The following is a 57,262-nucleotide window of genomic DNA, read 5'->3' as shown; positions in this document are numbered from 1 at the left end:
CTCTAGATGTGGCGCTAATTCAACTAATCTTTCAGGTCTTTTTGTTAATATTTGATATATATGATGAGGTGTAGCCTGAATTACTTTAAATACCTTGTGAATAAAATCTAAAGGTACTTCTTCATGAAAAAGATCACTCATGGAATTAACAAAGATTCTACTGGGAGTACGCCATTTTAAAGGTTCTGTCAATCTTTCTGGATATAGAGTTAAATCAAATCCATTTTTAAAGTTATTAGGAAAGCGTTTAGTAATAGCTTCTGCGTAGCAATGTACACAACCTGGACTAACTTTGTTACAACCAGTTGTAGGATTCCAAGTTTTATCTGTCCACTCAATACCCGTATTTATACTAGACATAATGATTTAGACCTTAAAGAGTAATAAATTTTGGATTCTGAGTACAGAATATGCAGTATCTGAGCAAAAAAATTTTATAAAGCTTGCTAAGTATAACAAATAAGCCTTATGTTTGAATATTATGGCAAAACAAGCTCTGTTTCTGCCATAACCAAAAGTATCAAAGCCAAGGCCAAAGCAAAACAGGGATTTTTAGCCGCAATGGCATTATTTCTCCCTATTTTTTGCCAATTTCAGCTAAATTGCTCCTCTGCATCCAAATTAAATAACATTTGTAAAGTTTGCATACATCGTCTTCTCGCTTCTACATCTTCTTGGGCGCGTAATTGCACCATGGGATCATGCAAAATTTTATTAACTATTCCCCGTGTTAAAGCTTCAATGATTTCTTGATGTTTTTCGCTAAATTCTGAACCCAAGCGCGATAAAGCTTTTTCTAATTCTTGTTCGCGGATAGTCTCTACTTTATTGCGTAAAGAACTAATTGTAGAAACAGTTTCTAAACTCCGCCACCACACCTCAAAAGCCCCTACTTCCTCGTCTAATATCTTCTCAGCTTCTTGCGCCATTTGGCGGCGACTTTCATAATTTTGCGCGACAACTGCTTTCAAGTCATCAACATTAAAGGCTTTAACATTAGTCAAATCATTAACATCTGCATCTACGTTTCTAGGTACGGAAATATCAAATAACATTAATTGTTGATTTGGTTCTAGTACCATTTCTAACTTACCCCGATTAAGAATGGGTTCTGTTGATGAAGTGCTAGTAAATACTATATTACTTTCGGCAATAACTGACATCATCTCTGGCAGCAAATGGATTTGTATAGGTTGTTCTGGGAACAAATTTGCTAGTTCTTCAGCCCTTCCACGGGAACGATTAACAATACTAATTTGACTTGCACCTTTAGAAATCAGGTGTTGTACAAGTAACCTGGACATTTTCCCAGCACCCAGAATAGACACGCGATAATTAGATAAATTTTTTACCTTCATCTGCGCTAATTCTACTGCTGCCGAACTGATGGAAACAGCACCAGTACCAATACTAGTTTCCGTACGAACTCGTTTACCGGCGGTGAGGGCTTGTTTAAATAACCGATTTAAAATGGTTTTGATGCCATTAAATTGCTGTCCGAGTTTATGAGTATGTTTAACTTGAGCTAAAATTTGGCCTTCACCTAAGACGAGACTATCTAAACCAGATGCAACCCGTAAAATATGTGTTACAGCATCACCATGGAGCAATATAAACAGATGATGACGCAGAGAGACTATAGGTAGTTTACTATGTTCAGAAAGAAACTGAGTAACCTCGTGAATCCCTTGAGTAGTTTCCTGACTGACAATATAAATTTCTAGGCGGTTACAAGTGCTGAGAATAGCAACCTCATCAATATGAGGATAACTGAGAAGATGAGCGATCGCTTCTTCGATTTGAGCTTCGGGAATACTTAATTTTTCTCTAACTTCTATTGGGGCTGTTTTATGGCTTAACCCCACCACTGCAATATTCATTTCTTAAATGGGTAATAGGTTCGTTGTCAGTAGTCAGTTGTCAGTAGTCAGTAGTCAGTTGTCAGTAGTCAGTTGTCAGTTGTTAGTAGACTATCAAGAACTGATTGACAGATATAAATTGACCAAAAACTATAAAATACAAAGTTTTTAGATTTTCACAACCTATCAAATTTACTTTGACAGACTACTAATAACAATGAACCAATGACCACTGACTACTGACTAATTACTACCGTAGTTGGATAGTCTTGGGTTCTTGCCACAAGTGAACTGTATCCACAAAGCGAGCGGTTTTAGATTGACTGGAAATAACCAAGCTTTGGGTTCTAGCGCCACCGTGGAAGAAACGCACACCATCCATCAGAGTCCCAGGAGTGATACCGCAACCGGCGAATAACACCGTTTCACCAGAAGCTAATTCATTAGCGTTATAAACCTTGTCACCATCAGTAATACCCATTTCATTTAAACGGGCTAGATTACCTTCTCTGCTTTCACCAATTAAACCAGTTTGGACAACTTCTGGATCGTAGATTAATTGTCCTTGGAAGTGTCCACCCAAGCAACGTAAAGCCGCAGCTGAAATCACACCTTCGGGAGCAGCACCGATACCCATTAACGCATGAATATTAGTACCAGCAAAAGCACAACAGATAGCAGCAGAAACGTCACCATCGCTGATCAGTCTAACTCTGGCGCCAGCGGTGCGGATTTCTTGAATTAGTTCTTTGTGACGGGGACGATCCATAACAACAACTACTAATTCTTCCACAGCCCGGTTTAGGCATTCAGAAAGGATTTTTAGGTTTTCTGTAGCGGATTTGTTAATATCAACATGACCTCTAGCGGCAGCGGGCGCTGCCAGTTTCTTCATGTAGAAGTCAGGAGCAGCAAATAAACCGCCTTTTTCAGAAATTGCCAAAACCGCCATGGAGCCATTTTGACCATAAGCAACCAGGTTAGTACCTTCGCAGGGGTCAACAGCGATGTCAATTTCTACTAGTTCATTAACATTACAGAAATTAGCGGCATCTGGTCTGGTACAGATACCCACTTCTTCACCAATGTAAAGCATAGGAGCTTCGTCCCGTTCACCTTCACCGATGACAATGCGACCGCGCATATGGATTTTATTCATCCGTTCGCGCATAGCTTCCACAGCTACTTGGTCAGCAATGTTTTTTTCGCCCTTACCCATCCATTTTGAAGAAGCGATCGCAGCTTGCTCAACTACTTCTATAATTTCTAACCCAAGAGTATTTTCCACGGAATCTGCCCTCTAAATTACTTGTCAAGTACGTTTTTTTTAGCTATTTCAGTTTTTAAGTCTACCAAAGTGCGGATACAGATGGAAAAAAGACTTGACTGATAACTGTGTTAAGTTTTGCAACTAAAACTCAACAGAAGATTTTTTCATCCAGTTATATTGACCGAGTTGGGCAAAAATCAAGTAGAAAGGCCGAAAAAACCCAAGTAAGTAGGTAAACGGAAAAAAACCGACATAAGTAACGAAAAGTAAAGTTGCCGAAAACCGTTCGGCTGAAGCTCACTGCGAAGCCTGTTCCCTCTTCCCTGCGATGCACTGAGCAGTTCGACAAGCTCACTGTAACATTCCTTGTTCCCTGTTCCCTGTTCCCTGTTCCCTGTTCCCTGTTCCCTTGTCATCACCACAATTTTTCACACCAACTGACTGACTGTACCAATTGAGTAAATGCCTCCACCAGGTTACAATAATTTTGGTGACAGCCTCCCCACTGTTCCTTACGAGGCTTTTATGGCAGCAAATCTCACACAGATAGCCAAGTATCTAGATAATCTTGGTTGGCAATACCGTTTTGATGAAGAAGAAGACCGGATTATTACTGGTGTTGAAGCTCAAAACCTAGAAGATTTCCTGATAGTTGTCCAATTGGACGAAGAAGGCAGATTTTTCCGGTTATTTGCGCCTCAAGTTTTAGCGGAAGTGAAAGACCATCCCCACAAAAACGCCATCCTGCAAACCATGCTGGCTATTTCTTGGGAAACCAAAATGCTGCAATGGGAATACGATCCCACCGATGGTGAAATCCGCGCTATCATTGAATTTCCCCTGGAGGACTCCATGCTCACCGAAAGACAATTTAACCGTTGTCTGAGCGGATTAATCCAAATTGTGGATAGCATTGCTGTGCCGCGTTTGCAGGAAGTAATGGAAACAGGAGAAGATCCGGGAAATATAGACTTAGGAGAAAGATTATTGTTGAGTATTCAAGAACAAGCTCCTGGATTATTAGAACTCCTAGAAAAAGCCATGGAAGCGCGCAAAAAGCGAGGTAGTTTTGCCGATGAATCAGAGGATAACTACTGAAATCGCTAAACTAGAAAGTGATAACCTAATCATATACAAAAAAGAAATTTTGTAGGGCTGGATTTTTATGACATCCTATGCAACTTCCTCTGCTAAAGCGGAAATGAGTGAACTTCGGCGGTTAAAAAGTTTACTACCGCCAGAATTACAAAGTTGGGTAACGGTTGAAGGCACAACTGAGGTTAATCCACCTCTGATTCGTTGCGAAGAAATCGGCAAAGACCAAGTGGAAATTCAAATTGACTTGGTAAAATGGGATGCTCTGGCAATGGATCAGCGTAATTTGCTGTTTTGGCACGAAGTGGCTCGTGTTCAAAATGACACCATTCCTAAAGATGGTTGGGAAATGGCCGCACTGGCCATTGGTTTAGGTGGTGCAGTGGGTGAATTGTGGGTACAAGATGGATTATTACTAGTATTAGCTTTAGCTCTATGTGGCGTTTCCGGTTGGCGACTATACCAAAAAAATAATGGGGACAAACAAATTAAAGAATTGCTAGATGCTGACGAAAAAGCGATCGCTCTAGCAACCCGCTTTGGTTATAGTTTACCTAACGCTTATAAAAGTCTTGGTAGTGCCTTAAAAACCTTAGTTGAAAACACTCCTAGCAAGCGTCAGCGTTCTCGATATGAAGCTAGACTTTCTGCTCTTAAACGCAGTGCTAACAAAGCTAAATCTAAATCTAGAAATGGCGACGCTGGTGAACTCTAAAATCACAAGCAGTTAGTGGGGTGGGCAACACCCAACCCACAAAGATATTTAATTAAGTAGGTTGGCGTTAAAAATTGTCGTTATGACAAGGGAACAGGGAACAGGGAACAGGAAATAGGTTACAGGAAATAGGTTACAGGAAATAGGTTACAGGAAATAGGTTACAGGAAATAGGTTTTGGGCAACTTTACTTTTCGTTACTTGTGTTGGTTTTTTCCGTTTACCTAATTACTTGGCCACAGTTTTATAGAATCAATAAACTTTATTTTTTTCTTGATGAAAACTTTTTAAATTCTACATTTGATTCAACATTTTATGAGTTTGGGGAATCACACGCACTTGTTTAACAAATCTTTTCATCAAAACTTGCCATTCTAAAACCTGGTCTGGAGTTGGTGCTACCATGACCACAGAACTAAATTTTTGAGCAGCTAAAGAGGCAACGGGTAAAGGGGTAACAGGTTGTAAAAATACCGGAATATCCTCACTGACTTGGGCAACTAACAAAGCTGCCCGTTCTAACTCCTGAACAACTGTACTTTGGGAAACAATTATTTTTACAAATACTTCTAACTTAGAGTTAGAGCATAACTGAAGAAACTTTGTATGTTCTGACCAATAAGTTTCACCGCTGACACTGGGTAGTTTCAAATCCATGCCCACAGAGTCTAGATAGGGGAGAATTATTGCCAAATTTTCTGGGCGATGTCCGCCGGTTTCCAAATAAATTGGTAAACTAGTTAGCGATCGCACTGCGGGCAAAAATTCCGCCAAAAATACTGCATGAAGCAAAGGCTCTCCTCCAGTCAAGCTAATGCTATCGTGAACAAAAGGTAGGTTTTGTCTGGCAATCCATGCCAACAATGTAGATGATTCAACGGGATTTGGATGAACTTCAAAATCTCGTAATCCAGGGGAAGACTCAATTTGGCAGCTAGGGGGTGCATTCCAGGTGTGGGCGCTATCGCAAAAATAACAACGCAGATCACAAAAAGCAAAACGGATAAAAATCTGACGCGTCCCCACATTCAGCCCCTCCCCTTGAATGGCAGAAAAGACTTCGATTAGGCGTGCAGTCGAGTTAACTTTATTTTTAGTGGTCATGATGATGATATGAAGTAACGGGAGGATTCGCTTATTTACAACAGCAAGAATTTTGTCAGTTTCTTCTATTGTGAAGCTTGATTAATGATCTTCTCGCTGATATTTAAAAATCTACCCATTTGTAATTCATCATACAGATTAAAAATCAGGTTAATTATTTTTTAAGACCAAATCACATTTAGCAGATTAGATTTTAGATGGCAACTAAAGTGCAGAGCTTCATGAGTAGCCAAACCATACCAGTAGAATTTTTAGTTACTTACCTCGAAGATGTAGCAATTTTGCAAGTACCAGCGAGGTTGACCGTGCTTGAAGCTATCAGCTTTAAGGAAACTTACCAAAACCTAATTCAAGCAGATTCACCACCTCGGCAAATTGTCATTGATTTCCAAAATACTACCTTTATGGATAGTAGTGGTTTAGGTTCTCTAGTCAGTAACTTCAAAAATTCCCAGGAAAAGGGGATTTTAATGACACTGCGTTATGTTACTCCCCAGGTCATGGCAGTTTTAGACCTAACAGGACTAGATCAAGTGTTTCCCATTGAGTCTCTTCAGAACTTATCACCAGTAGCAAACGATGACCTGATAGATACAGGAAAAAATAATTCTCGAAAAGTAGACCCACTTCCGCAAACTCATCCTTCCGTGGCTTCTTGGATGAAACGGGCCATTGACCTTGTCGGATCATTGGTTGGGTTAGTAATTACATCTATTTTGTTTATACCCATAGCGATCGCTATTAAAATTGACGATCCCGGTCCAATTTTCTTTAAGCAAACCCGTTGTGGTTGGATGGGTAAACGTTTTGCTATTTGGAAATTTCGGTCTATGTGTGTAGATGCGGAAGCTAAAAAATCCCAAATCAAAAATCAAGTGGAAGGTGCTTTCTTTAAAAATGATCATGACCCCAGAATTACCAAAGTGGGTAAACTGTTACGTCGTACCAGTCTCGATGAATTACCGCAATTTTGGAACGTTCTCAAAGGTGAAATGAGTTTAGTGGGAACTCGACCACCTACAGCCGATGAGGTGGAACGCTACGAAGTACCAGAATGGCAACGTTTAGACGTTAAACCTGGTATGACTGGTGAATGGCAAGTTAAGGGACGTTCTCAAGTGCGTAGTTTTGAAGACGTGATTCGTTTAGATCTACAATATCAAAAAAACTGGAGTTTAGTTTACGATTTAAAGTTGATTCTCAAAACTATCACCATTTTATTTCATAAAAACAGTGGGGCTGTTTAATTTTGCTGTCAAAATTCCCCACATTTGATTTCTCCCGTCCTGTTTTTGTCCTTTACCCCGACTCTAACCTACCCAAATGCCACTCATACTTTGTATAATTTATTTTGTTATACCCTGGACGTGATTGCACAAAATTCATTTTATTTACCCAAGTCATAAATCGGCTTGGGCTTATTTTTGTCTATAAGGATGTTTGATATCATGTCCGGTTGAACGCTTATCATATCTGTTGAGGCTGGTAATAGGTAATTGGGAAAAGACAATACAATTAGGACTTACGCAAGTGTCACACCAAAAATCTGTTGTAGGGTGCGTCAGATTGTATAAATCCTGTAAATAAACAGATTGTTGATATCTGACGCACCTTACCAATGCGCCAGTTGCGTAAGTCCTGACAATGATGAACTAAAAAATTCGGGTAGTTGAGAAAAATATTCTGATTATTATTTGATTTTTATTAAATATTAAATATTGAAAATTCCCAGTATCTATACCTATTATTTCCGATTATTTATTTTGATCATGGCTAATTTTGCTAATTTAGTATAAAAGAGAATTTTTCCCATGACTATTTACTTTTATAAGGTTTCCGACCCCTATGGCTGTTTTTCTAATTTTTCCGCTCACGGTATTAATATCGAAGGTACTTACTGGCCAACTGTTGAACATTATTATCAAGCACAAAAGTTTGTTGGTAGTCCAGATGCTCCAATTATACCTTTAATTCACGCTGCTGCTACTCCTGAACAAGCTGCTGCTTTAGGGCGTTGTCATTCTCGTTGTCTGCGTCTAGATTGGGAATTGGTAAAAACTCAAGTTATGCGGGTTGGGGTACTACAAAAGTTTATGACTCATGCTGATATTAGGGAGATATTGTTATTAACAGGTGATAATATCTTAATAGAGGATTCACCTATAGACTATTTTTGGGGCTGTGGTGCTGATGGTACTGGGGAAAATTACCTGGGTAAAATTCTGATGAGTGTACGTGGGGAAATACGGAGAATTAGTTATTTTTAATTAATTGGTAAATCCCGGAGATAATAAAAGCGATCTTTTTTCCAAAAATCTTCTTTAATTCTTCCCAAATATCCTGTTAATGGTGATGATAGTTCTATGAGAATATCATATAATTCTCTGTCTTCTAGGTTTTGTGGTGGATGATCATAAAGATATGCTATACAAAGATTACCAACTTGAGCATCTTTAGCACCTGTTTTTTCTAGATGTCTTTTGACGAGTTGGATAATATGCGATCGCAATTTTATCTCTTTTTCTATTTTAGCAATATATTCGTTAATTTTATCATCAATTTGTCCCGGTTCTAAATTAACTTGAAAATATAGGATGACATTGAGGAAGAATATCAAATAATTCAAATTCAGGTTTTACATCAAAAATATTAGGTGGTATTGATTCCATCATATCAAGTTGTTGTACTAAATAAGATCTAATAATGGGATCAATATCACTGACAATACTATGTCTTCCTTCTTCTATAGCCACTCTTGTAGTCACACAACTACCAGCAAAAAAATCTAAAACAACTGAACCAGGATAAGATAGAGAGCGAACAATTCGCTGAATTAATTGACGAGGTTTTTGAGTTGGATGTCCTACACGCTCTTTAGAATTTCCATTTAATCTGGGTATTTTCCAAACATTAGTGGGGTTACGTCCTTTTTCAACACTTTCAGGACGTAAACGTTTATCTTTCATATATTCAATTTTGGTCACTTCATCAAAAGGTTCTCGTACTGCATCTAGATCAAAATAGTATTTTGAAGTCTTTCCAAACCAAGCGATTTCTTCATGACGATTAGCAAAAAAACGATGGGCGCTCATCCCATTTGGATAATTCCAAATAATGAGATTTACCAATCGCATTTTACTATTAAATCGCATATCATTTATTAATGTTAATAAGTCTCCAGAACCAGCTTCATCTTGATATTGTAATCCGCCAAAGATGACTATATTTCCTGTTTCTGACAAAACACGCTCAGATTCTCGCAACCAACGAGAAGCCCAATTTAGATAATTTTCATGTATATCCCAATTAGCTAATTTTATGTTATATGGTGGATCACATACAATTAACTGTACTGAATTATCAGGTAAGAGAGATAATAAATCACAACAATCCATAATTAGAGAACTATGAAACGTTTTTTTTGGTTTTTCCGTTGAAATTATCTGTTCAGAAGCATGAGCTAACCCACGCTTTTTTATAGCGTTAATTCCAATATGTTTTGTATTATTTTGGGAACGATTACCCATATTAAACCTCTATATAATCTAAATCAGTTAAATGGTAATTTTCTGTTAAAAAATCACTGCCAAAAAGTTCACGCACAATACTTAAATTGTGATTATCCAACATATTAGCATTATTTGGCCATGCTGCTTTTACTGCTTCATATCTTGTTTGAGTTAATGTTTCATCCTCATCTTTAATAGATTTAACTAAATTGGGAATTAACATTAATTTTTTGATTGTAATATCTGAACGGTTAATTTCTATGATCCCACAAGCATTAAGTATATTTAACAAAAAAGGACATCTACGCTTTGATGCTTCCTCTGTAGCTGGTTCAGTTTTTAGCTAAATATTTTCGTACTTGATTAGCGCGTTTATAATTTTTCAATGTTCATAATTTATTTTTAATTTATACTGAATTATTATAATAAGGATTGTGTTTTTTATGCAACCACAGCTAAAATATCGTTAATTTTCTCAATATTCGTCACATATCGCTGAAAATTATGAAAACAAAAATAAACCGCAAATATACGTAATTAAATCCCCGACCTCTTGAAGAAGTCGGGGATCTGGAGAGGACTTGAGAGTGATTAAACGAACTCTTCCAACTGTTCTAATTTTAACCAAATATTTGGCGTTGGTACTCGTCCAAACTTAACCAAAGCATAGTCACCCTTGATATCAACAACTTCCCCTTGAGTCTCAAATAAATAACTAGGAAAGCGGGAATCACTAGCTTTAGCTTCCAGACTATTTTCCAACTTTTCCCGAATAGCGCGAACCATATTCCCTTTTTTCACAGCCATAAGTTACCTTCGTTCCAAAATAAACGCCTTCACTGCAAATTTTATCTTGTAACTCTAACCCAAGGCTAATTTCTTTCACTAAAACAAATAACCGCCTATTTTCAAGTCAACCGCTGGGCAGCAAATTCTTATATATTATCTGATAATATCGTAGTTCTTCCTCGTCTGTTACATTATAACAGATTCCAAAGCCATTGTCAACTCCCTAATTCTCTTTTTTCGCGGTTTTATTTTTTATTTATTGGCAAATTTTGGGGAAGTCTTTGGGTCTTGGTGCAAAACATGATTATTTTTGACAATGAGAACAAAAATGGCTAGAACGACCACCTAATTTAATTCGCTCTATGATGTTACCACAAATTTTACAAGGTTTGCCAGCCCGATTATAAACCCAAGCAGCACCGCCATAATTACCGTTAACGCCTTGAACGCTGAGAAAATTACTAAAAGTTGTCCCTCCTACGGCAATACTAGCTGATAAAACCTCAATCATAGCGATTCGCAACAGTTCAATTTGGGGAATTTGTAATTCTATACCAAGGGTTGTCGGTAAAATACCACTTTTAAATAAGGCTTCATCAGCATAAATATTACCTAATCCTGCCACCACGGACTGATCTAATAATCCAGTTTTAATAGGACGACGGGATTTTTTTAATTTACTGGCAAAATACTCTATTGTAAATTCTGGATCAAAGGGGTCAAGGGCTAATTTGGCTAAACCTGTAATAATGCTTTCTACAGCCATCTGATCAGGAACATACCACATTTTCCCGAAAGTGCGCTGGTCAACAAAGCGCAGTTCATGACTTTCGCCCAAAAATAAGCGGACTCTGGTATGTTTATGTAAAGGTTGATTTTGCTCTACCCATAATAATTGACCAGTCATTCGCAAATGAACACCCAAAAAGGAATGGGAACTAAGTTGAGCGAGAAGATATTTGCCGCGACGATGCCAGGTAGTTATGTTAGTGCCTTTAATTTTATCAATAAACTCATTAGCAGAAAATGGATAGGAAATAGTGCGTTCTAGCAAGACATTTCCATCCGTAATTTCTCGATTCAGGGTGAATTGATTTAAACCTCGGCAGACTGTTTCAACTTCGGGCAATTCAGGCATGAAAGTAAATAATATTTTAAAAAAATGTATAAGTCAAGACTTAATAGATAAGAGATTTAACTAGATTTGAGTGATAACATCTGCCCAAAATCTAGTCAAATCAGGACTTACGCAAAACACAAAGAAAGTAGCGGTAATTGGTGAATTACTGCGAGAATGGAATTTGTGGCCACGCCATGGAGACTATCAGTGAGACCTTGCGTAAGTCCCGGTGATATGATTAATTGTTAGCGTAGGCTACTTTTAATCAAACTCCTGTCGGTTGTTTACTTTGCTTTAGCAGCGGGTGCTGCTACTTCGAGTAATTCATCTACAGCAAAGTTGTTAGTATTAACACCAGAGTAGTTAACTTTGTCAAATCTGACAATTACAGGGTATTTGATGGCGCTTTTTTCAATAGAAGCGACTGTACCAACTTCCTGAAACCAGTAGGACTCAGGACGAAGAATACGGACTTTAGAACCACGTTGAACCATGATGTATCTTCCCTTTTGAAGAATGAATGCCGTAAATTAGGGCTGATTGTTCTCACTCTACAACAACAGAGGCGTGTCCTTGGGTTTTGTTAAGTTATTTGTCAAATTGGTCGCTTTTGATGGGTAATGAGTTGTTAATCTTGTCAATGACCTCTTGACATAGTAGACGCAATAGTGTAACTTCGTTGGCAAAGACTTCTTGCAAAATGTTTTATGTCTTACTCAATACAAAAACGCTACCTTCGTTCCCCCTGGCAATACGGAGGTCATCATCTAGATAAGTGATATCTAACCAACCTTGTTGTTGTTGACTTTGAATGGGAAAATCAAAAGCTAATTTATTTTGAAAATGTCCAGATTCAATTTCTTGGACAAAATTTCCTGGTGTTGTATAACCAATTAAACGCTGCAAACCAATGATAGAACGCTGGAATTTAACTTGTAGACGAGATGGTGATAGTGGTGTAAATTTAGCAACAACGCTGACTAATCCCTCTAAGGCAGGAATACCATAGATCTCAGCTATGTTATAAACACTGTTAGTTTCTACCCGAATACATTGGTAAATCTGACCGAGTTGAAAAAATGGCAAACGATCTATGTTTAATAAAGCCTTGCTTGTAGTGTATAGTAGTCGCCAGTCACCTTCTAGTAAATTACTAGCTAATGGACGTAGTGTAGGATTAAAATCTTCTAGGTTAGCGATCGCTGCTAAAATAGCTTGTTGTTGTGCTGCATTGACCAACAAACCGCGATTTGTGCCAGCAACTATATCTATGAGATTTGACTTACCTATCATTGTTTTTTACCTCAAGAGTATACATAATTAAACAGTATCAAGGAGATATAAATGTCCTCTATTTATAAGGATACAACTCTAAAATCTGGACTTTTTAGCCACTATTTCGTAATTAAGTGAATAACTCCAAGGAAAGGATAAAAATTTTGTTTAATTCGGATCAAGCAATTAAAGAGTTGAATGAAGGATAAAATAACTCGTATCAAATGATAGACTGTTAATGTCTAGTTAGATAAACCTTTAGGTGTGATTGTTGATATGTTAGATTCTCCCCTACGCGAAGCACCCAGAAACCAGCGAGCAGCGGTTATTCCCGTCAAACAGGAGTCCTCCATGTTAGACTGGTTACGACTGAGTGGCCGACTGATAGCCCGTGAAGTCCATGAAACAGACTCCCGCGAAGATGTAGAAGTAATATCCGATTTTCTGATTGCAGACGACGGAATTGGTGATATTGATTACGATGACGACGATGATATAACTATTGAGGAAGATTAGGTGTGAGTATTTTGGGAACTAGCGACCCAAAATATTGGCAATATTGTTTGATTTAGGTTTTTTGTAAGTGTGGAGTGAAGGAATTTTTTTGTGGACGCTAAGTTTAAATTATCTCCTAACCAAGGTTTGAATTTTTCGGGAATTAGGTTAGCCTCAATGCTAACAATGTTACTAACTACAACTTCCTTGATTTTAGATTGGGTGGGGCAGAGGAATCCCTGGTATACTACCTCCTTAACCTTGCCTCTTTTTTTGTGTGCTATAATAGTAGGTGTGCTTGGCCAACGGGTCATACCTATTTTACAAGCACTAAAAACCGGTCAAATTATCCGGGAAGATGGACCCCAAGCACATTTAAAAAAAGCAGGAACTCCAACGATGGGGGGTATATTTTTTATCCCTGTGGCTGTGGTAGTTGCTTGTATATTATGTAACTTTTCTCAAGATGTAGTTGCCGTTTCCGCTTTAACTCTGAGTTACGGTTTAATTGGCTGGTTAGACGACTGGCAAATTTTGCGGCGTAAATCAAATAAAGGCATATCTCCTAAGACGAAATTGGCTTTACAAGTTATCTTTGGGGCACTGTTTTGTTTCTGGCTCATGCTTAAAGGTGATTTTAGCATAACTAATATCCATTTGCCTTGGGCGGGTTTATCCTTGCCTTTAGGACTGTTGTTTTGGCCTCTAGCGGGTTTTGTCTTAGTCGCGGAGAGCAATGCTACTAATTTAACAGATGGTGTGGATGGTTTAGCAGCGGGAACAGTAGCGATCGCTATTTTCGCATTGGGTGTGATCATTGCCCCAACTTCTCCCGACTTGATGGTTTTCTGTGCTGCTGTCAGTGGTAGCTGCTTAGGATTTCTAGCCTATAACCGTAACCCAGCTAGTGTTTTCATGGGTGACACTGGTTCTTTAGCCCTGGGTGGGGCTTTAGCTGCTGTCGCATTGGTGACAAATTCTTTAGTATCATTGTTTATCCTAAGTGGGATTTTCTTTGTAGAAACCCTTTCTGTTATGGCTCAAGTCAGTTATTATAAAGCGACCAAAGGACCAGACGGTAAGGGTAAGCGATTATTTAAAATGGCTCCTTTACATCATCATTTAGAATTAACTGGTTGGTCAGAATTACAAGTAGTGGCAGTTTTTTATATGATTGCTGCTTTTCTCGCTTTTGTTTGTATTATGAGCATAAAATAAGCAGATTTAATCATCGAATTTTTCAGGAAAATAAACTCGAAACCTGCAAATTTGGATGGCTCCAAATTTGCAGGTTATTTTTTCGATGCTGTAGCTCGTAATTATGCAATACTTAATATATAATATTCTCTATTACCTATTCCCTTATGTCAATTATTGTTGCAGAAAATCTGAATAAATCCTATCCAGTAGCAATTAAAAATCCAGGAATAAGAGGAACAATTACCCACTTTTTTCGTCGTAATTATCGTTTAATTAAAGCTGTTAAAGATGTTTCCTTTACTATTGAACCTGGGGAAATTGTCGGTTTTTTAGGTCCTAATGGTGCGGGGAAAACTACGACTTTAAAAATGCTAACAGGATTAATTCATCCTTCTAGTGGTCTAGTCAAAGTCGGTGGATTTGTTCCCTTTCGTCGTCAGGAAACATTTCTCCAAAAAATCACCTTAGTCATGGGACAAAAACAGCAATTAATCTGGGATTTACCCGCCTTAGATTCTCTCAAAATTAACGCCGCAGTTTATAATATTTCTGATAAAGAATTTCAGCGTCGCGTTGGGGAATTAACAGAAATGTTGGGTTTAGAAGGTAAACTAACTCAACCGGTGCGAAAATTATCATTAGGGGAAAGAATGAAAGCTGAAATATTAGCAGCACTTTTACACCGTCCCCAAGTCTTATTTTTAGACGAACCAACTTTAGGGTTAGATGTTAATGCTCAAGTGGGAGTACGTCAATTTTTAAAAGAATATAATCAACTTTATCAAGCCACAATATTATTAACCAGTCATTATATGGCTGATATTACAGCTTTGTGCCAACGAGTATTATTAATTCACGAAGGAAAATTAATGTATGATGGTAGCTTAGATGGATTATTAGAAAGTTTTGCTCCCTATCGAGAAATTTATGTTGAATTAGCTCAAGCATTACCATTAGCACAACTTATGTCCTATGGTGATGTTCAAATGGTAGAAGCAAGAGCGGTGAGATTTATTGTTCAGCAAGAAGCATTAACTCACACTGTATCCCGGATTTTAGCTGATTTAGCAGTGGTAGATTTAACAGTTACAGAACCACCAGTAGAAGAGGTAATTGGCCGAGTTTTTCAAAAAGGATTTATTTGAAAACCCCACCCTAACCCTCCCCTTACTAAGGGGAGGGGACTGGACTGTAACCTGTAACCTATCACCTCTACCCATAAATAACCATGAAAAAAGCGATTAAAAAAGCCTTAACTTTACTGTCAGTTTACTATGCTTATATGCTGGAATATCGGTCAGAATTAATCCTATGGGTTCTAGCAGGTTCTCTACCAATGATTATGATGGGTATTTGGGTACAAGCAGCCGAAAGTGGTAAATTTGAGTTTCAACCTGTGGATTTTGCTCGGTATTTCTTCGCTGTTTTCTTGACTAAACAAATTAGTGTAGTTTGGGTAATTTATGACTTTGAAAAAGAAATATTAGAAGGTAAACTTTCTCTAAAATTATTACAGCCTTTAGATCCAATTTGGCATCATCTTGGTAATCATTTAGGTGAAAGAGTCGCTCGTATGCCTTTTGTATTACTTTTATCCACATTCTTTTTTGTTCTCTATCCCCAAGCCTTCTGGTTGCCTAATATAGGTAATTTATGCTTATTTATCTTAGCAGCAATTATGGCTTTTGCTTTAAGATTTATCATTCAATATACCTTTGCTATGTTTGCATTTTGGACAGAAAGAGCAGCAGCTTTAGAAAATTTATGGTTGTTGTTTTTTCTATTTTTATCGGGTTTAATAGCACCTTTAGATGTCTTTCCCGAAAATATCAGAAACATAGTTATGTTAACACCTTTTCCCTACATGATTAATTTCCCAGCGAGTATTTTGGTGGGACTACCTGTAAATTTAACTAGGGGATTTTTGTCAATTATTGGTTGGTTTCTTGTATTTTTAGGCGCTAATCGTTTTTTATGGCGTAAAGGTTTAAAACGCTATTCTGGTATGGGGGCTTAATACGGTTTTAATTTATCAGGGTTTGAGGTTTATCCGTTCCTATTTACGTTATTATATATTTAATTATATCATAAGTATATACTGGTGCTATTAAATATATTATGGTGCGTTACGCTGTCGCTAACACACCCTACCTAGCTACCTGGCTTTGTTTCATTTATTTATCATAGATAAATTTATACATTATTTATAGATTTTACAATATAATGTAACTTTATTTACTTACTTTTGGAATATGTGTAAATGTTTATTTGTGATTAATGCAGCTAAATCAAGTATTTGCAGCACATTAATGGCTGTGTATTAGTTGGTCAAATAAAAATATTTATTTTTTACTAAAATTAGTATTTATACTATTTCGGGGGGGGGAGGATATTAGAATAAATACTAGTAGTAAATAGTCTATCAAAACATTTTTGTTTTAACTGAATACTTTTTTGTAAACAACAAAGGAACTTAAACCATGATTCGTCGTTTTGCCTTAGCTTCCGCCATATTCATCGCTGTCGGTTCTGCCGCTCCTGCCATGGCAGATACAGCAACAAGTAATTTAACTGTCTCAAGTAATGTTGCTAATAATTGCACTATTTCTACAGGTCTAATTAGTTTTGGTGCTTATGATCCGATTGGTGCTAATAAGATTAGTATCGGTTTATTCAGTTCACCTGTTTAACTAAATGCACCAATTCCGGTAAAATCAATCTTTCTATACCCAGTCGGACAGCATTACTAGAACCAGGAAGAGAAAAGATGATTTTATTTTTATAAATACCTGCTACAGCACGGGAAGCTATAGCCCGTGAACCAATTTCTTGATAACTTAAAAACCGGAATAATTCCCCAAATCCTGGTAAAGTTTTTTCTAATAACTTTTCTAAGGTATCATAAGTGGTGTCTCTGGGAGCAATTCCCGTTCCCCCATTAAAAATTACAGCGTTGATACAAGGATATTCAGCTAAAACTTCCATCTGGGCTGTAATTTCTCTTGACTCATCTTTGATAATCTGATATAACTCTACGATGTGATGGTCAGCTAAAAGTAGTTCTTTAATTAATTGACCACTTTTGTCTGTAGCTGGGGAACGGGTATCACTGACGGTAATAACTGCACAATTTACAGAAAGTTGCTGTGTATTGGGGTGTGGTTGAAATTCCATAGATATTTTACGTTTTAGCCAATAACCAATGACCACTGACCACTGACTACTGACTAATGACTAATTAAGATTTACTTAATCCTAGTCCATTTTCTTCAGCATAACGATTCATAAACCGCATAAACCGATCCCATTCTTCTTTAGACTGCATAACATAAACTGCTTCTAAAGATTCTGGTTTACCGTTGACAAATTTACCCTGAACTGCACTAATCTTGATTTCCCCTTCTTCGTCAATTAAATAAAGTCCAGTAGGTTCGGTTTTACCGTCTTGTGCCAAGATATCAGGATTTGTGAAAGTAAATGTTGCTGTACTACTATCACCTGCTTTTGCTCTTGTCAAGCGGACATCTGGAACTACTGTTTCCTCAATACCTCTAGCAAACTGAATTTTGGCCATGATAAATAAATCTAAAGTTTTGATTGCATTTTTTAGTATTCTCTCATTATAGAGTAATTTTATGACAGGCATTTTACCAATGGTCATCAAATCTAGTTCACAACTTCGATATAAACGCCGTTTATTATCTATAGCATTGATCATTGTAGCTGGTATATTAATCACGCTGATTAACAATTCTCAGGCGGCTACACCTGTCACAAAGACTAAAAACGTGATCTTGATGATTGGGGACGGTATGGGCTGGGAAATGGCTCGTGCTGGGTCTATAGCGCAAGGATATAATTACAATTCTGGTCGGGGGGAAGGACTAAGTTTTCAAACTCTGGAGAATTACGCTCTCGCTACCACCTATGGTACGACTATTGCTCCTGGTAATGGGGTTTTCAGCACAAATAACTCCGCATTATCTGGTTCTAATCCGATTACAGGCGCTAGTCCCATTTTACCAGGGTTTAAATTCCAACCGCAATTTAATCCCGGAAATACACCATCTGGAGGGGGGAAAAATCTTGATCCCAATGCGGTCGGTAATTTGGTAGGTTATGATCCTCAACGGGGGGAATAAATCCTTGGACACCTGGTAATGATCCCGAATATATTAAGTATAGTTATCCTGATTCGGCCAATACAGCAACTACTTTGTATACGGGAGTAAAAAGCTATAATAACGCTATTTCCGTTGATATTTTTGAAAAACCCTTAGAAACTATACTGAAAACTGCGGCTGATCATGGTAAATGTACAGGGATTGTGACATCTGTTCCTGTAGATCATGCGACACCGGGAGCAGCAGCAGCTAATGTTAATCGTCGCAATAAATATGATGGTGATTACCCGACCTTAGATAATATTCTCCAGCAGGAACTTCGCATATATCAACCAACGGTAATTTTAGGTGGTGGTCATCCGCTTACGGGTGCTAATAGTCAACCTTTACCTACGGGTGTAGAACCGCCGACTAAATTTGAATATATCACAAAAACGACTTATACAGAGTTGAGTAAGAACCCCAATCAAAACCGTTATAATTATACATTTTTAGAAAGAGGAAAAGATGCGGCGGAAAAATTAGCGATGATTGCGGCTAAATTAGATCCAAATCGGGGCGATCGCCTGTTAGGATTATATGGAGCTAGGGGACAAGAGGGAAATCTACCTGTAAGTACGGCCAATGGAGATTATAGTAATACGGGTTTGAGTATTTTTTCTCTGTTTGGTTCTCAAGGAAAAAACCCGGATACAGTTCGGCCTTTGCTGGTTGGAGAAACCGATAAATCTTTTATAGCCAAAGAAATTAATGAAAATCCCACACTCAATGATTTAACTAAAGCTGCTTTAGCAGTTTTATCGAAGGATAAAGATGGATTTTGGTTAATGGTAGAAGGTGGTGATATTGATTGGGCGGCCCATGATGATAATCTAGATAATATGATTGGGACAGTATTGGATTTTGACAAAGCTGTAAAAACGACAATTGACTGGATTAAAAATAATGGTGGTTGGGAAAATAATCTGCTCATTGTCACTGCTGATCATGATCATTATCTGACTTTAAATCCTAACTTTTCTGAATTACTCAAAGAAAAAGGTGCAGAAGCTTTAACCGCTGAATCTGATTCTATAAAAGCGGCTCATTTTTGGGGTTCTAATCCTCAGATTAAATATGGTTGGGGAAATCATGGGAATCGTCCAGTTCCTGTGTATTATCAAGGTAAAGGTTCAGAAGTTTTAACTAATTCTGTGGGTAAGGGTTTCCGGCTTTATGGTTATGATATTCCTGGTATTGGGGGTTTAGTGGACCAAATTCACATTTATCAAACTCAGCGAAAAGCAATAGGGAATACGAAATAGGGAAAAAATAGTTTTTAGATTAGTTTTTAGATTAGTTTTTAGATTAGTTTTTAAATGATTTGTATGTCATCAAATCTCAATTTATTTTTATCATCAAAACTAGTTATTAAATAATATGCAAATTGTAATTAAATCATCTTTTTAGATCAATAATTCATAGTATTAATTAAATGAGGGGAAACTTAGGCAATTTGAAATTCTTGTATTTGTAGATTTTGACAAAATTACCTTGTCAAAGAAAATATTGCTATTTTCAGGGATTAAACACTTATGTCATTTGATATTTCTCAAAAGCTTCTATCTGAAAACGAAATCAAATATACAGCTATTTCCCAAACTAATGCCTTTGAAAATCCCACTGATTCTACGATTTTTGGCAGTCGTAGTTATTCTAGTAATTATAACTCAAATAATGGCTATGGATTAGTGAATGCAGGATTAGCAGTGAGTAAAGCCGCTGGTGATGGTCCCTATGAAGATGTTCCTAACTTGGGTGGTAATAACTGGAGTGCAGATATGATCAAAGCTCCCACGGTCTGGAATAAGGGATATACAGGACAAGGGGTTATTGTAGCTGTTATAGACACTGGCGTAGACTTCAACCATGAAGACTTAAAAAATAATATTTGGATCAATACCAAAGAAATAGCAGGTAATGGGATAGATGATGATGGTAACGGCTATATTGACGATGTTCGAGGTTGGAATTTTGATAATAACAACAACAATGTTTTAGATAATAATGGCCATGGAACTCATGTTTCTGGAACTATAGCCGCAGAAAACAATGGTATTGGCGTTACTGGTATTGCCTATAATTCCCAAATTATGTCAGTTAAAGTCCTAGATGCCAATGGTTCAGGTTCTTACTCAAACATCACCAAAGGCATTTATTATGCAGTTGACAATGGCGCGAAAGTCATTAATCTCAGTCTAGGGGGAGACTCTCCTAACGATACCCTGAAATCAGCCATCGAATATGCCAGCAGCAAAGGTGTAATTGTGGTTATGGCAGCGGGCAATAATAGCGAATCAATACCATCCTATCCTGCCCGCTATGCCTATAATTCAGGAATTGCTGTAGGTGCGGTAGATCAAAATAATAACCTTGCGGACTTTTCTAACCGTTCTGGTTCTCAAGAAATCGCATACATTACCGCCCCAGGAGTTGATATTTACTCCACAGTACCTAATAATCAGTATGCTAATTACTCTGGTACTTCTATGGCAGCCCCTCACATTGCCGGTGTTGTTGCCCTCATGCTGAGTGCTAACCCTAACCTAACGGAGAGTCAAGTTCGGCAAATTATTATTAGTACATCTGCAAATAGTACCAGTCCGACCGAGCCAACAACGCCTACACAACCGGGCTTAGAATTTCCATCTTTCTTTCCCCCACTAGACTCCTTTTTTCCTCTGGAATTAACTAATGTAGTATCACAATTACCTTTGAGCTTCCAAAACCCAACCCTAACCTCTACTACGCTTCCTCCCATTTTTCTCTCTATGGGAGAAAATTCCCTCACCTTGAGTTTCAGTAATCTGGAAACATCACCCGTACAGCCGTCTGATTATTCTCAAGAGAAACAAGCAAATCCGTTCTTCATGCAAGTGACACTGCACTATTATGAAAGCGAAAGGGATGCAACTGTCAGGTATAATTCACTAGGGCAGCCAGGGATGCCCCACACCCCCCAAGAATTAGACTGATTCAGATTATACAATCTAAATGCTATACAGATGAGATTATGATTTTCTCAAAGTGACTTGAGGTAAGACCTGATTTAGTTTACCACTACGATAACCCTCTAAATCCAAAGTTACATAGATAAATCCCCAGTTTTGAAATACAGATACTAGACTTGGTAAATCTGTCGTTGTCACAAAATCTTTAATTTTATCCGGTGATAATTCAATTCTAGCTGTATCACCCTCCGAACGTACCCGTAAATTTTGCCACCCCAGGTTTCGTAAATAAATTTCCGCTCTACCTACCCGCTGTAATTTGGCTATGGTAATTTCTTCACCGTAGGGAAAGCGGGAACTTAAACAAGGTTGGGCGGGTTTATTCCACCAAGGTAAACCTATTTGTTGGGAAATTTGTCTAACTTCGGCTTTAGTCACTCCAATTTCTGCTAAAGGTGATCTTACACCTCTTTCTTTTGCAGCTTGGATTCCTGGACGATAATCATGTAAATCGTCAGCATTTACCCCATCTACTACATAAGGATAACCTAATTCTAAAGCCAAGGGTTTTAGTGTATCGTGTAATTCACTTTTACAAAAATAACAACGATTTACGGGGTTAGATGTATAATTGGGATTGTCCATTTCTTGAGTTTGGACAATTTTGTGAGCTATTCCGATAGTTGCGGCTTGAATTTTCGCGTCTTCTAATTCTTCTGGTAATAGAGAAGCAGAAACCGCAGTTACAGCCAATGCGCGATCGCCTAAAACATCATAAGCGATTTTAACCACTAATGTACTATCAACTCCCCCAGAATAGGCTATCAAAGCCTGGTCAATTTCCTGAAATAAAGCTTGTAATTGTTCTAGTTTTTCTTTCCAACTCATCCCTATTAAACCCTATAATGCCTCTATTTATATTATCTATTTTCAGAAAAATGCCGAAAACTCTTGAAGGTGCGTCCCAGAAGGTCAGGTTGACCGTGGTAGAGATGTTTCCGTGGTAGAGACGTTCCATGGAACGTCTCTACATAGCGCCGACACTTCTAGAATGAGGAATAATTACCAATTACCCATTATACTTAGACAAAGCTACGTAGACGATATCTACAAAAGCGTCTTCAGACGTATGCGTAAAATTTCTGCTTGTTTTTCGGCTGCTACTAAAGTAGCCCTAGTGCTTTGTACGACATCTGCGGGGGCTTTATCCACAAATTTAGAATTGCTTAATCTAGCAGTCAAAGATTGGGCTTCGGCTTCAGCTTTTTGCAAAGCTTTCTCCAATTTAGCTCGTACAACTTCAATATCTACAACTCCTTTTAAGGGAATTACTACCTGTACAGTACCGACAACACCCGCAATGGAATTTTCTTTTTCATTTTCGGTTACTGTTGGTAGAACTTGTGGTTCAGTTGGTGTTTCACTAGCTGGAAAATATTTTGCAAATAACTCCTTTCTTGTTTCAGCATTAACCAAATAACGGAAAGTAAACCAACCGACATAACCCAAACCAATTAGTTCAAAACTAGTTCCAAAAATGGGAATATCTAACGCCGTATTTCCCACAAATAAAGCTACTCGCAAAGCGATAAACCCAAGAATACTTACAGCAATGATCGTGATTCCACCCCAATATTTACTATCTTCAACTTGTGGAGTTTCTGCGGGAATCACAACAGGATTATTATCAACAATTGTCAATGTTTCGACTTTGGCTAAATCTTGAATATAAGCCTGTCCCGCAGTGAGAATAAACCTTTCATTTTCGCTTTCAGTTTGCAAATTTGCAGTAATTTTTACCCCTGGTTTAATATCTGCTTCTGCCCGTAAATTGCGAATTGTGCGAATTGTGTCAATTAATAAATCAAATTGGGTTTCCAATGCTGAATCAATCAGATGATAATCGGGTTCAGGATAGGATTGTAAAGGTAAAAATTGGGGATTTTCCGCAGGTTGTTGGGTGAGAGTTTGCCAGATTTCTTCAGTAATATGAGGCATAAAGGGATGTAATAATTTTAAAATCCCTTCTAAAATGTAAGCGATAATTTGTTGGGCAATTTTGCGAGATATAGGGTCTGCATCTTTCTGTAATCTGGATTTTACTAACTCAATATACCAATCACAGAAATCACCCCAAATAAATTCATAAAGTCCCTTTGCTGCTTCTCCTAAACCATAATTATCAATGTCATGATTTGTTTGTTTCACAACTTGGTTAAAACGAGAAATAATCCACCTATCACTTAATTCTGTGGGAACTGGTTGACCTAATTGGGCTGGAGTTTGTCCGTCCAAATTCATCATTACAAATCGGGCTGCATTCCACAATTTATTGGCAAAATTGCGAGAAGCTTCTACCGAAACAGATTCATCTTTTTTCCGGTCATATTCTAAACGGATATCTTGACCAGCACCAGCAACTTCTTTAATTAAAGTGTACCGTAAAGCGTCCGTTCCATATTTGGAAATCAACAATAATGGGTCAATGCCATTATTTGCAGATTTTGACATTTTCTTATTATTTTCATCCCGAACTAAACCATGAATATACACAGTTTTAAAGGGCATTTTCCCAGTAAAATATGTACCCATCATTGTCATTCTTGCTACCCAGAAAAAGATAATATCAAAACCAGTCACTAGGGTAGTAGTCGGGTAATATGTGGCTAGGTCTTCCGTTTCTTCCGGCCAACCTAAAGTTGAAAATGGCCACAGTCCCGAAGAAAACCACGTATCTAAAACATCGGGGTCTTGTATTAATTGGACATCTTCCCCAAATTGGATTTTAGCCTTTTCTAAAGCTTCTGCTTCATTGCGGGCGACAAAATAAGGAGTTGTATCAGTAATTTCCCCTTCAGTTTCGCTAATAGCATACCAAGCGGGGATTTGATGTCCCCACCACAACTGACGAGAAATACACCAGTCACGTAGATTTACTAACCAATCACGATAAACTTTAGTCCAACGTTGCGGGACAATTTCCGGGGAATCTTGGGTATCGAGGAAATCTAAGGTTTTATCAGCCAGAGGGCGGATTTTGACAAACCACTGGGTAGAAAGGAGCGGTTCAACAGGGACTTTACCGCGATCGCTATAAGGTACTGTATGTTTATATTCTTCAACTTTAACTAAAACGCCCTCAATTTCTAACCTAGCGACCAAGTTTTTACGAGCAACAAAGCGGTCTTGACCTTGAAAATCCCCCGCATTTTCATTCAGTGTACCGTCCTTATTCATAATATTAATGAACGGTAAATCATGACGTTTACCCATTTCAAAATCATTGGGGTCATGGGCTGGAGTCACTTTAACACAACCCGTCCCAAAGGTCGCGTCCACCAATTCATCACCAATAATGGGGATTTCTCGGTTCATAATCGGTAAAGTTACGGTCTTACCAATCAGATGTTTATACCTATCATCATTGGGGTTAACTGCCACTCCCGTATCACCTAACATTGTTTCTGGGCGAGTTGTCGCCACTTCCAGAAAACCAGAACCGTCACTGAGGGGATAACGGAAGTACCATAAATTACCATTTACCTCTTTAGGTTCTACTTCCAAATCAGATACAGCCGAACCCGAAGCAGGACACCAATTGACTAAATAGTTACTACGGTGAATTAACCCCTCTTCATGGAGACGAATAAACGCTTCTAAAACAGCCTGTGATAAACCCGCATCTAAAGTAAAGCGTTCCCTGGTCCAGTCTACAGATACCCCTAACCGTTTTAACTGATTAATAATTGTCCCACCAGATTCTGCCTTCCATTGCCAAGCCCGTTCTAGGAACTTTTCCCGTCCCAAATCATGACGAGTTTTCCCCTCCGCCTTGAGTTGCTTTTCTAGAATCGTTTGCACTGCAATACTAGCATGATCAGTTCCCGGCAACCACAGGGTATTGCGTCCTTTCATGCGGTGGTAACGCACCAGGGTGTCAATGATAGCCCCTTCAAAAGCGTGACCCATGTGCAAACTACCAGTAACATTAGGTGGGGGGATAACAACACAGTAGGGTTCACCTTTGTGGTTGGGGTCGGCCTTGTAAATCTGGTTATCTTCCCAGAACTTCTGCCATTTGACTTCTGTGGAGAAAGCTTCGTAAAGACTAGGGAGATTAGGAATAGTTACAGTCATGTTGAGAATAATAATTGTATGACAACTTTACTAAATTTTGCCACAGGCTTAGACCCGGATTTCTCACAAGGTGCTGTTATCTACAAATTCCAGCATATACTTTGTGAGCTTTCTGACAAGAGCCTCCCACTTTTAAAAAATCCTCTAAAATTGTAAGTTGGGTTGACGCCAGGAAACCCAACATCAAGCAGTAATAATAAATGTGTTGGCTTGCTAAAAATTTTATTTTGGTGCTTTACGCCAACCATTAGCCAAAGATTCTGAATCTTGACAAAACCATTTCTCTCCCTTGGGTTGGGTTTAACTTCGTTCTACCCAACCTACAAACTCTCTGCGCCTCTGCGTCTCTGCGAGAAACAAAAATTAACCCAAAACGAAATTCACCAACTTACCAGGAACAACAATCACCTTCTTAACTTCCTTCCCTTCAATATACCGTTGTCCAACCTCCGACTCACGCGCATACTTCTCCAACTCTGCCTTATCAGCTTTTGCAGGAACTTGAATAGAACCGCGAGTTTTACCCATAATTTGAATTACCAAAGTAATTTCATCAACTATCAAAGCCGCAGGATCAAAACTTGGCCAAGGTTGGGTATGGACAGAATTTTTATTGCCTAGTAATTGCCATAATTCATCACCAATATGTGGTGCAAAAGGTGCTAACATAATCACCAAAGTTTGAATACCTTCCGCATAAATTGGCGAATTATTGCAATCAGCATCAGTCAACGCATTACTTAACTTCATCAACTCCGAAATTGCAGTATTAAATTGATATTCATCCTGCACATCTTCCGTAATTGCTTGAATAGCAATATGAATGAAGCGACGTAAATCTTTTTCGGCTTTTGTCAGTTGTCCGTTGTCATTTGTCAGTTGTTTTTTACTTGTAGCGTAATCTGTAACCAACCGCCAAACACGGTTTAAAAATCTAAATTGTCCCTCAACATCAGCCTCATCCCATTCTAAATCTTTTTCAGGAGGTGCTTTAAATAAAATGAACATTCTCGCCGTATCTATGCCATATTTATTAATCACATCTTCCGGTGCAACACCATTTCCTTTTGATTTGGACATGGTAGCATAGAGACGTTGTAAAGGTTCTCCAGTTTGTGGATCTACAGGATTATTAGCATCAACTAAATGAGAAGGAATCCATTTATCTTTACCACCTTTTTTCGGGTTCATGTAGGTTAAACCCTGTACCATTCCCTGAGTTAATAACTTTTGAAATGGTTCATCAAAGTTAAATAAACCTCTATCTCTCAATACTTTAGTGAAGAAACGCGAATACAATAAATGTAAAATTGCGTGTTCAATTCCCCCCACATATTGATCTACAGGCATCCAATCATTTACTTTACCAGAATCAAAAATCTTTTCTTCATTTTTGGCATCAGAATAACGTAAAAAATACCAAGAAGAATCAATAAAAGTATCCATTGTATCGGTTTCCCGTTTCGCAGGAGTACCGCAACTTGGACAAGGCACATTTACCCAACTTTCTAATTGTGCTAAAGGTGAACCACCACGGCCACTTAATTCAATATCTTCTGGTAATTGTACAGGTAAATCTTTTTCTGGTACGGGGACAATTCCACATTCGGGACAATGAATCACAGGGATAGGTGCGCCCCAATAACGTTGTCGAGAAATCAACCAATCTCTGAGGCGATATTGTACTCTTAATTTACCAAAGTTTTGTTGTTCTGCAAATTCGATAATGGCTTTTTTTGCATCTATAGAATTTATCCCATTAAAGTCACCAGAATTAACTAAAATTCCCGCTTCTGTGTAGGCTGATTTTAAAGTTTCTTCTGCACCAATTTCGGGAACAATCACCACTTTAATCCCTAAATTCTGTTCTTTTGCAAATTTGAAATCTCGCACATCATGGGCTGGTACACCCATTACCGCACCTGTACCATATTCATAAAGTACATAATCTGCAATCCAAATCGGTACTTCTTCCCCGGTAAAGGGGTTAATAACTTGACCACCCGTAGGAATACCCCGTTTAGGTTTGTCTTCCGCAGTCCGTTCTAACTCGCTTTGGTTGCTGACTTCCTTAATAAAGGCTGCTACTGCTGCTTTTTGGTCTGAAGTTGTCACCACTTGAGTTAAGGGGTGTTCTGGGGCTAATACGACGTAACTCACGCCATAAACAGTGTCGGGACGGGTGGTATAAACGGCGATTTTTTCATCTAAGCCGACAATCGGAAATTCTAAATAAGCACCGGTGGATTTTCCTATCCAGTTGGCTTGCATTAATTTAACTCGTTCTGGCCAACCTGTGAGTTTATCTAAATCATTTAATAATTCTTCGGCGTAGTCGGTAATTTTGAAAAACCATTGACGCAGTAATTTACGTTCTACTATTGCCCCACTACGCCAAGAACGTCCTTCATTATCAACTTGTTCATTTGCTAATACAGTTTGATCTATGGGATCCCAATTAACTGCGGCTTCTCTTTGATAAGCTAAACCAGCTTCTAAAAATTGCAGAAAAATCCATTGTGTCCATTTGTAGTAATCAGGAGAACAGGTAGCAACTTCACATTCCCAATCTAAGGATAAACCAAGACGTTGTAATTGTTGCCGCATTTGGGTAATATTCTGATATGTCCATTTGGCGGGGGGTACACCTCTATCAATGGCGGCGTTTTCTGCGGGCAGTCCGAAGGCATCCCAACCCATTGGATGTAATACACGATACCCCTGCATTCGTTTGAGGCGAGCAATTACGTCTGTAATTGTGTAGTTACGGACGTGACCCATGTGCAAGCTACCGGAGGGATAAGGGAACATGGAAAGCGCGTAGAATTTTGGCTTATTTTGCTCTTGAGGCGTTTTGTCTAAGCCAAGTTCTAACCATGTTTTTTGCCATTTTTCCTCAATTGCGGCTGGTTGGTATGATGTTTTTTGGGGGGACTCCACAATTAAAACTCCTAATGCTTTGATCTAGTTTCGCTATTGTGGCATAATTTAGATATAATTTTTTTTCACGCAGAGCCGCAGAGGCGCAGAGGGAGCGAAGTTCGTCCACGATTTAGCAATGTTCTAACTGTTGTAATCAAAAGATTAGCGAACATTAAGATACAATGCAGCAGCTAATTAATGAAATTATGTTCTAGCCAGGTTTCTAAATCTGTAACTGAAGTAAAATCTAACAAAGCTTCTCCTAATTCTTCAAGTTTTTCAACAGTTAACTCTTGAACTTTTTGAATTAATAATGAATCAATTTCCCCAATTCGACGATTTAATTGACGGATAATTAGACGTTTTTCTTTTTGCAGTCCTTCTTGTAATCCTTCTTGTTTAGCCAGTTCTCTGTCTTGTTGGTAAAGTGGTGCTAATCGCATAATCAACTCCTGATCTTCTGTAGAGATATCTTAGATGCTACCAGATCCGCGACTATTCAGGAACGCGGCCTTTTTATGGCAATTTCTAAGGTCGTTTTTACACGCCTGAATGCGTCCGCTAAACGACCTATTTCATCCTTGTATTCATTCTCAAAATTAGCATCCATGTCGCCTAAACTCACGGCCTCTGCAACTTGAGTGATTTGATTAAGAGGTCTAACAATATGTTGTTTCAGCCAGAGGTTGACTAACGATATGGATATAGCAAAAATCGCCATAAAAGTTCCTAGAATGATCAGAAAATTTTGCTTGGCAATTTTATCAACTTTATCAGCAGGGACGTAAATAATTTTAGTGCCGATAACTTTATCCAACTCCCGGTCCCAGCCAAATCCGTTATTGCCAGTATATACACCTTGTTTATATAAAGCCTGTAATGATTTGGGAGATTTTTCCAAACTGGTATGACAACTCAAGCACCTAGTTTGTTTCTGTTCAATTATGATAGGACGGGCTGTATAAAAATAACGATTATTTTCCCCATTCATGGTGCGATAACCTTCAGCTATATTTTTTCCCCCTGGTTTATATTGTTGGCTTAATTTCTCGATAATCTTGATCTCATTTTCGTCAGCTTTATCCTTGATATTTGTCGGGTTAATCATCGCATTTCTATAACGATATTCACCATACTTATCTTTATAAACAGTGGTAAAAATATCAAATACTTTAGCCGCAGCAACAGAAGGAAGTGCCTCTATTAACATTTTCTCTTCTGATTGCTTTTTTAATAAAGGAGTCACTCTCTCCGCGTTATATTTCCGAATAGCGTCCACAGTTGAAATCAGTAAATTAGCTTGTGTATTTATTTCATTTTCAGCATTTCCCAGCAGAATATTATAATAAATTACACCGCTAAAAATAATCCCCCCCAGAAAAATTGCAAGCATGAGGGTAGTTAGTTTCTTGCTGAGGTTAAAATTTTTGGGTATTAGTGCAAATATTTTCATTATTCACCACACATAACACGAAAACCAAACAGATTACAACCAAAGAAACCAGCATCTGCATAAAAACGAAAAGAGGAACGGCAATTTTCAGAAGGAATGAGCCAAGATCCTCCGCGCAGCACTCGTCTATTATTGCTATTATTCAGCCACGCAGTACCATCACCAGGGGCATTTATATAATCTTCATGCCACCCATCTTCGCACCATTCCCATACATTACCACACATATCATGTAAACCGAAAGGGTTGGCGGGAAATTTTCCTACTTTTGTGGTTTTTCCTTGATATTGATTATCATAATTGGCTAATTCTGGAGAAATTGTTTTCCCAAAATAGAATGCTGTGGTTGTTCCCCCACGACAAGCATATTCCCATTCTGCTTCACTAGGCAAGCGATAGGCTTTATTTGTTTTTTGGGAGAGTCTGGCACAAAATTCTTGAGCATCATACCATGATACACCCTCAACGGGTAAATTATCACCTTGAAAGTGTGATGGTTCAGGTTCTAAATTAATGTTAATCTTAGGTAAAGCTGCTACAATTTGCCATTGTTTTTGAGTGACTAGATATTTACCCATGAAAAACCTAGAAACTGTAACTTGATGTTGTGGACTTTGAGATTTATCGTAACCTTCCTCGTTTTCTGGAGAACCCATTATGAAAGTTCCTCCCGGAATATTTACCATTTTTAAAAAAATACCATTTCCTAAGTGTTCAGTAAAATACTTCCCACTTTTAGAAATATATTTAATTTCCGGTTTTCTTACAAGACCCAGTAATTGACTTTTTAAACTTATCTCAGCAGTTTCAAACTCAAAAGTTTTTAATTGATAACCAGATTGATTTTTTTCTGCTTCTGGCTGCGATCGTAATTTTTCAGCTACTTGTTGTTCTTGCTGACGTTGCAATGCTTCCGCTTTTGGCTGCGATCGTAATTTTTTAATTATTTGTTGTTCTTGTTGAGGCTGCAATGCTTCTGTTTTTTCCTGCAATCGTAATTTTTTAGTTATTTGTTGTTCTTGTTGAGGCTGCAATGCTTCTGCTTTTTTAACAGATGTAATTTCTAACTCAATAGATGCTACATCTTCATCTCTCAAACCTAAAATATCTTGGCGATAATCTTTTAGTATTTTCAAAGTTTGTTCGTCTAGAGGATATTTTTGCTCAACTTCTTCTGCAAAATATTGTTGGTAACTTTGTAAATTTACTAACCGTCTCCGAAAAGGTTCTAGAACTTGCTTTTCTATTTCCTCGGCTACTGCATCTGTAATTGCCAGAGTTTTCCGTTTTTCTGTTAAAATTAAAATAGCAACTTTTTTTAGTTCACCGTTTTGAGTATATTGTTCAACCAATTTACGATACTCTACTTCTGGATTTTTAGGAGCATAAGCCAATAAAATATTATATGCCTCCCTATCCAGAATAATATCTGGTTTCATATTAGGTTTTACAGCTTGGACTTTTGCTTTAGCATAAGCGTGTAGTTCTTGAATATGAATTTTACCATCACTATCATTATCTGCTGCACCTGTCTCAATTCCCTCAACTAAATATTGAGTATAGAGTGAAAGTGTTGCACCTTCTTGTGTAAAAGAAGTTTGAGTTGCACCAGAAGATGTCATCACAACTCGTCCTTCTGCACCTAATTGTTTTTTGATATCTACACCAATACTTTTTGTGTGCCAACCATTAGCAAAAGCACCACTGTAACAAGCATCTAAAATTAAAACTTGTCGTTTAGAATAACAATTTCTCGACTGCGCTTGAATAAAATTTCCATCTACAGCGGTAGCTTCAAAATTATTTTTAGCCGTATTGCAAGTTGCTAAATAGAGATGATTATCGTCATTAATCATCCCATGTCCAGAAAAAAAGAATAATAATAAATCATCTTTTTCTGCATTTTTAAACAGATTGAGAATTGCTATTCTCATAACTTCTGAATTAGGGTTGAGTAGTTTTTCTACCTGTGTAAAGTTTCCTAAGTTCGGATTTTTTAAAACTCGTTCCATAGCCTCTACATCATGAAGGGGAGATGATAGAGGTGGGATACTTTCACCATACTCGCTAACTCCAATCAATAAAGCGGTTTTTTTAACCATTGTCACCACTGATTGCAGCTAATAAGTTTTTTGCTATTTTTTCAGTTTCTAGCAGTTCTTGGGGGCTTTTGGCCTCGATAATGACTTCTTTATCACCGACCTTGACACTAACTTTTATGGGTTTATCTCCCAAGCGATCGCTCAAAAAGCTTAAAAAACCTTTAATATTTTGTATACTTACTTTAGCGGTAATAAATCCGATTAAAGTAGCAAATCCTGGTTTACTGCCTGGTTCTGGGTGCATATCTTCGCTAAAATATGCTTTGTCCACTTCATCTAAATCTCGCAATTCCCGCAGTAGATTACCGGCTATTTTTTGTCGTCTGTCATCATCTAATTCTGGGTAATCAACAGCAAAAGTAACCTGAATTGTGCGATCATTGGTCATATTTACCTCCACAGTGCCATTATGTCCTGTTTGCGTCGTCTTGATGGCTATTTTAGTAGTGATCGCTGTTTTAGCATACTCTAGGGTAAACTTATGGCAATATTGCCAACTTTATGGAATCGGCCGTAAAATAGACTATGAATGAGTAAAAATAGGAAAAAGTCCAAAATTAGACATTTATTTCCTAAATATTTATATAATTTAATTATTTAATTGAGGTTATTAACTGGCTTTTATTTGGGAGCTATTGCTGTTTTCGGAATTTCCATGACTGGTTTGTTTAAAGCTACCATTAAAGAAGAATCAGAGATGGCTGGCTGTGTCACTGCTGGTGTTAATTCTGTCGTTTCTGCCATTTGTAGTATTCTGGATGAGTTACCGGGGAATAAAGTGGAAACTGTACCCAGAATACAAGCTGCTAAGGCTGCCCCACCAAAGATCCAGGCTAGGTCGTAGGGTCGCTTAACACGCTTCAATACTTGCTCAATTGTGGTTTCTGATGACTGATTAGTTGGGGGAACGGGTATGTTTTGCAACCCTTTTCTAAGATTTAATAGTCTTTTATATAAGCATTTAAAGGAATCATCCGTTGATAACCATTCCTCTACCTGCTTACGTTCACTAGCGGTTACTTCACCATCCAGATAAGCACTTAATAACTCGAAACAATCGCGTTTTTGCATATCCATATTACTCATTAATTCTTTTTTGCTGCTCAATGGCAGAAAATATATATTTTCGCTGACAGTCGTTAATACTTCTTAAATTCTGCCAGAGAATTGAGGAAACATGATGTAGATTATATATCTAGATAGCTTTGTAACTGAGTTTGTAATCTAGACCTGGCTCTGGCTATTCTAGATTTCACAGTTCCTAGAGAAACTCCGGTAACTTCGGCAATTTCCTCATAAGACAGACCTTCTATTTCTCTAAGGATAATGGTAGTCCGAAAAGCTTCAGGTAAATCCGCGATCGCTTCTCGCAACTGCTCATAAAATTCTCTTGTAGTCATTTGCTCATCTGGACTTGGTGTATCACCGGCAATTTCCCAATCCATTTCACCGTCTTCTAGACTCCGGGGAGCGTCTAGTGAGAGGGGACTAGCTACCCGTTTACGTTTACGTAATTCATCATAAAACAAATTAGTGGCAATACGACTTAACCAACCCCGGAACTTGGTAGGTTCTTGTAATCGGCTAATATTTCTATATACACGAATCCAAATTTCCTGGGCTAAATCGGCTCTGTCAGACCAATCAGGGGCTAAATGATATAAAACTCGATCAACTTGGGTTTGATGACGACGTAGTAGTTCTGCAAAGGCGGCACGGTCTGGACGCAATCCGACTTGACAGCGTAGAATAAGATCGTGGTTTGAGAGTTTGTCAACTTGCACCGATGCTGCTGGGTAGGTGGCACCAACTGTTGACCAGGATACACTAATGGATTGACTCATGGATCGGATTGGCTTTAAATCAAATCACTCTTCCCGATCAGACTGGATAATTAATTAAAAGTTCCCCAAGGGTGACGGACGATAAATAATAGGCGATAGCAATGGCAAGAAATGAATCTGTAGCGAGTATGATTATGTTTCTCTGTTTCGGTGCAGCAATTTTATCTCTAGCTGTCCACTTGCAAACGATGAGAAAAACAGGAACAGGGGAGTTAAATTATTCTAGGTCTACAGGGGTCTATCCACAGGATTCACTGGTGACTGGGGAAAGTGCAATTGCGGCTTCCGTACCTACCTCTCCCCAAAAAGCTGGGACAATTAACTTAGATTCTGATCAGAAAAAACCCCAGTCAAGTTTAGCTGGTATTGCCAGTACAATTAACAATACAAGCCCACCAGTATCAGCGTCGGACACAACCCAAGTTGTAGTAGATTTAAGCGATCGCCGTGTTTATGTTTCTCGATATGATGAGGTAATAGCTAGTTACCCTATCGCTATTGGTAAAAAGGGTTGGGAAACACCCACCGGCAATTTTCAAGTTATCCACAAGGAACATCATCCCATTTGGCGACATCCCATTACAGGTGCTATCTTTGACGGTGGTACTAATAGTCCTTTGGGGGATAGATGGATTGGTTTTTGGTCAGATGGCCGCAATGAAATTGGCTTTCATGGTACACCAGATGTTGATTTAGTGGGAGCGGCTGTTTCTCATGGTTGTCTGAGAATGCGTAATCCTGATGTACGGATGTTGTATAGCCAAGTTTCTTTAAATACACCTGTATTAGTCCGTGATTGAATTAGGTTCATTTAATTTCCTGGGATTTCCACGGTAATGGGTCAACTGATTGTCCGTTGACATACAAGCCCCAGTGTAAGTGGGGTCCAGTGGATGCACCAGTTGAACCTACTGCACCAATTTTTTGACCAGCTTTGACAAAATCACCTTCTTGAACATTTATACGACTCAGGTGCATGAAAATACTGATTACTCCTTGACCGTGATCGATGCCGATAACATTACCATGAACTCGGAAGCCTTGGGATACTGTCCCCACTAGGGCAACTCTTCCCGCTGCGGGGGCTGTTACAGATGATCCTGCTGCTCCTGCGTAATCCTGTCCACGATGGTAGTAATCATTGGCAAATACACCGTTGTAGTAGCGACGGACACCATATCTAGTAGATGTTCTCCCGGCGTTGGGGGTGAGAAAAACACCGTTCCAGTATTTTTCCGGTGTCTGGAGGGCTTTAAATTCTGCTACTCGCTTTAGTTCCTCCTGGGTTGCTTTTACTCCAGCTTTACCCGGTGGTAAGGTGATGCGTTGGACTGCAAATTTGCGATCGCGCACTTGTATGGATAGTTTTTGTTCCTGTCCCTCCTCGGAAACTTTAATTGTTCTCACTCCAGCTTTTTCTAAGGGAGTTGTGGGAATAAAGGAACGGTATTGACGGGGTGCAATTTCAAAAGCTGGATAGTTTTTTTCGCCAACTGTCACCGTAGGATTACTAAGACTTTTCTGATTATCTGCCTCAATTAATACTGAAATTGTATCTCCCAATTGGGGATTTTTAGGCATGATCTGTACTTCTAAAGCCTTTGCGGGTAAGCCTAAAGCCATGGGAATGGCGGTAATTATGCCTAAGAGTATCTTAACACGGTTGCTCATTGTCTGAATCAAAATTAAAGGATTAACAGGATAAAAACAGGATTTAAGGCTCTTTTTGTGAACGGGGAGGGGTTTACCGGAGGGGTTTTGTCATGTTTGTCACTCCACAATGTGACTGAAATTTCTTCCCAGTCAAATATTAAATTATGAATTTAGCCAAACCAAATTAACCACAGAGGTAGAACTAAAAATAACCCAATAAAGGTTAAAGCAATGCTGCTGGCTAATAAATTCCGATCTAAGTCGTAAACTTCCGCTAAAATCAGTACGGAAAGTCCTGTGGGTGTCCCTGACATGAGTACCAAGACTAAACGCTGTTCCCCAATCATACCTGCATAAGTTGCACCTAATCCCACTAATAAGGGGATAATCAAAACTTTGAGAATGCTGGCTATTATGGCAATATCCAGATTTTGATATTCTTTTATTGTTCCTAGTCGTAAACCAACCAGCAACAAAGCGAGGGCAATTACCACCCAAACAGCCTGATTTAAACCTGATTCAATGACTGCGGGTAATTGCACAAATTGGGTATTTAAGCCAATGAAAAACGTCCACAGACTGGGAACGGTAGCTATATCTCGCAATTGTATCCACCAATGATTTTCAGTGGCTCTCTGTCCAAAATAACTAGCAATTAAGACAGCAATTCCATAAGTACCAACAACATTATTTGTGACGCTAAATAATACTGCTGAATCGTTATTTTCTGGTCCTGTTAGCACTTGTGTGAGTGTTAGTCCAACAAAACCAGTGTTCCCTAAAATTGTTGCCAAAATAAAACTACCTAAACTGGCTTTTTTAAAAGCTGCAGATACTTCTACGCTTTTTTGCTCTGTCTTAATTTTATTAAACCATTGCCAAAACCACCAAGTCAACAGTGCTAAAACTAGACTTAGTAGTAACACTGCTAATCCTATAACTGGTATTAATTCGCCATTTTCCGTATCAGTATGACGAGCTAATATTAATAGTTGTAGTGGCACTCCTACCCAGTATAGTGACTGTCCTAGCCACTTAGCCAATTTATCGGAGCTAAATCGAGATAATATTAGACCTAACCCTATCCAAATAAATAGGGGAGTATAAGCTTTGAATAGGGTTTCAATCATGATCAAGTGGTTAGTTTTTTGCCCGCTGTATGAGTAATTATAGTTGCAAATCATGAGTTACAATACTTATTACCAATAAAAATCAAGGTTAAAACTAATGATAGGAAATAAAACACAACCCAGGGAATCATTAAATAAAGCATTTCAGGAATTAGTTTTATATTTTCTCAGAGAACATTTAACCGAAAAAATCTAGAGCGGTTGTACAAAAGTTCAATGAAATTAAAGGGCTGATATTAAGGGTAATTTTAAAACAACTTTAGGATTAAGTGATGTCAATAAAACTAAGTTAAGAAGGTTAGAGGGTGAGGTTGAGAATTTGGAGAATCAAACTTTTTTTATTCCAGAAACTAAAGCTGAGAGAACGAAGCGGGAGAAAAAAATTGCTAATTTGAATAATGAAATTGATAAATTACGGGTGGAAATTGAGGAAATAGAAAATGGTAGAATGTATGAAAATGCTTTAGAATGGTGCTTTGAGTTTCCTGAAGTGTTAAATAATGATGGTGTTTTTGTTGGTTTTGATGTGGTTATTGGAAATCCTCCTTATATTAGACAGGAAGAAATTAAACAATTAAAAGCAATTTTGCAGACAAATTTTATTACCTATTCGGGAACTGCTGACTTGTATGTATTTTTTGTGGAAAGGGAATTTAAAATTCTTAAAACTCAAGGTCAATTTTGTTATATTATGCCTAATAAATGGATGCAAGTGGGTTATGGAAAAGCCTTAATAACCTATATTTTAGAAAATCAATTACAAGGGATTATTGATTTTGGTGATATTCAAATATTTGAAGAAGCAACTACTTATCCTTGCATTCTGAATGCTTCAAAACAGCAGCAAAATACTAATTTCATTCCTAACGCAACTGGTATAATAGATGAAATAGTAGTTAGGACTTTAGTCCTATCTTCAATAAACTATGATAACACTCATCAGGGCTAAAGCCCTGACTACAAACAAAAGATGATCATTTTTCAGTAAATACCACAAATTCTAGATCCCAACTTCTTTTTTATCTGGTCAATAAATGATAAATTAATCTCAGAATTTGGGGATATTATTTTCATTCCTAACGCACCTCATTTAAACTTTCAATTTGCTTGGTAAACATCTCTGTAAACAAACTCATGACTGTGCGTTCTTCACGAACTTTAATATTAGCAGTAATGGACATTCCTGACTGTAAAGATATCTTTCTATCTTGATTCGTGAGATTTAAATGTTGTTTGTCTAACTTAACTGTCGCCGGAAATCTATAAAATTGATGGTTTTGGTCTGGAGGTAAAGCATCTGAACCAATCTTAGTTACTTTACCTTTAATATCACCAAACTCACTAAAGGGAAAGGAGTCAATTCTTACATCTACATTCATACCTTTTTTGACAAAACCAATATCTTTATTGGTAATGAAAACTTCTGCTGATAGGTTTTCTTTGGGGACAATTTGTAGGATTTTTTGTGTGGAATTAGCAACAAAACCAACATTTTTAGCCTGGAGATCAAAAACTATTCCTCCTACTGGAGCGCGAAGTTCTTGATATTTAAAGTTTAATTTTGTTTGGGATATTTTGCTATTAATATCCGCCAAACGCTGTTCATTGTCTAAAATCACCTTCATGAACTGACTATCAATTTCAGCAATACGTTGTTTATTATTGCCTATTTTTTCCAAAATATCTTTACCGGAACTAGCAACTGTATTAGTTAATTGCTGTTTTCCTTTATCAATATCAAATTCTAGACGTTTGATTTCTTCCTGCAATTGTGATATTTCCGCTGCAAGAGTTTGTACCTGTTGTTGCTGATTCAAATATTGAAGTTGGGAAATACCTCCTTCTTCGGCTAAGACTTTAATTTTGGCTAAAATACCGCTTTGAATTGCTAGACTATTGCGAGTATCTTGCAGTTTAAATTTAGTTTGAGAAAGTTGTTTTCTGGTTTTTTCAACTTCTAAATCTGCGGCTTTGGAACGGGACGCTAATTCTATTTTAGCAATTGCTAGTAGTTGTTCTTCATCAATTCCTATTCCTGCTGTTCCCGATGAATTTCTCAATTGAGAACGTAATAGTTCATTTGCTGCTACTAAGGAAGCGCGACTTTTGAGCAGAAATGCTGATTCTCCTGGTAGTTTACTGCGTAAAAATTCTATTTCAGAATCTTTACCTCTGCTTGCTCCCATTAAGCGTCGATAGATATTGTTTTCTTGAATTAAAGCTATGCGAATTTTATTCAAGGCATTTAATTCTGCTAGGGTAGCAATAGACTCAAATGTTAATAACAATTGTCCTGGTTTTACTTCGTCTCCATCTTTTACATAAATTGATTTAACCACTCCATTAACGGGAGCTTGTACCTCTTTGACTGTTCCTTCTGGTTTTAATTGACCTGTTGCGGGAATTGTTTGCTCAATTTTCGCTAAACAAGCCCAAGTAATTCCAAAACAAGCCAATCCCATGAGGGTGATCATGATGGTTCGTGACCATATTGGAGATTGTCGTAAAACTACAGATTGCTCGAAATTATCGAAATTAAAGTCAATTTTGGGCTGTTGGGAACTGGGTTTGGGAGATGTTAATACTTTTGAATCTTTATATGATCCATTACCATTTCCGTTTCCGTTGCCATTTCCGTTGCTGCGATTACCATTAACTTGAGTCATAATAATTTGGGATTTGGGATTTTAGATTGAATATTTACTGGGGTGTAATTTGATCTTGGCTCTGTTATCAGTTGGATTTTATTTCAACAATTGGCAGGATTTAGCAATGCTAAACCCCTAGAAATAATTGACTACAAATTTACTTCCTGTTGTTGATAAAGATAGAAATAATGACCTTTAGCAGCCATAAGTTCTTGATGACTACCTTGTTCTATCATCCTACTGTTATCCATGACGACGATAGTATCAGCATTACTCACAGTATTTAAACGGTGGGTAATGAAGAAAACGGTACTACCTTTAAAAGCGCGAGCTAAGTTCAGACAAATTTGTTTTTCGGTGGGATAATCTAGGGCGCTGGTGGCTTCATCTAGAACTAGTAATTTAGGTCTTTGTAACACAGAACGTGCGATCGCAATTCTTTGTCTTTGTCCACCAGAAAGGGCTGATCCTCTTTCTCCAACTCGCGTATTATAGCCTTGGGGTAAACTCATGATAAACTCATGAGCTACGGCAATTTGAGCAGCTTCAATCACCTCCTCTGTTGTGGCTTCAGGATTAGTTAAGGCAATATTTTCCTGTACTGTACCATCAAATAAAAGGGTATCTTGAGGAACTACACCAATTTGTCGCCGCAGAGAATAAAGTTCAACTTTGGCAATGTCATAACCATCAACTAAAATTCTGCCAGATTCTGTTTCATAAAGTCTTAGCAGTAATTTCATCATTGTACTTTTGCCCGAACCACTTTGTCCGACAATACCGACAAATTGACCTGCGGGAAATTCGACAGTAACATTACTCAATTGTAGTGGTCCTGAGGCAGCAAATCGGAAGGAAACGTTTTCATATTTGACTGCACCAATAATGGGTGGGAGGGGAATGTTATTCTTATCTATTTCTGCTTCTTGGGGACTGTCAACAATATCGCTTAGTCGTTCTAAAGATAACCCAGTTTCTTGGAAGTTTTGCCAGATTTGTGCCAGCCGTAATATGGGAGTGGTAACGTAACTAGAAATAATCCGAAAGGCAATTAATTCTCCTAATGTTAGTTCTTGTTTTAAAACTAAATAAGCTCCCACCCATAAAACTAATAAGCTGCTGAGTTTGCTTAAAAACTGACTTGTGGAGTTAGCTAATGTGGAAGTAATAACGGTTTTAAAACCTGCTGCCACAAATTTAGCATATTTTTTTTGCCAAGAAAAACGCGATCGCAATTCGATATTTTGGGCTTTAACTGTTTGAATACCTGACATCACCTCCACTAAATAAGATTGAGTTTCGGCGTTACGTTCTGCTTTACTTCTTAATTGTCTACTCACTGTTGGCGCAGCAATTAATGTCACTACCACAAATAGAGGGATTATTCCTAAGCCTACCAGGGTTAGCTGCCAACTGTAAAACAGCATGACCACTATATAAACTACGGAAAATAAGGCATCTAACACTACTGTTAAAGCCGTACCCGTGAGGAACTGACGAATATTTTCTAGTTCATTAATTCTGGTGGATAATTCACCTACTGGCCTTTTATCAAAATACCGCAGTGGTAAGCGCAGTAGGTGGTCAATAATTTGTGACCCCAAACTCATATCAATGCGGTTGGTGGTATCTACAAATAAGTAAGTCCGCAATGTAGTTAATACCGCTTCAAATACACCCACGGCTAATAGTAATACTCCTAAAACGTTTAGGGTATTAATACTATTTTGAACGATGACTTTATCAATAATTAGCTGAATAACTAGAGGATTAGCTAGGGCGGCTAATTGGACGAAGAAGGAAGCAATAAATACTTCTATCAACACCCGCCGGTAACGGGATAAGTAAGGAACAAACCATCCTAATCCAAAGCGTTCTTTAGGTGTTTCCTTAGTCGCACTGAGCAATAAAACCCTAACTTGTGGTTGTAAGTTGGTTTCATCTGTTTCTAATTCTTCTAGCAATTTATCAAGGTTGGTGTTGATAATACCTTGAGATGGTACACCCAAAACGGCTTTTTTTCCATTTACGGCATAAAGAACTGCAAAACTATCACGATAGCGAATTAATGCGGGGGTAGGAATGCGGTTAATAGAAACAGCCGGAACATCAACTAGCTGAGATTTGAGTCCAATTAATTCTGATAAATAAGCGCAAAGTTGAAAAGATACACTGCCTTGACGCTTGATTTGGTCATTTAAAATGCGGCGGACTACTTCTTTCCGAAAGGGAATTTCTAAATGCTTGGATAGCATTTGAAAACAAGCCAGACTAGATTCTAGTTCTCCCTGTCCTTTAAAAAATGGATATTTTTGATTTTTTGGTAAATCCTTTGATGTACTTGTCCCAATAAATTCCGATTCTATTGCGTAGGGAACTTCTTCTATAGTGACAGTACCATCTAATAGATTTTCTAATTTCTCTGTTTTTAGAGGTGGACTATCAAGTAATGATAAATCACTCTGACTGATACCCAACAAACGGACAGGAAGTTTATCTTTAACTTCAATTACTTCATCTTCTAAGCGATAACCAGGGGTTAAATTGCTCAGATTACAAATACTACTTACAAACCAAATTCGATCACTTTCTAATTCTTGTAAAGGTGTTTTTCCTGGTCGTAAATAATGAATTTTTGACCCTAATAACACCTGTTGAGTCAGGTCTTTGAGGTTATGATTGGCTAAAGGTTGTTGTGCTATCTGTAAACTCAAGATATCAAATACTTCCGTTAAGTTAGTTATTTGTTGACGAGCCTGAGTAAATGCTAAATTTCGAGATAGGAATTGTAAATAATCTGCTGCATTCCAGGTTAAACATATCACCTCTTCATAGGCGATCGCTGTTTCGCAAGGAATCTGACGTAACCAAGAAATTTCCCCAATTACCGCTCCTGGTTCTACTATTTTTAAAGTAATTGGTGATTGGTTTTCGGGGTATCCTAGTAGCCTGACCCGCCCCTGATAAAGAATTGATACCTTTTGAGGTAATTGTTCTTTACCAACAATTTTCTGCCCCATGCGGTAACGTAAAGGCTGTAAAATTTGTGGTGACGAGAGTTTGCTAATTTCCTCATTTGATAATTGGTCAAACCCTGGAATCGTGGCAATAAATTCTTCAAAGGTACTCTTAGTATAAGTCATGTTTTTTGAGGTTAATTATGTCAATTTATATTGGCAAAAGGAGCGGGCAATTTATGATATTTGAATTTGCCATTTTTGTTCTGTCATTTGTGCTTGTAACCATTGATTAAATCTTTCATTCAGCAACCGTTGCCGCATTGAACGATCCAGTTGGGCTGGCAGTAATTTTTCCAAGCGGACAATTACCAGTACATTATTAATTTGAGTTGGTGGTAATAGCTGCTGTGGTTGGCTTTTTGAGAGGATATTTACCAATGTTGGATGCAGAGATTGTAAGTCTATTGGACCTACTAAGCCATCAGTTTGAGCTTCTGGACCTTGGGCATATTCCCGTGCTAACTCAGCAAAAGACTGTTCACCCTCTTTGATGCGGAAGTAGATTTCTTGGGCAATTCCGATTTCCGAGGTGGTAATCAGGGAATAAATTACCCTATCTAATTGGGCTTTACGTTGGAAGAAGTAAGAGTTTAGATCTCCACCCCAAGTGGCCTCTTTAAACTTTTCTAGTTTTAATTGTCGCATGGCCATGATCTTTAATTGCTGGAAATTTTCTCCTTGTTGATCTATTCCCTGATATTGTTGGGCTAATTGTTCACAGACCTGTTTTTCTTCTTCTGGAGTATGGACAATTTCGGCTGCTGCGATCGCTTGATCAATGATAATTTCCTTGATTAATACGGGAATAAGCTGGTATTCCGATATTAATGATAGAACTTCTCCGGGCTGGAGGATGCGATCGCCCCATTGCAGGACTTGATTCTTATGGCTTGTGATCAGATTTGTCACCGTTTTTAACTGCTTTTGAAAAGATAATAGGACTAGGTTTTGAACAAGTTATCTTTCGGTTAAGATTAGATAATCTACTACTAATTTACTCTGTTTTCAAGTTAGTGTACTGATTTATATCAGTAAGTTGTCCACTGGCAGAGGTTAGATTTAGATAATCAGGCTGTTCATACTTACATATTTTGCATATTATTGTACCAAAATACCATGAATTGATAAATTTGTCATACTAAACTTACTTTTACTCTGTAAATCTTTGCTAACTTTAACTATCGCATCATCCCCTACTAAATTGCTCGTTGTAGATCACAAAAAATCAGGCTGGTAAATCGTAATTACGATTTACCAGCCTGAAATAGATGACCAAATTTAACGAAATCTGCCAGGATTTAGACGAACAGTGTCTTTTTGTTGTCTATCGCGTCCAATTCCTACTCCATTTCTCAATTTTTTGGCAGTACCACCATCTTGAGGATCAAGATATGGTTTCAAATTAATCCCACTTCTAGAAGAACTAAGCTGATTATTACTACCTATAAGTGTTTGTCCTATCTTGTATAAACTATCTCCCTTTCCTCTTTGACGTTCAATGTAGGTATCAACAGCAATAGTTTGTTGTCCACTATCAGCGGTAGTGAGATTTTGAAATACACTATTACGAACTGCATAGGGATCTTTACCACGGGGTACTGTTAAGACAATTCGACAATTCGGTTGGGCTTCAGTGGTGACACAAATAATATTTTCGTTGTTTTCTACAGCTATTCTTAGTTCCTGTAAACCATCGGCACGATATAATTCTAAACGCCCCGCGATCGCTTGACAACGTTTTTGGGTATCCCAACCCCCACCTAAATTTTGAGGTGCAGCCCAAGCAAAATATTGTCCTGGTTGACTTTGGGGCTGATACATGACTATAAACTGTCCATTGTAGGATTCACAACTAAATCTTGTACTACTGTTAACTGTGGTAGAATTTGGTATAGTAGTTGTAGTTGAACCCGATGGAACTGTAGTCGAACCTGATGGAACTGTAGTTGAACCTGATGGAACTGTAGGTACAACAACTTGAGCAACAGTCACAGCATTCCCAAAAAATAAAGAACAGCCAAGACTACTCAAGAATAACAAACGCAGTGATTGTAAAGACATAAATATAAGCCGTAGTGGAAATATGTAAATAGCTGATATCTATATTGACCCAGAATATAAGTTTTTAGTTCATGGAAAAACTTGTTTTTTTGGAGACAGCCAGCCAAAAATTGGCTATATATAGCAGAAACCGCCCCAAGCTACGAAGGATTATCAGTAGCTTACAGCGGTTTCTCGATTAGGTTGTAATTCAATAAAAAAAATATAGAGGTGAACCGGACAGACAATCAATTTAATCCAATCTAAAACACACTTCCTCAATTTCTAATCTTTACGGACACTTTAATAACGTGAGTTTCAACACCTCCAATAACAATTTGGTGAGATTCAGGCGAAAACACTTTCAGAGGAAGCAAAAACCTAGAATTGATTGTCAAGACACTAGAGCAGGAGGCACAAACTCTAATGGAAAAATTTTGATTTCAGGTTTAACTTTTAACCTTTTTGTACCATGGTCTTAATCTAGCATCAGTTTTTCCCTCTAGATTGTATATTTACTAAACTTGAAAGTTATTAATGTATTGTAACAATAATGAAATATTTCTTAAAATTTGCCTAGTTCTGCCTATTCCCTGCTAACGCTATATTAGAGGTTTTATGAGTTATGCACCCATGGAAATTATTATTGGTTGGCTGTACCCCAAATTAATGAGTACCTATGGTGATCGGGGAAATGTGATCACCATAGAACGTCGCGCCCAGTGGCGGGGGTATAATGTGACTGTATTACCCTTGGATCAAAATTCCACCGCAGAAGATATTAAATCCGTAGATATAATTGTCGGTGGTGGCGCCCAAGACCGTCAACAAGAAATTGTGATGCGGGATTTACAGGGTGCAAAAGCTCAGTCCATGCGTCATAAAATAGAAAATGGTACACCGGGAGTTTTTACCTGTGGTTCTCCTCAACTATTGGGAAATTATTATGAACCAGCTTTTGGAAAAAGAATTGAGGGTTTAGGAATATTGGATTTAGTTTCTGTTCATCCTGGTGAAAATACTAAAAGATGTATTGGTAATTTGGTCATAGAAGTTACAGCTTCTCCGTTAGCAGCAGAATTGCAAGCAATGACAGGGATAAAACCTTATTTAGTCGGGTTTGAAAATCACGGTGGCCGGACTAAATTAGGGAAGGTGGCAGCTTTGGGGCGAGTAGTGTATGGTTTGGGTAATAATGGAGAAGATGGAACAGAAGGAGCGTTTTATCAAAATGCGATCGCTACCTACTCCCATGGTCCATTATTACCTAAAAATCCCTTTGTTGCTGATTGGTTAATTCAAACCGCGTTAAGATTAAAATATCAGCAAGAAATCAAACTTTCAACTTTAGATGATACCTTAGCGATGCAGGGACGAGAAGCAATGTTTAAACGGTTAAAAGTTGATTTACCCACTGCTGCGGGAATCAGAATCTAAAATAGGTGTAGTTTAGATTAAATAAGAATCTCAACTTTAATATTAAACTACATGACTTTTATAGAAAATCAACTGAATTTTCTGTAAAACATCTGATAAGTTACTATAAAAAACCGAAATTGTTTAGTTAGTCATCATTTAAAATCTGTGGAACTTCCTTCTTTACCAGAATTTGATCATCATTTAAACCAGCACATGGATCAGGGTTTAAAAGAATTGCTCAATCGTCTTATTATCAGAATGCAACGAGACGAATTGATCAGACAAACGACAAATCAATTGCGAGAATCTTTAAAGGTTGATCGGGTAGTATTGTATTATTTTTATGGACAATGGCAAGGACAGGTAACATTTGAGTCGTTAAGTGCTGATAAATATTCGATTCTCGGTTCTACAGGTCCTAGTGATTGTTTTAATCATGAGTATGCAATGATGTACTTGGAAAAACGAGTCAGAGCGATCGCTGATATAGAATTAGAAGCAATTGAGGATTGTCACCGGGAATTTCTGCGCGGTATGCAGGTACGTGCCAATTTAGTAGTCCCAATTTTAATACCAAGGGGATTATGGGGACTATTAGTAGCTCATCACTGTCAAAGTGCGCGTTCTTGGACTTTAACAGATATTGAATTGATGCAAAAGGGAGCGGGAACTTTAGCAACAGATTCTAATATTTTAGAAAGTTAATCACGCAGAAGATGTTTCTGATGTTGATGTTTCTTAGATACAGCAACTTGTATAAAGGTTGGGTACAATGGTCGAGAAGATAAAAGTAAAAAATAATATAAAATCTTACTCAAATAGTGGGTATGAGTGACCTGTACCAGAACAGGTGGATGGGAATTTGTCCTGGGTGTCGAATAAGAGTCTATTTTTCTAATCTCAAAATCACATCCTAACTCATTGGTAGGAATTTTCACTTTAGTAGTAGAATAACAATGTTAAGTTTTATGTGCCGACATTCAGGATATAAAACAAGACCATACAAAATCCGTAATTTCCGAAGCTTCTTTCATAGCTTTTAACAAGACAACAGTAAAGAGAGGATTTCACAACATGGCATTTACACAACCCCCCTTACCTTTTGCTTCTGACGCTTTAGAGTCTTACGGCATGAAAGCTGAAACCTTTGAGTATCATTATGGTAAACATCATAAAGCTTATGTAGATAATTTGAACAAGCTGGTTGATGGTACAGAGTTAGCTCACAAGTCTTTGGAAGAAGTAATTAAAATCGCTTTTGGTGACTCTGCTAAGGCTGGAATCTTCAACAATGCGGCTCAAGTTTGGAATCACTCTTTTTTCTGGAATTGCTTAAAACCGGCTGGTGGTGGCGCTCCTACAGGTGCTTTAGCTGCTAAAATCGCTCAGGATTTTGGTAGCTTTGACAAATTCAAAGAAGAATTTTCTACCGCTGCTGCTACTCAATTCGGTAGTGGTTGGGCTTGGTTGGTTGATGATCATGGCACTCTCAAAGTCATGAAAACACCAAACGCAGAAAATCCCCTAGCTCATGGTAAAAAAGCACTGTTGACCATTGACGTTTGGGAACACGCATACTACATTGACTTTAAAAATGCTCGTCCTGCATTCATCAAGAATTTCTTAGATAACTTGGTGAACTGGGATTTTGTCGCTGCAAATTTCGCTGCTTAGATTTTAACGGGTGATTGGTAATGGGTAATGGGTAACTGCTAATATCGTTACTTATTACCCTTTATCCCCTACCCAACCCAATGTTATTTAATTTTTTTATTCGTATCAAAATTTCCCAAACTATTTTAGCGGTTTTCGTATGCTCCAAGAAATCTCTCCCCGTTAAAATGAATTAAATGATCTGGTTGGTCTGCTACCCAAACTTCTGTCTCCCAAGCAATTTCAGCTAGATACCGAGTCATTTCTTTGCGAGTAGGAAAAGCAGTCATAAAAACTAACCCCTTGCTACTAAATTTAAACAGTTGTTTTAGTTCATTGTGTCGTTTTAAGTTAACAGGACCATGACTGGTTACAGCTTCTATTAAGATTAGCCAGTCTTGTTTTTGATAATAAACGACAACATCTGGCATTTTACCATGAGGATCTAACTCTACTCCCATTTCTCTAAGATTTTGACTTTCATTAATAATAAATTTATCCCCAGCATCACCTAGATAAAGAACCAAACCTCCTGGTGTAAATCTGGGACAAAAATTTTCTAAAATGTCTTTGATTAAATTATTTTGTCCACCTGCTGATAGATACAGGGGTTTCCGCTCTTATGAGGTACATCTTAAGCCCCCTCCTCGCTTGCGGGGAGGGGGTTGGGGGTGGGGTTCTTGTACCTCATAACATCGGGAAGTGCTGTAAATTGCTTGTCCATTGAGTAAACTAACGGGAATTGTGGGGATATTTCGAGTTCTATCCTGTAATAAATTCTTGACAGAAATAGCATAATTACGACGAGATTCTTCCCACTGGTCAGAGTTGTATGATTGTATCAACAAAAGTGCTTGTTGTTGAAGTTGATAACACCATTTAGGGCTATTAATTGGTCGGTTTGGTTGATCTGGATTTTCCACAACTAAACCCATTTGTACAAACTGGTGCATTGTTTGTCTTCTCACAGTTTCTCGTGTATTTGCTGCGTATTGTTTTCCATAATAATCACGAAACCAATCCATCATTTCAGTAATTCTGCGTTTGGGAGTTGTTGCTTGATTCCAAAAAGTTTCCGGTCGAATATCTGCTAATGCAAGTAAGCACAGTGCGGATCTTTCATTCTGCTGTTCTTTTGGTGCAGACATTTCTTTCAGAATAGTTAGTGCTTCTTGAATACGTTTACTAGCTTGAATTGCGTTTATTGCTTCACTCATAATTGACAGAGTTTTGTGAACAAGTGTATCAAGTTTTTCCTGGTCAAATACAAATTCATCAATTTGGCTTCCCAGTTGCATCAAATCCTCTGGAGAGGGATATCTAATTTTACGCAAATCTGTTGCATTGACTTGTGTATTACCACTAAACAGCCGAAAATAGTTATCAAATAAAGTTGAATTGAGAAATGCTGTTAAACCTCTTGCTAGGTCAGGATTCATTCCCTTTCCCTTAGCATGGTAGTAGCTAAGATGATTTTCTATACCCAGCGCGGGTGAATTTATAGGAGAACAGACAGCAGCAACAATACGACGTTTTTCTTCCTTAGCAGAAAATCGCTTGATTAAAACATACCATCCTGGTTTAATTAACCATTTTTGTGTTTGTTGATTATTTTCAATAGCAATTGATTTTTTCGGTTTTGTGGGAGGAAATAAAATTTTTCCTGGTTTTATAGATTCTGGGTAAATTAAGGGAACGGTTTGATCATCTAAGGAATTTCTTAAAGATGATTTAAGACGAAAATCTACAACTGGACCAGTTGAAATTTCTAAACCAAGTTGATCTAATGTAGATGAAAATTTATCTATTTGCACTTTTACAGCATCTTCCAGAGAGTTGGTAAGAATATGAATAAACATCTCAGGATCATTTGTTTCAATAACTTGGTTATATGGAACAAGTCTGATTTCTGAAAAATTATCTAATTCTTGTTCTGAATTAATACTTATTTCTATACATTTAGGTTTAACTTCTGTTTTAGCAGCATGAAAAATAATATTTTCTTGTAAAACATTATCTTCTGCAAAAGCTAAGGAGCGACTTGCAAATATATGAATATTTTGAAATGCCATTTTTTCTAGAAAAGCTTTGCGAAAAGGCCGGAAATAACTACCATTACAAAAGCTTCTGGGAGTAATTGCAACTATTTCGCCATTTTCAGCAAGTTGTAACATGGACAGCCAAACAAATGCACTATATAAATTTACCGTTTCAATTCCCAGCTTTGATAGTATTTTTTTCTCAGTTGATTTACTACTTATTTTCTTATAAGGTGGATTTAGAATTGCATGGGTAAAATTGTGGTAATTTTTAGTAAAAAGCGGTAAACTGGTTTTACCAATACTCTCGATAAAACTTTGATTTCGCAAAGAATAATCTGCTTTTATTCCCTTGTTCTTTAAAGTATTACAACATTCTATAAGACATTGTTCTAAACAGGGTAAAAAGGTTTCTTCTACTTCATAGGTTGTAATTAAACAACTCTCAATTTGATCAGCATTTATTAATAATCGCTCTACAAAAGCAGCAGTTAAAGACCCAACACCAGCACCAGGATCTAGCAAACTAATATTACCAGATAAATTGTTAAATTGTCCTGCCATAAATCTCGCAATCGGTGCAGGAGTTAGAAACTGACCTAATTCACTTCTTTGTTTTAAGTTCAATCTTGAAGAAAAATGAAATCTATTTATATCTAGAGAATCTGTGAGGAAAGTTGTCATATTATCAATTTATAGAAAGTAAAATGTCCAGAAATTATGAAAAATTTGAATAATTTGTTATAATTCGTTCAGGGCTTCATTACTCATTAAGAAAATTATGGTAAAAATACCCCTCCCAGCTTCGATAATTCCTCCTTTGACAAACGGGGACAAACTCACCCGTTATGAATTTGAACGGCGATATAATGCCGCATCTAAACCGAAAAAAGCTGAATTAATCGAAGGAATAGTTTATATTATGCCTGCTGCTCTGCGTTTTAGAAGTCATGGACAACCTCATGGTCGCATCCTAACATGGCTTGGTAATTATGAAGCCATGACCCCTGGTGTGGCTTTAGGAGTTGAACCCACAGTCCGGCTAGATTTAGATAATGAACCTCAACCTGATGCAGTTTTGATTATTATACCAGAAGCAGGAGGTCAAACTCGCATCAGTGAGGATGATTATATTGAGGGTCCACCGGAATTAGTTGTAGAAATTGCTGCTAGTAGTGTGGCTATTGACCTCCATGGCAAAAAACAGGCTTATCGTCGCAATGGTGTGAGAGAATATATTGTTTGGCAAGTTTTGGACGAAAAATTAAGTTGGTTTTCCTTACAAGAAGGTGAATATTTAGAATTAGCACCTAATGAAGAAGGAGTTTTACAAAGTCGGGTATTTCCAGGTTTATGGTTAGCGGTAAATGAATTATTAACAGGTAATATGCAAGTTGTATTGAATGTTTTACAAACTGGTTTACAGTCTGTTGAACACGCAGATTTTATAAAATGTTTTTCATGAGACTCTATCTAGACGACAGATGATCGCTTTTTTGTATTGGTTTTGATTTAGAGAAGAGGCAATCACTGAAGGATTAAGCTATTGTGCTATAAGTAGTAGTAATTACAAAAATAAATCTTCAATGACAACGTGACACAAAAAATGATAAGGTTATTACCTTTAAAATACCTTATCGTTTATCAGTATGTCAGTCTCTACCACTATCTCTCAACTGGTTGAAGTTCTTATAGCTGAACCTGTGAATGTATCTGTATCTAGTTTAGCTCAGTTGGCTATTGGGATACAAACAGATACCCGGATTTTGCAACCGGGTGAGGTCTTTTTGGCTTTGCGAGGGGAAAAGTTTGACGGACATGATTTTGTACCCACAGCGATCGCTAAAGGGGCTATATTGGCTATAGTTGATTATGCTTATGACAATCCGGGTTTTCCGATTTTGCGGGTTAAAGATACTTTAAAAGCATACCAGCAAATTGCTCAATGGTGGCGAGAAAGTTTTTCTATTCCTGTAATTGGCATCACAGGGTCAGTAGGTAAAACCACCACTAAAGAACTAATTTCCGCAGTTTTGGCTACAAAAGGAAAAGTCCATAAAACCTATGGGAATTTTAATAATGAAATAGGTGTTCCCAAAACTCTTTTAGAGTTGACGAAAGAAGATGATTTTGCAGTCATAGAAATGGCTATGCGGGGCAAGGGACAAATTGCCGAACTCACAGAAATTACTAAACCAACAATTGGGGTAATTACTAATGTGGGAACAGCCCATATTGAATTACTTGGTTCAGAAGCGGCAATTGCTGAAGCTAAATGTGAATTATTAGCGACAATGCCAGATCATAGTACCGCCATTCTTAATTATGATAATCCATTATTAATGGAAATGTCCGCGAAATTTTGGCAGGGGAAAGTTATCAGTTATGGCTTTTCTGGTGGGGATATTCAAGGAAAACTAATTAATAATGAAACCGTAGAAGTTGCTGGAATGCGTCTACCTTTGCCTTTACCTGGTCGTCATAATGCTAGTAATTTTTTAGCAGCTTTAGCCGTAGCTCAGGTATTAGAAATTGATTGGCAATTATTAAAATCTGGTATCATGGTAAATATGCCCACAGGTAGAAGTCAACGCTTCACTTTACCTCATGATATCGTAATTTTAGATGAAACCTATAATGCCGCCCCAGAAGCCATGTTAGCGGCTTTGCAGTTGTTAGCAGACACACCAGGAAAGCGGAAAATTGCGGTTTTAGGGGCAATGAAAGAATTAGGAGAAAGATCCGCAGAACTACATCAAAAAGTCGGAGAAATGGTCAAAAATTTGCATCTTGATGGGTTATTAGTATTAGTTGATGGTCAAGATGCGGAAATTATTGCTAATAGTGCCGATAATATATCTTGTGAATGTTTTAGTACCCATGCTGATTTGGTAACAAGATTAAAAACATTTATGCAAACAGGAGATTGCTTATTATTCAAAGCCGCCCATTCTGTGGGATTAGATCGAGTTGTTAATCAATTACGGGCAGAATTTACCAATTAAAGAGATTTGAATATTGGGTCTAGATATGTTGTCTATCTCATATACTTTAGACAAAATAAACTTAATTAAGTCGGTATTTTCCGTCAATCTAATCCACAATAAAAATGACATTTTCTGTAGAGATGTTGCATGAAACATCTCTAAAATATGTTCCTGGTAAGTATCAAAAACTGACAATTAACCAACATTTTTTAACTGCTAATTACCATGAATAACTAGACAAAAATAGTTCAATTAAGTCTTATCTATTGAGGTTAAGTCCTTGAATTTATCAATTATTTTGGGAAGAATCAGAAATAAGGTTAGTCCATAGCGAGTCTAATCTCATTTGTCTTTTGTCAAGACAATTCATTAAATCAAGGAGTAATTATCATGGCTAATATCCAAATATCTGCATTAGTTCCTGTCGGTTATGATTTATTTAATGATGCTACTAGTTTTCTTGATGAACTAGTTACCGAGGAAGTAAAAACCGTTGTTGGTGGAGGTAATTATAGTTGTTATTCTCATCACAATTATCATTACTCTCACGGTTACTCTCATGGTTCTTACGGCGGTTCTTATCGCGGGTATTGGTAAAAGTAAAAAAATAGCTGTTAACTAATAGCTATTAAAAATAGTCAGAATAGTAATTTATATTTTTAGTTACTATTCTGAGTGTTAATAAAAAAAGCCAAATATCCAGTTTTTGGTATTACTGAAATTTTGACTTTTGTTGAGGTTATTTATCAAGAGAAAACAATTGTAGAGAATTTCTGCGCCAGATAATTAGGAAAAGATTGGTCAATAAACAAGTAACTGCTAGGGACAATAAGATATAAGTTGGTGTCATGACTACACCAATCATAAACCAAGTATAAACGTGCAGCACCATGACACTGGCAAATAAACAGGCTAATCCTGTAGATATCCACACTTGACCCAGGGGACGATTTAGGAACGTGAGGATCATCGTTAATAAGGTTGTTAGGATATTGGCTGGGACAAGAAAGGCACAAATACCTATACAGTTGTTGCGGGAAAACTCAGCTAAGATGTTGAAATCTAACATTGATTTTTGGGGATAATTGTCGGTGCTTATGATTAAGTTTTATTGTAAATAATAGATTAATAAGATTATACTATATCAAAAGTGAGTAATCGCACCATTTATGTTACTTTTTTTAAAGAATTGGCCTTGACAATTAAATTTATTCATAATAGAGACGCGGTATAAAACGTCTCTATTATATTTTACTGATGAAAAGGCGGGATTAACCCATCAAAATCACAGTATCAATAACATGAATCACGCCATTATCTGCAACAATATCGGCGGCTAAAACTGTGGCATTTTTCACCTCAAAACCATGATCACAATTGATTTTAATAGGAGAACCTTCCACAGAAGTTACTGTACCCAATTTTGCCAAATCATCCTTTGTTAACTTGCCAGGAACGACATGATAGGTTAAAATTCGTGCTAACTGGGGAAGGTTTTGTAATAAAGTTGTAATTGTGCCGGGGGGTAATTTAGCAAAAGCATCATCAGTGGGTGCAAACACGGTGAATGGACCGGGACTTTTTAATGTTTCTACTAACCCAGCAGCAGACACAGCCGCCACTAAAGTTTTAAACGCATCATTACTAACTGCAATATCAACAATATCAGCCATTAATTTTACCTCACCTTATATCTAGCAAAGGTTCTAGAAAATAGTAAATCATGTTTAAGTTTAATTAGCTACAATTCTGGTAAAATCTGAACTGATGATTTTTCCATACATAAGATGGTTAAACGCACTTATGCAAGATTGGGAACTGGTGCATTAGGCAGATTTTATGGTGCAAAACTGCAAAAATCCGGTTCATAAATTCACTATTTACTCAAAGAATATAGGACTTTCATTGCTAACTACCTTATAAATTACTGGATATGGTTTTAAATTTATCTGGTGAACCTAGAGAATAATCATCTAATTTAAAATCAGCAAATGGTTTTTTCTCTAATCTATCTCTTAAAGCTTCATCTAATATTACATCTGCGGCTTGTTTTTTCACTCCAATAATAATAATACTGCGTTGATAGTCTGTTGAGTCTTGGTTAGCTTGACAGTCTTTTCTCTGAAATTGTCCCAAATTTAATAAGCGATAACCTTTAACACTGGGTGTATTACTAAATATCTTTTTTACTAATAATTGAATTTGTTGAGAACGTTCTAAAGCGCGACTTTGTTCGGTGGTAATATTACCTTCACAAGAGGCTGTTCCCACGGAAATAATCTCGCTGGGATTTTCCATAATTTTCTGGATTCCTTCTTGTTCTAAATTAGATTTTAAGGAATCAATTGTTATAGTTTGATTATTATATTTAATTTGGTAGGTGCTGCCTAATTGCCATTTATATTCTACTGATAAAACTGCAATATTAAACTCTGCAACTCTGCCTTGACTATCTTTCCCTGCTTCATAGGGAAAATAATCAACTTTGCCTTTTTTAACTGGTGCTTGTCCATAGTCAGCAGGTAAGGCTACAAATTTATTGTCTCTAAATCCTAATGCTACCCACCACAGTAGTAATAAGGAAACTATTAAAGCTGCAAACCAGGACAATAATGGTAATTTTTCCGGTTGTGTTTGTGGGGGAATAACAGCATTATTAGTAGTTGTTTGATTAACTATGGCTGTTTTTTCTGTTCCGCTAATATTTACGGTTGCAGATGTATTTTCTGGGAGTTGGTATTCAATTTCTGATAATCTTTTATAAATTTCTTGAGTATTGCTAGGGCGTTGATTTACTTGGGTAGACATTAACCAATCAATCAAATCTAATAATAATGGAGAAACGTGATTTGCATGATGTCGCCATTTGAAAATATCCAAGTTATGATCATATAATTCTCCGGGTTGATATCCCGTTAATAAAAATACAAATGTCCGTCCTAATGCAAAAAAATCTGATTGGGGTATGGCTTGTCCACGCATTTGTTCTAGAGGGCTATAACCTGATGATGAAATTGCTGTCATTCCCCCACCAGCTAAATAGGTTTTAGTAATTTCTCTAGCTGTACCAAAGTCAATTAATACTAATTGTCCATCAGGACGAATCATGATATTTGATGGTTTAATATCTCTATGGAGATATTGTTGATTATGAACTAAAGCTATTATTTCTAATAATTGTTTTAACCAGGCTATGGCTTGAACTTGAGAAATGGGGCGGTTTTGTTGTTGCTTTAACCACTGTTCTAAATTAGGTCCTTCAATTTTTTCCATAATCAGACAATGCAGTATAAAATTATTTCTGGTTTGATAGGGAAAGTAATCTTCTGCTGCGGGAATACCAGGATGATTTAATTGTTTTAACACATTAAATTCTTGTTGAAATAGTGAAACTACTTTAGGATCATTAGTTAATTCTTGTTTGAGGACTTTGAGAATTTTTGGACTATCTTGTTGATAAGCTTCGTAAATTTTACCAAATCCAGTTTTGTCACTTAATAAACGTAAAACTCGATAACGTCCGATTAATTCTAATTGAGAACCACAACTTTGACAAAAGCGGTTTTCGTCATTATCTGGGTGGTTGGGTTGAGAACAAACTGGATTAATACAAAGACTCATAATGGGGAATAGGGAATAGGTAATGGGTAATTGGTAATGGGTAATGGGTAATTGCGAATTATTTGTAATAATCTCATTTTTGTGCTGCTAAAAAACTGGCAACTATTTGATTAAATTCTGTTGGGTTAGTTAAGAATGGCCAATGATTTCCGGGGACTTGACGAATAAGCAAATTTTTGAGGTTGGTTTTGTAAGGTTGAATTTGCCAATTTTGGCGGTTGACACCTTTTTCTGGTTGTATAAAGAGAGCAGGTGTGTCAACTGGGTGAATAAAACCTGGTACTTCCATGACTGCATCAAAAATGCCATCACGGGCTGCTATAGTGAATTTACTACCCCAAGTACCGTCGGGTTTTTGTGCAATTGCAGCTTGAAAAACTTGCTGTTGCAAAGAACTCCAATTTTGATATTGACTGAGTTGTTTAATTGTTTGTTCGGCTGCTTCGTAACTGGTAAAGGGTCCCATGCTTTTGAGGAAAGGTAAAACACGGTATAAAAGGGGAAATATGATTTTCAGAAAACTGGGCATTTTCCAGATAAAAATCGGGTCTACTAATGTGATACTTTTTAATCTGGTTGGGTTTTCTCTAGCCCAAATGGCGGCTAATTTTCCTGTCCAGGAATGGCTGACAATATGAGCCGCAGACCACCTCATTTTATCCATTAATGCCTCTAAATCGGAAATTGCACTTTTAAAACTGTAATCTTTTTCTGGCTTGCTGCTTTCACCATGACCACGCATATCTGGCGCTATTATATGGTAATCTGATTTTAAATAGTCTCCCAAACTTGACCAAACTAAAGCATGATCAGCCATACCATGTAACAATATTAATGGTTCTTGACCTTGATTCCATTCTAGGTAAGAAAGTTGAATATCAGATGTTGAGAGAGTTTTCCGTATAGGTATCATTTGCTTAATGTTCTCCAAGACAGGTGGTTAGAAATTTTAGCAGAAAAAATCAATTTCCAGGTTTTAATTTTTAATTGATTTACAGGAAATCATGGAGCTAATAAATGTCAACGTCAATGGTAGAAATACAAGATGA

Annotated in this window: 53 protein-coding genes and 3 pseudogenes; 21 read left to right on the top strand and 35 right to left on the bottom strand. The window is 37.5% G+C overall.

The annotated features are described in order from the left end of the window. Positions 1-360, bottom strand: a 360-nt coding sequence (locus tag ACIR310F_RS21465; protein ID WP_035367575.1) for a DUF5131 family protein, incomplete at its 3' end; no start/stop codon positions are given. Between the two features lie 233 nt (positions 361-593). Then, entirely contained in the window at positions 594-1,880 is a 1,287-nt protein-coding gene (locus ACIR310F_RS0103685) for a glutamyl-tRNA reductase (RefSeq protein WP_028082658.1), read from the bottom strand. Positions 1,881-1,887: 7 nt separating this feature from the next. Here ACIR310F_RS0103685 and ACIR310F_RS25180 point away from each other — a divergent pair, with 7 nt between their 5' ends. Continuing rightward, on the top strand, positions 1,888-2,031 hold the full coding sequence (locus tag ACIR310F_RS25180) for a hypothetical protein (RefSeq protein WP_155963600.1): 144 nt from the start codon (positions 1,888-1,890) through the stop codon (positions 2,029-2,031). Between the two features lie 78 nt (positions 2,032-2,109). Here the strand turns inward: ACIR310F_RS25180 and glpX are convergent, their stop codons facing one another. Both glpX and ACIR310F_RS25175 read right to left on the bottom strand, forming a co-directional pair. Further along, a complete protein-coding gene (glpX, locus tag ACIR310F_RS0103680; protein WP_028082657.1) occupies positions 2,110-3,147 on the bottom strand; it encodes a class II fructose-bisphosphatase in 1,038 nt (345 codons plus the stop codon). A gap of 179 nt (positions 3,148-3,326) precedes the next feature. After that, entirely contained in the window at positions 3,327-3,545 is a 219-nt protein-coding gene (locus ACIR310F_RS25175; RefSeq protein ID WP_155963598.1) for a hypothetical protein, read from the bottom strand. A 109-nt stretch (positions 3,546-3,654) separates the two neighbouring features. Between ACIR310F_RS25175 and ACIR310F_RS0103675 the strand changes: the two genes are divergently transcribed. Continuing rightward, positions 3,655-4,227: a type III secretion system chaperone family protein gene (locus ACIR310F_RS0103675; protein WP_028082656.1), complete on the top strand. Its 573-nt coding sequence runs from the start codon at positions 3,655-3,657 to the stop codon at positions 4,225-4,227. Between the two features lie 67 nt (positions 4,228-4,294). Further along, complete coding sequence (locus ACIR310F_RS0103670) at positions 4,295-4,939, top strand: DUF3318 domain-containing protein (RefSeq protein ID WP_028082655.1); 645 nt, start codon at positions 4,295-4,297, stop codon at positions 4,937-4,939. 294 nt (positions 4,940-5,233) lie between these two features. On the opposite strand, the gene ACIR310F_RS0103665 is transcribed toward ACIR310F_RS0103670, so the two are convergent. Further along, positions 5,234-6,043: a 7-carboxy-7-deazaguanine synthase QueE gene (locus tag ACIR310F_RS0103665; RefSeq protein WP_028082654.1), complete on the bottom strand. Its 810-nt coding sequence runs from the start codon at positions 6,041-6,043 to the stop codon at positions 5,234-5,236. Positions 6,044-6,240: 197 nt separating this feature from the next. On the opposite strand from ACIR310F_RS0103665, the gene ACIR310F_RS0103660 reads away from it, so the two are divergent. Further along, the gene (locus ACIR310F_RS0103660) at positions 6,241-7,290 is read left to right on the top strand and encodes a sugar transferase (protein WP_028082653.1); all 1,050 of its coding nucleotides are present in this window, start codon (positions 6,241-6,243) and stop codon (positions 7,288-7,290) included. 564 nt (positions 7,291-7,854) lie between these two features. After that, positions 7,855-8,310, top strand: a complete 456-nt coding sequence (locus ACIR310F_RS0103655; RefSeq protein WP_028082652.1) for an NADAR family protein — start codon at positions 7,855-7,857, stop codon at positions 8,308-8,310. On the opposite strand, the pseudogene ACIR310F_RS0103650 reads toward ACIR310F_RS0103655, so the two are convergent. From ACIR310F_RS0103650 to ACIR310F_RS0103620, 7 genes and pseudogenes are all read right to left on the bottom strand, one after another. Beyond that, positions 8,307-8,618, bottom strand: a pseudogene (locus ACIR310F_RS0103650) (DUF1802 domain-containing protein); the annotation flags it as partial. The gene ACIR310F_RS0103655 and the pseudogene ACIR310F_RS0103650 sit on opposite strands and share 4 nt — an antisense overlap. A gap of 1 nt (position 8,619) precedes the next feature. After that, on the bottom strand, positions 8,620-9,570 hold the full coding sequence (locus ACIR310F_RS21460; protein WP_051289463.1) for a DNA-methyltransferase: 951 nt from the start codon (positions 9,568-9,570) through the stop codon (positions 8,620-8,622). 1 nt (position 9,571) lies between these two features. Continuing rightward, positions 9,572-9,844, bottom strand: coding sequence for a hypothetical protein (locus ACIR310F_RS0103640; protein ID WP_028082650.1), 273 nt, complete (start codon positions 9,842-9,844; stop codon positions 9,572-9,574). A gap of 299 nt (positions 9,845-10,143) precedes the next feature. Next, a complete protein-coding gene (gene ndhO / locus ACIR310F_RS0103635; protein ID WP_028082649.1) occupies positions 10,144-10,359 on the bottom strand; it encodes an NAD(P)H-quinone oxidoreductase subunit O in 216 nt (71 codons plus the stop codon). 286 nt (positions 10,360-10,645) lie between these two features. Further along, positions 10,646-11,479, bottom strand: a complete 834-nt coding sequence (locus ACIR310F_RS0103630) for a DNA-formamidopyrimidine glycosylase (protein ID WP_028082648.1) — start codon at positions 11,477-11,479, stop codon at positions 10,646-10,648. Between the two features lie 266 nt (positions 11,480-11,745). Continuing rightward, positions 11,746-11,955 carry a photosystem I reaction center subunit IV gene (locus ACIR310F_RS0103625; protein ID WP_028082647.1) on the bottom strand — a complete coding sequence of 70 codons (210 nt, stop codon included), beginning with the start codon at positions 11,953-11,955 and terminating at the stop codon, positions 11,746-11,748. Positions 11,956-12,166: 211 nt separating this feature from the next. Then, positions 12,167-12,754 carry a PAP/fibrillin family protein gene (locus ACIR310F_RS0103620; protein ID WP_028082646.1) on the bottom strand — a complete coding sequence of 196 codons (588 nt, stop codon included), beginning with the start codon at positions 12,752-12,754 and terminating at the stop codon, positions 12,167-12,169. 258 nt (positions 12,755-13,012) lie between these two features. On the opposite strand from ACIR310F_RS0103620, the gene ACIR310F_RS0103615 reads away from it, so the two are divergent. The 5 genes from ACIR310F_RS0103615 to ACIR310F_RS0103595 all read left to right on the top strand — a co-directional run bounded on the left by ACIR310F_RS0103615 (position 13,013) and on the right by ACIR310F_RS0103595 (position 17,121). Then, the gene (locus ACIR310F_RS0103615; protein WP_028082645.1) at positions 13,013-13,252 is read left to right on the top strand and encodes a DUF3134 domain-containing protein; all 240 of its coding nucleotides are present in this window, start codon (positions 13,013-13,015) and stop codon (positions 13,250-13,252) included. Positions 13,253-13,342: 90 nt separating this feature from the next. After that, complete coding sequence (mraY, locus tag ACIR310F_RS0103610; RefSeq protein ID WP_028082644.1) at positions 13,343-14,449, top strand: phospho-N-acetylmuramoyl-pentapeptide-transferase; 1,107 nt, start codon at positions 13,343-13,345, stop codon at positions 14,447-14,449. 146 nt (positions 14,450-14,595) lie between these two features. Then, entirely contained in the window at positions 14,596-15,576 is a 981-nt protein-coding gene (locus ACIR310F_RS0103605) for an ABC transporter ATP-binding protein (protein WP_028082643.1), read from the top strand. A gap of 83 nt (positions 15,577-15,659) precedes the next feature. Next, positions 15,660-16,448 carry an ABC transporter permease gene (locus ACIR310F_RS0103600; protein ID WP_028082642.1) on the top strand — a complete coding sequence of 263 codons (789 nt, stop codon included), beginning with the start codon at positions 15,660-15,662 and terminating at the stop codon, positions 16,446-16,448. Positions 16,449-16,911: 463 nt separating this feature from the next. Further along, positions 16,912-17,121, top strand: a complete 210-nt coding sequence (locus ACIR310F_RS0103595) for a Csu type fimbrial protein (protein ID WP_028082641.1) — start codon at positions 16,912-16,914, stop codon at positions 17,119-17,121. On the opposite strand, the gene ACIR310F_RS0103590 is transcribed toward ACIR310F_RS0103595, so the two are convergent. Together ACIR310F_RS0103590 and psb28 are read right to left on the bottom strand one after the other, a co-directional pair. Then, positions 17,105-17,605 carry a MogA/MoaB family molybdenum cofactor biosynthesis protein gene (locus tag ACIR310F_RS0103590; protein WP_028082640.1) on the bottom strand — a complete coding sequence of 167 codons (501 nt, stop codon included), beginning with the start codon at positions 17,603-17,605 and terminating at the stop codon, positions 17,105-17,107. The genes ACIR310F_RS0103595 and ACIR310F_RS0103590 overlap by 17 nt on opposite strands. Before the next feature lie 64 nt (positions 17,606-17,669). Further along, positions 17,670-18,005: a photosystem II reaction center protein Psb28 gene (gene psb28 / locus ACIR310F_RS0103585; RefSeq protein ID WP_028082639.1), complete on the bottom strand. Its 336-nt coding sequence runs from the start codon at positions 18,003-18,005 to the stop codon at positions 17,670-17,672. A 223-nt stretch (positions 18,006-18,228) separates the two neighbouring features. On the opposite strand from psb28, the pseudogene ACIR310F_RS21455 reads away from it, so the two are divergent. Both ACIR310F_RS21455 and ACIR310F_RS21450 read left to right on the top strand, forming a co-directional pair. After that, positions 18,229-19,859, top strand: a pseudogene (locus tag ACIR310F_RS21455) (alkaline phosphatase). Between the two features lie 270 nt (positions 19,860-20,129). Beyond that, on the top strand, positions 20,130-21,569 hold the full coding sequence (locus ACIR310F_RS21450) for a S8 family peptidase (RefSeq protein WP_081677550.1): 1,440 nt from the start codon (positions 20,130-20,132) through the stop codon (positions 21,567-21,569). Between the two features lie 36 nt (positions 21,570-21,605). On the opposite strand, the gene larE is transcribed toward ACIR310F_RS21450, so the two are convergent. From larE to ACIR310F_RS0103540, 7 genes and pseudogenes are all read right to left on the bottom strand, one after another. Continuing rightward, entirely contained in the window at positions 21,606-22,433 is an 828-nt protein-coding gene (gene larE, locus ACIR310F_RS0103570; RefSeq protein WP_028082638.1) for an ATP-dependent sacrificial sulfur transferase LarE, read from the bottom strand. A 219-nt stretch (positions 22,434-22,652) separates the two neighbouring features. Then, positions 22,653-25,682 (bottom strand): valine--tRNA ligase, encoded by a 3,030-nt coding sequence (locus ACIR310F_RS0103565; protein ID WP_028082637.1) that lies wholly within the window; start codon positions 25,680-25,682, stop codon positions 22,653-22,655. Positions 25,683-26,045: 363 nt separating this feature from the next. Then, complete coding sequence (gene leuS / locus ACIR310F_RS0103560) at positions 26,046-28,622, bottom strand: leucine--tRNA ligase (RefSeq protein ID WP_028082636.1); 2,577 nt, start codon at positions 28,620-28,622, stop codon at positions 26,046-26,048. Between the two features lie 173 nt (positions 28,623-28,795). Then, positions 28,796-29,077, bottom strand: a pseudogene (locus ACIR310F_RS0103555) (DUF4351 domain-containing protein); the annotation flags it as partial. Positions 29,078-29,103: 26 nt separating this feature from the next. Further along, positions 29,104-30,057: a c-type heme family protein gene (locus tag ACIR310F_RS0103550; protein WP_051289462.1), complete on the bottom strand. Its 954-nt coding sequence runs from the start codon at positions 30,055-30,057 to the stop codon at positions 29,104-29,106. Further along, a complete protein-coding gene (locus tag ACIR310F_RS0103545; RefSeq protein WP_028082633.1) occupies positions 30,057-32,159 on the bottom strand; it encodes a caspase, EACC1-associated type in 2,103 nt (700 codons plus the stop codon). Before ACIR310F_RS0103545 ends, ACIR310F_RS0103550 begins: the two co-directional genes overlap by 1 nt. Further along, entirely contained in the window at positions 32,152-32,547 is a 396-nt protein-coding gene (locus ACIR310F_RS0103540) for a hypothetical protein (protein WP_028082632.1), read from the bottom strand. Before ACIR310F_RS0103540 ends, ACIR310F_RS0103545 begins: the two co-directional genes overlap by 8 nt. Before the next feature lie 13 nt (positions 32,548-32,560). Between ACIR310F_RS0103540 and ACIR310F_RS27245 the strand changes: the two genes are divergently transcribed. Continuing rightward, positions 32,561-32,692 (top strand): hypothetical protein, encoded by a 132-nt coding sequence (locus tag ACIR310F_RS27245; protein ID WP_269208332.1) that lies wholly within the window; start codon positions 32,561-32,563, stop codon positions 32,690-32,692. An 88-nt stretch (positions 32,693-32,780) separates the two neighbouring features. On the opposite strand, the gene ACIR310F_RS0103535 is transcribed toward ACIR310F_RS27245, so the two are convergent. Together ACIR310F_RS0103535 and ACIR310F_RS0103530 are read right to left on the bottom strand one after the other, a co-directional pair. Continuing rightward, positions 32,781-33,230, bottom strand: coding sequence for an anti-sigma factor family protein (locus ACIR310F_RS0103535; RefSeq protein ID WP_028082631.1), 450 nt, complete (start codon positions 33,228-33,230; stop codon positions 32,781-32,783). Between the two features lie 116 nt (positions 33,231-33,346). Then, the gene (locus ACIR310F_RS0103530; protein ID WP_028082630.1) at positions 33,347-34,003 is read right to left on the bottom strand and encodes a sigma-70 family RNA polymerase sigma factor; all 657 of its coding nucleotides are present in this window, start codon (positions 34,001-34,003) and stop codon (positions 33,347-33,349) included. A gap of 101 nt (positions 34,004-34,104) precedes the next feature. On the opposite strand from ACIR310F_RS0103530, the gene ACIR310F_RS0103525 reads away from it, so the two are divergent. Continuing rightward, the gene (locus ACIR310F_RS0103525; protein ID WP_196803154.1) at positions 34,105-34,803 is read left to right on the top strand and encodes a L,D-transpeptidase; all 699 of its coding nucleotides are present in this window, start codon (positions 34,105-34,107) and stop codon (positions 34,801-34,803) included. Positions 34,804-34,810: 7 nt separating this feature from the next. Here the strand turns inward: ACIR310F_RS0103525 and ACIR310F_RS21445 are convergent, their stop codons facing one another. Both ACIR310F_RS21445 and ACIR310F_RS0103515 read right to left on the bottom strand, forming a co-directional pair. Next, on the bottom strand, positions 34,811-35,674 hold the full coding sequence (locus ACIR310F_RS21445) for a M23 family metallopeptidase (protein ID WP_051289461.1): 864 nt from the start codon (positions 35,672-35,674) through the stop codon (positions 34,811-34,813). A gap of 152 nt (positions 35,675-35,826) precedes the next feature. Beyond that, complete coding sequence (locus ACIR310F_RS0103515) at positions 35,827-36,786, bottom strand: AEC family transporter (RefSeq protein WP_028082628.1); 960 nt, start codon at positions 36,784-36,786, stop codon at positions 35,827-35,829. 319 nt (positions 36,787-37,105) lie between these two features. Between ACIR310F_RS0103515 and ACIR310F_RS0103510 the strand changes: the two genes are divergently transcribed. Next, a complete protein-coding gene (locus ACIR310F_RS0103510) occupies positions 37,106-37,735 on the top strand; it encodes an Eco57I restriction-modification methylase domain-containing protein (RefSeq protein ID WP_028082627.1) in 630 nt (209 codons plus the stop codon). A gap of 127 nt (positions 37,736-37,862) precedes the next feature. Here the strand turns inward: ACIR310F_RS0103510 and ACIR310F_RS0103505 are convergent, their stop codons facing one another. From ACIR310F_RS0103505 to ACIR310F_RS0103490, 4 genes are all read right to left on the bottom strand, one after another. Beyond that, complete coding sequence (locus tag ACIR310F_RS0103505; protein WP_028082626.1) at positions 37,863-39,452, bottom strand: HlyD family efflux transporter periplasmic adaptor subunit; 1,590 nt, start codon at positions 39,450-39,452, stop codon at positions 37,863-37,865. Positions 39,453-39,583: 131 nt separating this feature from the next. Next, positions 39,584-42,577, bottom strand: coding sequence for a peptidase domain-containing ABC transporter (locus tag ACIR310F_RS0103500; RefSeq protein WP_028082625.1), 2,994 nt, complete (start codon positions 42,575-42,577; stop codon positions 39,584-39,586). Between the two features lie 51 nt (positions 42,578-42,628). Next, positions 42,629-43,354 (bottom strand): peptidylprolyl isomerase, encoded by a 726-nt coding sequence (locus tag ACIR310F_RS0103495; protein ID WP_081677551.1) that lies wholly within the window; start codon positions 43,352-43,354, stop codon positions 42,629-42,631. A 378-nt stretch (positions 43,355-43,732) separates the two neighbouring features. Continuing rightward, positions 43,733-44,515, bottom strand: a complete 783-nt coding sequence (locus ACIR310F_RS0103490; RefSeq protein WP_028082623.1) for a COP23 domain-containing protein — start codon at positions 44,513-44,515, stop codon at positions 43,733-43,735. A gap of 597 nt (positions 44,516-45,112) precedes the next feature. On the opposite strand from ACIR310F_RS0103490, the gene ACIR310F_RS0103485 reads away from it, so the two are divergent. The 3 genes from ACIR310F_RS0103485 to sodB all read left to right on the top strand — a co-directional run bounded on the left by ACIR310F_RS0103485 (position 45,113) and on the right by sodB (position 47,587). Further along, a complete protein-coding gene (locus ACIR310F_RS0103485) occupies positions 45,113-45,931 on the top strand; it encodes a type 1 glutamine amidotransferase (protein ID WP_028082622.1) in 819 nt (272 codons plus the stop codon). Positions 45,932-46,126: 195 nt separating this feature from the next. Beyond that, the gene (locus tag ACIR310F_RS0103480) at positions 46,127-46,618 is read left to right on the top strand and encodes a GAF domain-containing protein (protein ID WP_155963056.1); all 492 of its coding nucleotides are present in this window, start codon (positions 46,127-46,129) and stop codon (positions 46,616-46,618) included. 369 nt (positions 46,619-46,987) lie between these two features. Then, a complete protein-coding gene (gene sodB / locus ACIR310F_RS0103475; RefSeq protein WP_028082620.1) occupies positions 46,988-47,587 on the top strand; it encodes a superoxide dismutase [Fe] in 600 nt (199 codons plus the stop codon). Positions 47,588-47,712: 125 nt separating this feature from the next. On the opposite strand, the gene ACIR310F_RS24045 is transcribed toward sodB, so the two are convergent. Further along, the gene (locus ACIR310F_RS24045; RefSeq protein ID WP_081677548.1) at positions 47,713-48,174 is read right to left on the bottom strand and encodes a BsuBI/PstI family type II restriction endonuclease; all 462 of its coding nucleotides are present in this window, start codon (positions 48,172-48,174) and stop codon (positions 47,713-47,715) included. A 12-nt stretch (positions 48,175-48,186) separates the two neighbouring features. Next, positions 48,187-50,289, bottom strand: a complete 2,103-nt coding sequence (locus ACIR310F_RS21440) for an Eco57I restriction-modification methylase domain-containing protein (RefSeq protein ID WP_081677547.1) — start codon at positions 50,287-50,289, stop codon at positions 48,187-48,189. A gap of 97 nt (positions 50,290-50,386) precedes the next feature. Here ACIR310F_RS21440 and ACIR310F_RS0103465 point away from each other — a divergent pair, with 97 nt between their 5' ends. The 3 genes from ACIR310F_RS0103465 to ACIR310F_RS21435 all read left to right on the top strand — a co-directional run bounded on the left by ACIR310F_RS0103465 (position 50,387) and on the right by ACIR310F_RS21435 (position 53,189). Continuing rightward, positions 50,387-51,070 carry a Uma2 family endonuclease gene (locus tag ACIR310F_RS0103465; protein WP_035367570.1) on the top strand — a complete coding sequence of 228 codons (684 nt, stop codon included), beginning with the start codon at positions 50,387-50,389 and terminating at the stop codon, positions 51,068-51,070. Between the two features lie 184 nt (positions 51,071-51,254). Beyond that, the gene (locus ACIR310F_RS0103460; protein ID WP_028082618.1) at positions 51,255-52,610 is read left to right on the top strand and encodes a UDP-N-acetylmuramoyl-tripeptide--D-alanyl-D-alanine ligase; all 1,356 of its coding nucleotides are present in this window, start codon (positions 51,255-51,257) and stop codon (positions 52,608-52,610) included. 372 nt (positions 52,611-52,982) lie between these two features. Then, a complete protein-coding gene (locus ACIR310F_RS21435) occupies positions 52,983-53,189 on the top strand; it encodes a hypothetical protein (protein WP_035367569.1) in 207 nt (68 codons plus the stop codon). A 142-nt stretch (positions 53,190-53,331) separates the two neighbouring features. On the opposite strand, the gene ACIR310F_RS0103450 is transcribed toward ACIR310F_RS21435, so the two are convergent. The 4 genes from ACIR310F_RS0103450 to ACIR310F_RS0103430 all read right to left on the bottom strand — a co-directional run bounded on the left by ACIR310F_RS0103450 (position 53,332) and on the right by ACIR310F_RS0103430 (position 57,126). After that, positions 53,332-53,661 (bottom strand): hypothetical protein, encoded by a 330-nt coding sequence (locus ACIR310F_RS0103450; RefSeq protein ID WP_028082617.1) that lies wholly within the window; start codon positions 53,659-53,661, stop codon positions 53,332-53,334. 202 nt (positions 53,662-53,863) lie between these two features. Next, the gene (locus ACIR310F_RS0103445; protein WP_028082616.1) at positions 53,864-54,265 is read right to left on the bottom strand and encodes a fasciclin domain-containing protein; all 402 of its coding nucleotides are present in this window, start codon (positions 54,263-54,265) and stop codon (positions 53,864-53,866) included. A 244-nt stretch (positions 54,266-54,509) separates the two neighbouring features. After that, complete coding sequence (locus tag ACIR310F_RS0103440) at positions 54,510-56,213, bottom strand: serine/threonine-protein kinase (RefSeq protein WP_028082615.1); 1,704 nt, start codon at positions 56,211-56,213, stop codon at positions 54,510-54,512. A gap of 73 nt (positions 56,214-56,286) precedes the next feature. Beyond that, positions 56,287-57,126 carry an alpha/beta fold hydrolase gene (locus ACIR310F_RS0103430; protein WP_028082614.1) on the bottom strand — a complete coding sequence of 280 codons (840 nt, stop codon included), beginning with the start codon at positions 57,124-57,126 and terminating at the stop codon, positions 56,287-56,289. Between the last annotated feature and the right edge of the window lie 136 nt (positions 57,127-57,262).

The organism is Dolichospermum circinale AWQC310F, assembly GCF_000426925.1.
Classification (GTDB): domain Bacteria; phylum Cyanobacteriota; class Cyanobacteriia; order Cyanobacteriales; family Nostocaceae; genus Dolichospermum; species Dolichospermum circinale.
Note: the sequence above shows the minus strand (reverse complement) of the source record. Positions and strands in the feature narration are given on the sequence as shown.

What these genes read in the sequence shown, in the direction of transcription:
- ACIR310F_RS0103685 (WP_028082658.1), bottom strand. Translation starts at nt 1,880, where the DNA reads ATGAATATTGCAGTGGTGGGGTTAAGCCATAAAACAGCCCCAATAGAA.
- ACIR310F_RS25180 (WP_155963600.1), top strand. Translation starts at nt 1,888, where the DNA reads ATGGGTAATAGGTTCGTTGTCAGTAGTCAGTTGTCAGTAGTCAGTAGT.
- ACIR310F_RS25175 (WP_155963598.1), bottom strand. Translation starts at nt 3,545, where the DNA reads ATGACAAGGGAACAGGGAACAGGGAACAGGGAACAGGGAACAGGGAAC.
- ACIR310F_RS0103675 (WP_028082656.1), top strand. Translation starts at nt 3,655, where the DNA reads ATGGCAGCAAATCTCACACAGATAGCCAAGTATCTAGATAATCTTGGT.
- ACIR310F_RS0103670 (WP_028082655.1), top strand. Translation starts at nt 4,295, where the DNA reads ATGACATCCTATGCAACTTCCTCTGCTAAAGCGGAAATGAGTGAACTT.
- ACIR310F_RS0103665 (WP_028082654.1), bottom strand. Translation starts at nt 6,043, where the DNA reads ATGACCACTAAAAATAAAGTTAACTCGACTGCACGCCTAATCGAAGTC.
- ACIR310F_RS0103660 (WP_028082653.1), top strand. Translation starts at nt 6,241, where the DNA reads ATGGCAACTAAAGTGCAGAGCTTCATGAGTAGCCAAACCATACCAGTA.
- ACIR310F_RS0103655 (WP_028082652.1), top strand. Translation starts at nt 7,855, where the DNA reads ATGACTATTTACTTTTATAAGGTTTCCGACCCCTATGGCTGTTTTTCT.
- ACIR310F_RS21460 (WP_051289463.1), bottom strand. Translation starts at nt 9,570, where the DNA reads ATGGGTAATCGTTCCCAAAATAATACAAAACATATTGGAATTAACGCT.
- ndhO (WP_028082649.1), bottom strand. Translation starts at nt 10,359, where the DNA reads ATGGCTGTGAAAAAAGGGAATATGGTTCGCGCTATTCGGGAAAAGTTG.
- ACIR310F_RS0103630 (WP_028082648.1), bottom strand. Translation starts at nt 11,479, where the DNA reads ATGCCTGAATTGCCCGAAGTTGAAACAGTCTGCCGAGGTTTAAATCAA.
- ACIR310F_RS0103625 (WP_028082647.1), bottom strand. Translation starts at nt 11,955, where the DNA reads ATGGTTCAACGTGGTTCTAAAGTCCGTATTCTTCGTCCTGAGTCCTAC.
- ACIR310F_RS0103620 (WP_028082646.1), bottom strand. Translation starts at nt 12,754, where the DNA reads ATGATAGGTAAGTCAAATCTCATAGATATAGTTGCTGGCACAAATCGC.
- ACIR310F_RS0103615 (WP_028082645.1), top strand. Translation starts at nt 13,013, where the DNA reads ATGTTAGATTCTCCCCTACGCGAAGCACCCAGAAACCAGCGAGCAGCG.
- ACIR310F_RS0103605 (WP_028082643.1), top strand. Translation starts at nt 14,596, where the DNA reads ATGTCAATTATTGTTGCAGAAAATCTGAATAAATCCTATCCAGTAGCA.
- ACIR310F_RS0103600 (WP_028082642.1), top strand. Translation starts at nt 15,660, where the DNA reads ATGAAAAAAGCGATTAAAAAAGCCTTAACTTTACTGTCAGTTTACTAT.
- ACIR310F_RS0103595 (WP_028082641.1), top strand. Translation starts at nt 16,912, where the DNA reads ATGATTCGTCGTTTTGCCTTAGCTTCCGCCATATTCATCGCTGTCGGT.
- ACIR310F_RS0103590 (WP_028082640.1), bottom strand. Translation starts at nt 17,605, where the DNA reads ATGGAATTTCAACCACACCCCAATACACAGCAACTTTCTGTAAATTGT.
- psb28 (WP_028082639.1), bottom strand. Translation starts at nt 18,005, where the DNA reads ATGGCCAAAATTCAGTTTGCTAGAGGTATTGAGGAAACAGTAGTTCCA.
- ACIR310F_RS21450 (WP_081677550.1), top strand. Translation starts at nt 20,130, where the DNA reads ATGTCATTTGATATTTCTCAAAAGCTTCTATCTGAAAACGAAATCAAA.
- larE (WP_028082638.1), bottom strand. Translation starts at nt 22,433, where the DNA reads ATGAGTTGGAAAGAAAAACTAGAACAATTACAAGCTTTATTTCAGGAA.
- ACIR310F_RS0103565 (WP_028082637.1), bottom strand. Translation starts at nt 25,682, where the DNA reads ATGACTGTAACTATTCCTAATCTCCCTAGTCTTTACGAAGCTTTCTCC.
- ACIR310F_RS0103550 (WP_051289462.1), bottom strand. Translation starts at nt 30,057, where the DNA reads ATGAAAATATTTGCACTAATACCCAAAAATTTTAACCTCAGCAAGAAA.
- ACIR310F_RS0103545 (WP_028082633.1), bottom strand. Translation starts at nt 32,159, where the DNA reads ATGGTTAAAAAAACCGCTTTATTGATTGGAGTTAGCGAGTATGGTGAA.
- ACIR310F_RS0103540 (WP_028082632.1), bottom strand. Translation starts at nt 32,547, where the DNA reads ATGACCAATGATCGCACAATTCAGGTTACTTTTGCTGTTGATTACCCA.
- ACIR310F_RS0103535 (WP_028082631.1), bottom strand. Translation starts at nt 33,230, where the DNA reads ATGCAAAAACGCGATTGTTTCGAGTTATTAAGTGCTTATCTGGATGGT.
- ACIR310F_RS0103530 (WP_028082630.1), bottom strand. Translation starts at nt 34,003, where the DNA reads ATGAGTCAATCCATTAGTGTATCCTGGTCAACAGTTGGTGCCACCTAC.
- ACIR310F_RS0103525 (WP_196803154.1), top strand. Translation starts at nt 34,105, where the DNA reads ATGGCAAGAAATGAATCTGTAGCGAGTATGATTATGTTTCTCTGTTTC.
- ACIR310F_RS21445 (WP_051289461.1), bottom strand. Translation starts at nt 35,674, where the DNA reads ATGAGCAACCGTGTTAAGATACTCTTAGGCATAATTACCGCCATTCCC.
- ACIR310F_RS0103515 (WP_028082628.1), bottom strand. Translation starts at nt 36,786, where the DNA reads ATGATTGAAACCCTATTCAAAGCTTATACTCCCCTATTTATTTGGATA.
- ACIR310F_RS0103505 (WP_028082626.1), bottom strand. Translation starts at nt 39,452, where the DNA reads ATGACTCAAGTTAATGGTAATCGCAGCAACGGAAATGGCAACGGAAAC.
- ACIR310F_RS0103500 (WP_028082625.1), bottom strand. Translation starts at nt 42,577, where the DNA reads ATGACTTATACTAAGAGTACCTTTGAAGAATTTATTGCCACGATTCCA.
- ACIR310F_RS0103490 (WP_028082623.1), bottom strand. Translation starts at nt 44,515, where the DNA reads ATGTCTTTACAATCACTGCGTTTGTTATTCTTGAGTAGTCTTGGCTGT.
- ACIR310F_RS0103485 (WP_028082622.1), top strand. Translation starts at nt 45,113, where the DNA reads ATGAGTTATGCACCCATGGAAATTATTATTGGTTGGCTGTACCCCAAA.
- ACIR310F_RS0103480 (WP_155963056.1), top strand. Translation starts at nt 46,127, where the DNA reads ATGGATCAGGGTTTAAAAGAATTGCTCAATCGTCTTATTATCAGAATG.
- sodB (WP_028082620.1), top strand. Translation starts at nt 46,988, where the DNA reads ATGGCATTTACACAACCCCCCTTACCTTTTGCTTCTGACGCTTTAGAG.
- ACIR310F_RS21440 (WP_081677547.1), bottom strand. Translation starts at nt 50,289, where the DNA reads ATGACAACTTTCCTCACAGATTCTCTAGATATAAATAGATTTCATTTT.
- ACIR310F_RS0103465 (WP_035367570.1), top strand. Translation starts at nt 50,387, where the DNA reads ATGGTAAAAATACCCCTCCCAGCTTCGATAATTCCTCCTTTGACAAAC.
- ACIR310F_RS0103460 (WP_028082618.1), top strand. Translation starts at nt 51,255, where the DNA reads ATGTCAGTCTCTACCACTATCTCTCAACTGGTTGAAGTTCTTATAGCT.
- ACIR310F_RS21435 (WP_035367569.1), top strand. Translation starts at nt 52,983, where the DNA reads ATGGCTAATATCCAAATATCTGCATTAGTTCCTGTCGGTTATGATTTA.
- ACIR310F_RS0103450 (WP_028082617.1), bottom strand. Translation starts at nt 53,661, where the DNA reads ATGTTAGATTTCAACATCTTAGCTGAGTTTTCCCGCAACAACTGTATA.
- ACIR310F_RS0103445 (WP_028082616.1), bottom strand. Translation starts at nt 54,265, where the DNA reads ATGGCTGATATTGTTGATATTGCAGTTAGTAATGATGCGTTTAAAACT.
- ACIR310F_RS0103440 (WP_028082615.1), bottom strand. Translation starts at nt 56,213, where the DNA reads ATGAGTCTTTGTATTAATCCAGTTTGTTCTCAACCCAACCACCCAGAT.
- ACIR310F_RS0103430 (WP_028082614.1), bottom strand. Translation starts at nt 57,126, where the DNA reads ATGATACCTATACGGAAAACTCTCTCAACATCTGATATTCAACTTTCT.